This window comes from Mycobacterium cajalii (assembly GCF_045809005.2).
Taxonomy (GTDB): domain Bacteria; phylum Actinomycetota; class Actinomycetes; order Mycobacteriales; family Mycobacteriaceae; genus Mycobacterium.
Window position 1 is genome coordinate 2,793,006 of record NZ_CM141436.1, and the last position, 56,907, is coordinate 2,849,912.

The following is a 56,907-nucleotide window of genomic DNA, read 5'->3' on the forward strand; positions in this document are numbered from 1 at the left end:
CGCCGGATGGGCAGCAAATCGTCGTTGCTGGCGCTGATGGCCGATTGCGAACGCGGGCTGGGCCGCCCGGAGCGGGCGATCGAGCTGGCCCGCGGACCGGAGGCCGCCGCGCTGAGCGGCGACGACGCCGACGAGTTGCGCATCGTCGCCGCCGGCGCGCGCGCCGATCTCGGCCAGCTCGAGCAGGCGCTGACCGTCCTGTCCACACCGCAGCTGGATCCGGGCCGCAAAGGCCCGACGGCGGCGCGGTTGTTCTACGCCTACGCCGACACGCTGCTCGCGCTGGGGCGCAGGGACGAGGCGCTGCAATGGTTCCTGCGTTCCGCGGGTGCGGACGTCGAAGGCGTCACCGACGCCGAGGACCGGGTCGGCGAGCTCGCCTGAGCATGACGACCCTCGCGCAGGAATACGACTGCCTGCTCATCGATCTGGACGGGACGGCGTTCCGCGGCCGCAGCCCCACCGAGGGCGCGGTTCAGGCGCTGGCCGAGGTGCGCAGCCGCACGTTCTTCGTCACCAACAACGCCTCCCGCAGCGCCGAGGAGGTCGCGGCCCATCTGGCCGACCTCGGCTTCACCGCCACCCCCGGCGACGTGGCCACCAGCGCCCAGAGCGCCGCGCGGCTGCTGGCCGACCAGCTGCCGCCGGGCTCCCCGGTGCTGATCGTGGGCACCGACGCGCTGGCCGGCGAGGTCGCCGCGGTCGGGCTGCGCCCGGTGCGCCGCTACGACGATCACCCGTTCGCCGTCGTGCAGGGACTGTCCATGACCGTCGGCTGGCCGGAACTGGCCGAGGCCGCCCAGGCGATCCGGGCCGGCGCGTTGTGGGTGGCGGCCAACGTCGATCCCACGCTGCCCACCGAACGGGGGCTGCTGCCCGGCAACGGGTCCATCGTCGCGGCGCTGCGGACGGCCACCGGCGCCGACCCGCAGGTCGCCGGCAAACCGGCGCCGCGGCTGTTGACCGACGCCGCGGCCCGGGGTGACTTTCGCGCGCCGCTGGTGGTCGGGGACCGGCTGGACACCGACATCGAGGGCGCCAACGCCGCCGGGTTGCCCAGCCTGATGGTGCTCTGCGGGGTCAACACCGCGCGGGACGCGGTCTTCGCCGAACCCGTCCACCGGCCCACCTACATCGGCCACGACCTGCGCTCGCTGCACCGCAGCGGCGAGGAGCTGGCGGTGGGCCCGCAACCCGGCTGGCGCGTGGAGGTCACCGACGCGGCGGTGACCGTGAGCGCCGACGGCGGCGGCGACGCCGACCGGGACGGGCTGGCGGTCGTGCGCGCGGTCGCCGGCGCGGTGTGGAGCGCTCCGGCCGCCGCGGCGCGGATCCGGGCCGGCGACGACCGGGCCCGCGACGCCCTGCAGCGCTGGTCGTTGCTGCACTCCGAGTGATGGATGACTAGCGTAGGGACGCGATGGATATCGACCCTGACCAGATCCGCGCCGAAATCGACACCCTGCTCGCCCGGCTGCCCGACCCCGGGGCGTCCGAGACCGCCGAGGGCGGGCCCTCGCTCGCCGAGCTGGAAGACATAGCCCGCCGCCTTTCCGAGGCGCACGACGTGCTGCTGGCCGCGCTGGAGTCGGCGGAGAAGGGCTAGTGCGGTGGCGCGACGTGCCCGCGTTGACGCCGAACTGGTTCGGCGCGGCCTCGCCCGGTCGCGTCAGCAGGCCGCGGAGTTGATCGGCGCCGGGAAGGTCAGCATCGACGGGCTGCCCGCGCGCAAGCCGGGTACCGCCGTCGCCGTCACCGCCAGGCTGACCGTCGCCGACGGCGAACGCGGTTGGGTGTCCCGCGGGGCGCACAAGCTCATCGGCGCGCTCGACGCGTTCGACATCTCCGTGGCGGGCCGCCGCTGCCTGGACGCCGGGGCGTCGACGGGCGGGTTCACCGAGGTGCTGTTGGACCGCGGGGCCGCCGAGGTGGTCGCCGCCGACGTGGGATACGGGCAGCTGGCCTGGTCGCTGCGCAGCGATCCGCGGGTGGTCGTCGTCGAGCGGACCAACGTCCGCGACCTGACACCGGATGCGATCGGCGGTCCGGTCGACGTGGTGGTGGCCGACCTGTCGTTCATCTCGCTGGCCACCGTGTTGCCCGCGCTGGTTCGGTGCGCGCGGGGCGGCGCGGATATCGTTCCCATGGTGAAGCCGCAGTTTGAGGTGGGGAAGGGCCTGGTGGGTGCCGGCGGGGTGGTGCAGGATCCCGGTTTGCGCGCCGACTCGGTGCTGGCCGTGGCGCGGCGGGCCGGGGAGCTGGGATGGCACACGGTCGGCGTCGCCGCCAGCCCGCTACCGGGCCCCTCGGGCAACGTCGAATACTTTCTGTGGCTGCGCGCCGAGACCGAGCGCGCGCTGACCGGGGACGAGTTGGGGGACGCGGTGCGCCGCGCCGTGACGGAGGGCCCGCGATGACGTCCGAACGGACCGTCCTGCTCGTCGTGCACACCGGCCGCGAGGAGGCCACCGAGACCGCGCGGCGGATAGTAAAAGTCTTGGCCGACAACGGTATCAGGCTGCGCTTGCTCTCCACCGAGGCCGTCGACAGGGGATCGCTGCACCTGGCGCCCGGCGAGATGCGGGCGATGGGCGTCGACATCGAGGTGGTCGAGGCCGACCCGCATGCGGCCGAGGGTTGCGAGCTGGTGCTGGTGCTCGGGGGTGACGGCACCTTCCTGCGGGCGGCCGAGCTGGCGAAAAACGCCGGGGTTCCGGTGCTGGGGGTCAACCTGGGCAGGATCGGATTCCTGGCCGAAGCGGAGGCCGAGGCCATCGATCGCGTGCTGGACCGCGTCGTCACCCGCAACTATCGGGTGGAGGAACGCCTGACCCTCGACGTCGTCGTGGCTCACGGCGGCCGGGTCATCCGGCGGGAGTGGGCGCTAAACGAGATGAGCCTGGAACGCGGTCCGCGGCTGGGTGTGCTCGGGGTGGTCGTCGAGATCGAGGGACGCCCGGTGTCGGCTTTCGGCTGCGACGGGGTGCTGGTGTCGACGCCGACCGGGTCGACCGCCTACGCGTTCTCCGCCGGCGGCCCGGTGCTGTGGCCGGATCTCGAGGCGATCCTGGTGGTGCCCAACAACGCTCACGCGTTGTTCGCCCGGCCCATGGTCATCAGTCCCGATGCCACCGTCGCCATCGAGATCGAAGGGGACGGTCACGACGCCCTGGTGTTCTGCGACGGGCGCCGCGAGATGCCGGTGCCCGCCGGCAGCAGGCTCGAGGTCGCGCGCTGCGGCACCCCGGTGAAGTGGGCGCGCCTGGACAGCGCGCCGTTCACCGACCGGCTGGTGCGCAAGTTCCGGTTGCCGGTGACCGGGTGGCGCGGAAAGTAACCGCGGGTGCTCACCGAGATTCGGATCGAGTCGCTGGGCGCCATCAGCGTGGCGACCGCCGAGTTCGGCCGCGGCCTCACGGTGCTCACCGGCGAGACCGGCACCGGCAAGACGATGGTGGTCACCGGCCTGCACCTGCTGGGCGGTGCCCGCGCCGACCCGACCCGGGTGCGGTCCGGGGCCGACCGCGCCGTCGTCGAAGGCCGTTTCACCACAACCGATCTCGATGACGCGGTGAGCGCGCGCCTGGACGGGATGCTGGACGCGTCGGGGTCGGAGCGCGACGAGGACGGCAGCGTCATCGCGCTGCGCTCGGTCAGCCGGGAGGGGCCCTCGCGGGCCTACCTGGGCGGTCGCAGCGTGCCGGCCAAGTCGCTGAGCGGTTTCACCGCCGAGCTGTTGACCCTGCACGGGCAGAACGACCAGCTGCGCCTGATGCGCCCCGAGGAGCAGCGCGCCGCGCTGGACCGCTTCGCGGGCACCGCCCCCGCGTGCGAGCGCTACCGCAAGCTGCGCGACGCCTGGCTGTCTGCGCGCCGCGACCTGGCCGACCGGCGCGACCGGGCCCGCGAACTCGCGCAGGAGGCCGACCGGCTGAGGTTCGCGCTCACCGAGATCGACGCCGTCGACCCGAAACCCGGCGAGGACGACGCGCTGGTCGCCGACATCGTGCGGCTCTCCGAACTGGACACGCTGCGCGAGGCCGCGGCCGGTGCGCGTGCGGCGCTGGCCGGGGCGACCGACGATGCCGAGGGCGCCGGCGCCACCGACTGGCTGGGGCGGGCGAGGACGGCCCTGGAGTCGGTCGACGACGCGACGCTGCGGGCGCTGGCCGGGCAGGTCGGCGACGCCCTGACGCTGGTCGCCGAGGCGGCCCGCGAGCTCGGCGGCTTCCTGGACGAGCTGCCCGTCGACGCCAGTGCGCTGGAATCCAAGCTCGCCCGCCAGGCCGAGCTGCGCACGTTGACCCGCAAGTACGCCGCCGACATCGACGGCGTGCTGCGCTGGGCGCGCGACGCCCGGGAGCGGCTCGCCCAGCTCGACACCTCGCCGGAGGGCCTGGCGGGCCTGTCGGCCCGGGTCGACGAGCTGGCAGCCGAACTATCCGCGGCTGCAGCCGATCTCGGCAAGGGTCGGCGCAAGGCGGCCAAGCGGCTGGCCAAGGAGGTGACCGCGGAGCTGTCCGGCCTGGCGATGGGCGACGCGGAGTTCACCATCGACGTCGGCATCGAGGCGGCGGACCCGGACGACGCCGCGGGCCTCGCGCTGCCCTCCGGGGAACTGGCCAGGGCGGGCGCCGACGGCGTCGACACCGTCGAGTTCGGCTTCGCGGCGCACCGGGGCATGACGGTGCTGCCGCTGGCCAAGAGCGCCTCCGGCGGCGAACTGTCCCGGGTGATGCTGGCGCTGGAGGTGGTGCTGGCGGCTTCCGCATCGGGCCTGACGATGGTGTTCGACGAGGTCGACGCCGGCGTCGGCGGGCGCGCCGCGGTGCAGATCGGGCGGCGGCTGGCCCGGCTGGCGCGCACCCACCAGGTCATCGTGGTGACGCACCTGCCGCAGGTCGCCGCGCACGCGGACGTGCACCTGGTGGTGCACAGCGCCCGGGGCGCGAGTTCGGTGCGGGGCGTCACCGGCGACGAGCGGGTCGCCGAGCTGGCGCGGATGCTGGCCGGCCTGGGGGAATCCGACAGCGGCCGCGCCCACGCCCGCGAGCTGCTCGACGCCGCCCAGCGCGACACCCACCCGTAGCCGCGAGCGTGCGTGTCTGTACAGCGACACGCCGCAAACCGCGTACAACTGCGCACCCTCGCGCGACGGCCTCGACGCCGACTTGTCACCAGCCTGTGACAGGTGTGGCTCTAGATAACTTATGATGCTGGTGTTACGGCGCGCCTCCCCGCCGGGGCGGCGCATCGCCGACAGAATCGGCCCATGAAGATGTCAGGGCTGCTCTCGCGTAACACGTCCCGGCCGGGCCTGACCGGCACCGCCCGGGTGGACCGGAACATCGACCGCCTGCTGCGTCGGGTCTGTCCCGGCGACATCGTGGTGCTCGACATCCTGGACCTGGACCGCATCACCGCCGACGCGCTGGTGGAAGCCGACATCGCCGCGGTCGTCAACGCGTCGCCCTCGGTGTCGGGACGCTACCCGAACATGGGCCCGGAGGTACTGGTCAACAACGGGGTCACCCTGATCGACGACACCGGCCCGGAGATCTTCAAGAAGGTCAAGGACGGCGCCAAGATCCGCCTGCACGAGGGCGGGGTGTACGCGGGGGAGCGCCGGCTGGTCCGCGGGACCGAGCGCACCGAGCACGACATCGCCGACCTGATGCGGGAGGCCAAGAGCGGCCTGGCCGCCCACCTGGAGGCGTTCGCGGGCAACACCATCGAGTTCATCAAGAGCGAGAGCCCGCTGCTGATCGACGGTATCGGCATCCCCGACGTCGACGTCGACCTGCGCCGCCGGCACGTCGTGATCGTCGCCGACGAGCCCAGCGCCGAAGACGACCTGCGCTCGCTCAAGCCGTTCATCAAGGAGTACCAACCGGTGCTCATCGGTGTCGGTTGCGGCGCGGATGTGTTGCGCAAGGCCGGATATCGCCCGCAACTCATCGTCGGCGACCCCGACCACATCAGCACCGAGGCCCTCAAGTGCGGCGCCCAGGTCGTGCTGCCCGCCGATGCCGACGGGCACGCGCCCGGCCTGGCACGGATCCAGGATCTCGGGGTGGGGGCGATGACGTTCCCGGCGGCCGGCTCGGCCGTCGACCTGGCGCTGCTGCTGGCCGACCACCACGGTGCCGCGCTGCTGGTGACGGCCGGCCACACCGCCAACATCGAGACCTTCTTCGACCGCACGCGCGCGCAGAGCAACCCGTCGACCTTCCTGACCAGGCTGCGGGTGGGGGAGAAGGTGGTGGACGCCAAAGCCGTTGCCACCCTGTACCGCCACAACATCTCCGGCGGCGCCATCGCGCTGTTGGCGCTGACGATGCTGATCGCCGTCGTCGTCGCGCTGTGGGTCTCGCGCACCGACGCCTTGGTGCTGCACTGGATCACCGACTACTGGAACCACCTGACCCTCATGGTGCAGAAGTGGATGACCTAGATGATCTCGTTACGCCAACACGCGCTCTCGCTGGCCGCGGTCTTCCTGGCCCTGGCCGTCGGGGTGGTGCTGGGGTCCGGCTTCTTGTCGGACACCCTGCTGTCCAGCCTGCGCGCCGAGAAGCGTGATCTGTACACACAGATCAGCGGGCTCAACGAACAGAAGAATGCGCTGAACCAAAAGCTCAGCGCGGCAAACACTTTCGACGACCAACTGGCCGGGCGCATCGTGCACGACGCGCTGGGCGGCAAGTCGGTGATGGTGTTCCGCACCCCGGACGCCAAAGACGACGACGTGGCGGCCGTCGCGAAGTTCGTCGGCCAGGCCGGCGGCGCGGTCACCGGGACGGTGTCGCTGACCCAGGAGTTCGTCGACGCCAACTCCGCCGAGAAGCTGCGTACGGTGGTCAATTCGTCGGTCCTGCCCGCGGGCCAGCAACTCAGCACCAAGCTCGTCGACCAGGGCTCGCAGGCCGGCGACCTGATGGGCATCGCGCTGTTGATCAACGCCAACCCCGACGCGCCCGCCGTCGGCGACCCCGAGCGCGACACGGTGCTCGCGGCGCTGCGGGACACCGGATTCATCACCTACCAGCCGGCCGATCACCTGGGGGCGGCCAACGCCGCGCTCGTGGTGACCGGCGGCGCGCTGCCGCAGGACGCCGGCAACCAGGGGGTCAGCGTGGCGCGGTTCTCCGCGGCGCTGGCGCCGCACGGTTCGGGCACGCTGCTCGCCGGGCGCGACGGGTCGGCCACGGGCGGCGCCGCGGTTGCGGTGACCCGCGCCGACTCCGGCATGTCGTCGGTGGTCAGCACCGTCGACGACGTCGACACCGCGCCCGGCCGGCTCACCGCGATCCTGGGCCTGCACGACCTGATCAACGGCGGCCACGTCGGGCAGTACGGCATCGGCCACGGGGCGACCTCGGTCACCGTCCCGCAGTAAACGGCTCGCGTCGGGCGTGTTCGCGGCACCGGGGCGTGCCTGGTGTTAGGGTGGGATTCCGTGGGTCGGCAGGCCCATCTGGCTGAAGCTAGAAAAACTCAAGCCCTGCCCGTCTTCACGGAGGTCGCCTGTTGCGTAAGCATCCGCAAACCGCTACGAAGCACCTCTTCGTCAGCGGTGGCGTCGTTTCCTCGCTCGGCAAGGGCCTGACCGCCAGCAGCCTGGGCCAGCTCCTCACCGCCCGCGGCCTGCATGTGACGATGCAGAAGCTCGACCCGTACCTCAACGTCGACCCGGGCACGATGAACCCGTTCCAGCATGGCGAGGTCTTCGTCACCGAGGACGGCGCTGAAACCGACCTCGACGTCGGTCACTACGAGCGCTTCCTGGACCGGGACCTGTCCGGGTCGGCGAATGTCACTACGGGGCAGGTCTATTCGACCGTGATCGCCAAGGAACGGCGGGGTGAATACCTCGGCGACACCGTCCAGGTGATCCCGCACATCACCGACGAGATCAAGCGGCGCATCCTGGCGATGGCCGAACCCGACGCCGACGGCCACCGTCCCGACGTCGTGATCACCGAGATCGGCGGCACGGTGGGCGACATCGAGTCGCTGCCCTTCCTGGAGGCCGTCCGGCAGGTCCGCCACGACCTCGGGCGGGAGAACGTGTTCTTCCTGCACGTGTCCCTGGTGCCCTACCTGGCCCCGTCGGGGGAGCTGAAGACCAAGCCGACCCAGCACTCGGTGGCCGCGCTGCGCAGCATCGGTATCACCCCCGACGCGCTGATCCTGCGCTGCGACCGCGACGTCCCGGAGTCGCTGAAGAACAAGATTGCGCTGATGTGCGACGTCGACATCGACGGGGTGATCTCCACCCCCGACGCGCCGTCGATCTACGACATCCCCAAGGTGTTGCACCGCGAGGAACTCGACGCGTTCGTGGTGCGCCGACTCCATCTGCCGTTCCGCGATGTCGACTGGACCGAGTGGGACGATCTGCTGCGCAGGGTCCACGAGCCGCACGACACCGTGCGAATCGCACTGGTGGGCAAGTACGTCGAACTTTCCGACGCGTACCTGTCGGTGACCGAGGCGCTGCGCGCCGGCGGGTTCAAGCACCACGCGAAGGTCGAGATGCACTGGGTGGCGTCCGACGAGTGCGAGACCGCCGCCGACGCCGCGCACGCGCTGGCCGACGTGGACGGGGTGCTGGTCCCCGGCGGATTCGGCATCCGCGGCATCGAGGGCAAGATCGGGGCGATCCGGCATGCCCGCACTCGCGGCCTGCCGCTGCTCGGGCTGTGTCTGGGCCTGCAGTGCATCGTGATCGAAGCCGCGCGCTCGGTCGGTATCGCCGAGGCCAACTCCGCCGAATTCGAGCCGGGCACACCGGATCCCGTGATCTCGACGATGGCCGACCAGCTCGACATCGTCGCCGGCGAGGCGGACCTGGGCGGCACCATGCGCCTCGGTGCGTATCCGGCCGTGCTGGAACCGGGTTCGATCGTGGCCGAGGCCTACGGCACCACGCAGGTGTCCGAACGGCACCGGCATCGCTACGAGGTCAACAACGCCTACCGCGACCGGATCGCCCAGAGCGGTCTGCGGTTCTCGGGCACCTCGCCCGACGGCCACCTGGTGGAGTTCGTCGAGTATCCGCCGGAGGTGCACCCGTTCTTCGTCGGCACCCAGGCCCACCCCGAACTGAAGAGCCGGCCGACCCGGCCGCATCCGCTGTTCGCGGCGTTCGTCGGCGCGGCCATCGACTACAAGGCGGGTGAACTGCTGCCGATGGACATCTCCGAGCACTCACCCAACGGCAATCACCAAGACAGCGGCGAGCGGTCGCTACCCGAGCCCGCGTCCCGTGGCTGAACACGTCTTCGAGACAACGTCGTCCGAAACCCTCTACACCGGAAAGATTTTCGCGCTGCGACGCGACCAGGTGCGGATGCCCGGCGACAAGGTCGTCACCAGGGAGGTCGTCGAACACTTCGGCGCGGTGGCCGTTGTGGCGCTGGACGACGACGGCAACGTCGCGTTGGTCTACCAGTACCGGCACGCGTTGGGCCGCCGCCTGTGGGAGCTGCCCGCCGGATTGCTCGACGTCGACGGGGAGGCGCCGCACCTGACAGCGGCCCGGGAACTGCAGGAGGAAGCCGGACTGCGGGCCGACACGTGGCGCGTGCTCGTGGACCTCGATTCCACTCCCGGCTTCAGCGACGAATCCGTGCGCGTCTACCTCGCCACCACCTTGAGCGAGGTGGACCGGCCCGAGGCGCATCACGAAGAAGCCGACATGCAGTTGGAGTGGTTCCCCCTCGCCGACGCCGTCCGCAAGGTGTTCGGCGGCGAAATCGTCAATGCCATTGCCGTGGCGGGACTCTTGGCCGCCCACACCGTGTCCGGCGGGTTCGCGGAGCCGCGTCCGGTCGACAGCCCCTGGACCGACAGGCCGACGGCGTTCACCGCCCGAAGGAACCCCTGATGGCGACGGTGGCGCTGGAGTCGCAACTGCAGGGCTACCTCGACCACCTGACGATCGAGCGGGGTGTTTCGGCGAACACGCTCAGCTCCTATCGCCGCGACCTGCGGCGCTATTCGAAACACCTGGCGGACCGGGGGATTCACGACCTGGCGAAGGTGGGCGAGAACGACGTCAGCGACTTCCTGGTGGCGTTGCGCCGCGGCGACCCCGAGGCCGGGACCGCCGCGCTGTCGGCGGTGTCGGCGGCCCGGGCACTGATCGCCGTGCGCGGCCTGCACCGGTTCGCCGCCGCCGAAGGGCTGGCAGAACTGAACGTGGCGCAGGCGGTGCGGCCGCCGACACCGTCGCGCCGGCTGCCCAAGAGCCTGACGGTCGACGAGGTGCTGGCGCTGTTGGAGGGCGCCGGCGGCGACAGCCCCGCCGACGGCCCCCTGACGCTGCGCAACCGCGCGCTGCTGGAGTTGTTGTACTCCACCGGGTCGCGCATCTCCGAAGCGGTCGGGCTGGACGTCGACGACATCGACACCGAGGCCCGGTCGGTGCTGCTGCAGGGCAAGGGCGGCAAGCAGCGGTTGGTGCCGGTGGGGCGTCCGGCCGTGGCGGCGCTGGAGGCCTACCTGGTACGAGGGCGCCCGGAACTGGTGCGACGGGGCCGCGGCACCCCGGCGATCTTCCTCAACGTGCGCGGCGGGCGGCTGTCCCGGCAGAGCGCGTGGCAGGTGCTGCAGGACGCCGCCGAACGGGCGGGCATCACCTCCGGGGTGTCGCCGCACATGCTGCGGCATTCGTTTGCCACCCATCTGCTGGAGGGCGGCGCCGACGTGCGGGTCGTGCAGGAGCTGCTCGGTCATGCCTCGGTCACGACGACGCAGATCTACACGTTGGTGACCGTGCACGCCCTGCGCGAGGTGTGGGCCGGGGCGCACCCCCGCGCGCAGTAGCCCTAGCCCAGGTATTCGGACTCCAGCACCAGGTCGGCCATCAGTGTCTGGTATTCGGCATGCGCCTTGTGCTCGGCGGTGTTCCACCGCGTGCCCTGCTGCTCACGCATGTAGTGGCGGAACTTCGGCGCGCCCGGCAGCTTGACGTTGTCGGCGACCACGATGGCGCCCGGGTGCAGCCAGCCCCGATCCAGGATGCTTTTCAGGTCGTCGAGGTAGGCGTCCTTGTCGTGGTCGAGGAACACGAAATCGAGGGCGCCCGACGCGAACCCGTGCTCGTTCGCCAGCGCGTCCAGGGTGCGCCCGCCGTCACCGATGGTGCCGACGACACACGTCACCCGGTCAGCGACACCGGCGTGTTCCCAGATCCGGCGGGCATTGGCGGCGTTGGCCTCGGCCAGTTCGACGGAGTACACCCTGGCGTTGGGGGCGGCCCCGGCGATCCGCAGCGCACCGTAACCGCAGTAGGTGCCCAACTCGAGCGCCAGGGCGGGATTGGCGCGCCGCACGGCGGCGTCGAGGATCAGCCCCTTCTCGTCGCCGACATTGATCAGGATCGATTTCTCGTAGGCGAACTTGTCGATGGTGGCCAGCACGTCGTCGATGTCGCCGGGCCGGGCGTGCTGCAGGACGTACTTCACCGCGGCCGCTTCGCGTCCGTCGCCGATCTGGCCCGTCGTGGTGATGTTGCGGACCCCGGCGGCCATCCGCCACACCGACCAGCGCAGCAGCGGCATCCGTTTCCTGAGATCCATGACCGCCACGATAGGCCGTCGGGCCGCGACCGGCGCCGCGGCGCGACCGCTCCGACGGTGCTGGTGTGACAGGTGTGAAGGCTGCGCACTCGAATGGGTGTCAACCTGCGTCATCCACGCATATTCGCTGGTAAATCGCCCTGCGGGTCGCCCGGTGTCAGCGCGCGGAGCCGTTAGACTTTCCAGCGATGTTCACCTCCCGAACACCCCCGCCATGACCGATCGGCCCGACAACGGCGTCGAGCTCGGTCTGACCGGGCGACCGCTGCGGGCGATCCCGGAGCCCGAGCCGCGCACGTCGCACGGCCCGGCCAAGGTGGTCGCGATGTGCAACCAGAAGGGTGGCGTCGGGAAGACCACGTCGACGATCAACCTGGGCGCCGCCCTCGCCGAGTACGGCAGGCGGGTGCTGCTGGTCGACATGGACCCGCAGGGTGCGCTGTCGGCGGGGCTGGGGGTTCCGCACTACGAGCTGGAGAAGACGATCCACAACGTGCTGGTGGAGTCGCGGGTGTCGATCGACGACGTGCTGCTGCACACCCGGGTCAAGAACCTGGACCTGGTGCCCAGCAACATCGACCTGTCGGCCGCCGAGATCCAGCTGGTCAACGAGGTGGGCCGCGAGCAGACCCTGGGCCGCGCACTGCACCCGGTGCTGGACCGCTACGACTACGTGCTGATCGACTGCCAGCCGTCGCTGGGCCTGCTCACCGTGAACGGGCTGGCCTGCGCCGACGGCGTGGTGATCCCCACCGAGTGCGAGTTCTTCTCGCTGCGCGGCCTGGCGCTGCTCACCGACACCGTCGACAAGGTGCGCGACCGGCTCAACCCGAAGCTGGAGATCAGCGGCATCCTGATCACCCGGTACGACCCCCGCACCGTCAACGCGCGCGAGGTGATGGCCCGTGTCGTGGAGCGGTTCGGCGACCTGGTGTTCGACACCGTCATCAGCCGCACCGTCCGGTTCCCGGAAACCAGCGTGGCCGGCGAGCCCATCACCACCTGGGCGCCGAAGTCGACCGGCGCCATCGCCTACCGCGCGCTGGCCGGCGAGTTCATCGACCGATTCGGCGCGTGACGGGCGGCGGCAACGGTGAGGCGGCACCAAAGAGCGGCTTTCAGGTCCGGCTGACCAACTTCGAGGGGCCGTTCGATCTGCTGCTGCAGCTGATCTTCGCCCATCGCCTCGACGTCACCGAGGTGGCGCTGCACCAGGTCACCGACGAGTTCATCGCCTACACCCGGGAGATCGGCCCGCAACTCGATCTGGAGGAGACCACCGCGTTCCTGGTGATCGCGGCGACCCTGCTGGACCTCAAGGCGGCCCGGCTGCTGCCGGCCGGGCAGGTCGACGACGAGGAGGACCTGGCGCTGCTGGAGGTGCGCGACCTGCTGTTCGCGCGCCTGCTGCAGTACCGCGCGTTCAAACACGTCGCCGAGATGTTCGCCGAGCTGGAAGCCACCGCGCTGCGCAGCTATCCGCGCGCGGTGTCGCTGGAGGACCGGTTCACCGAACTGCTGCCCGAGGTGATGCTCGGGGTCGACGCCGAGCGGTTCGCCCAGATCGCCGCGATCGTGTTCACGCCGCGACCGGCACCGACGGTGAGCACCGGGCATCTGCACGAGCTGCAGGTCTCGGTCCCCGAGCAGGCCAAGAAACTGCTGGCGATCCTTCAGGCGCGGGGCAGCGGCCAGTGGGCCTCGTTTTCGGAGCTGGTCGCCGACTGTCAGGCGCCGATGGAGGTCGTCGGGCGCTTCTTGGCGCTGCTCGAACTGTACCGGAGCCGGACGGTAGCATTCGACCAGTCGGAGCCGCTTGGCGTGCTTCAAATTTCGTGGACCGGGGAGCGTCAAACCAACGAGGCCCTGGCAGAAGTCCGGGACGAGTCGTGAGGAGCGCCGCCAATGACTGACGACGCAACCGACGTCGATCCCGACGCGGGTATCCCCGACATCGCCGAGGCGGCGCCCATGGACGCCGACGAACTCGGCTCCGTGCTCGAGGCGCTGTTGCTGGTGGTCGACAGCCCGGTGACGGTCGAAGCGCTGGCCGCGTCCACCCAGCAGCCCGCCTACCGGATCGCGGCCAGGCTGCAGCAGATGGCGGCGGAACTCACCGAACGCGACAGCGGCATCGACCTGCGCAACACCGACGAGGGTTGGCGGATGTACACGCGGGCCAGGTTCGCCCCGTTCGTCGAGAAGCTGTTGCTGGACGGCGCGCGGTCCAAGCTGACCCGCGCGGCGCTGGAGACGCTGGCCGTCGTGGCCTACCGCCAGCCGGTGACCCGGGCACGGGTGAGCGCGGTCCGCGGCGTCAACGTGGACGCGGTGATGCGCACCCTGCTGGCGCGGGGCCTGATCACCGAGGCGGGCACCGACGAGGACAGCGGCGCGACGACGTTCGCGACCACCGCGCTGTTCCTGGAACGGCTGGGCCTGACGTCGCTGGCCGACCTGCCCGACATCGCACCGCTGCTTCCCGACGTCGACATGATCGAGGAGCTCAGCGAATCCCTGGACAGTGAACCGCGTTTCGCCAAACTCGCCGGGGGCGCTCCCGCCGAGCAGGCGCTGACGTTCGACGTGGACCACGACTGATGGGCGAAACCGAGGGGGTGCGCCTGCAAAAGGTGTTGTCCCAGGCCGGGATTGCGTCGCGGCGCGCCGCCGAGAAGTTGATCCTCGAGGGTCGCGTCGAGGTGGACGGGCAGGTGGTGACCGAGTTGGGAACCCGCGTGGATCCCGACGCGTCGGTGATCAGCGTCGACGGGGCCAGGGTGGTCGCCGACGACTCGATGGTCTACCTGGCGCTGAACAAGCCCCGCGGCATGCACTCGACCATGTCCGACGATCGCGGGCGCCCCTGCATCGGCGATCTGGTGGAACGCAAGGTGCGCGGCACCAAGAACCTGTTCCACGTCGGGCGCCTCGACGCCGACACCGAGGGGCTGATCCTGCTGACCAACGACGGCGAGCTGGCGCACCGCTTGATGCACCCCTCCCACGAGGTGCCCAAGACGTATTTGGCGACCGTGACCGGTTCGGTGCCGCGCGGGCTGGGCAAGAGGCTACGCGCGGGCATCGAGCTGGACGACGGCCCCGTGCGGGTCGATGATTTCGCCGTGGTGGACGCCATTCCCGGAAAGACGCTGGTGCGGTTGACGCTGCACGAGGGGCGCAACCGGATCGTGCGCCGGCTGCTGGCGGCGGCGGGCTTCCCGGTGGAGGCGCTGGTGCGCATCGAGCTCGGGCCGGTGTCGTTGGGGGAGCAGCGGCCCGGCAGCATCCGGTCGTTGAGCCGCGGCGAGGTCGGGCAACTCTACAAAGCGGTGGGCCTGTGAACGTCGTAGTGGCCATCGACGGGCCGGCCGGGACCGGGAAGTCTTCGGTGTCAAGGGGTTTGGCGCGCGCCCTGGGCGCCCGGTACCTGGACACCGGCGCGATGTACCGGATCGTGACGCTGGCGGTGTTGCGGGCCGGGGTGGACCCGGCCGACGCCGAGGCCGTCGGCGCGCTCGCGTCGACGGTCGACTTGGCGGTCGGCTACGACCCCGAGCGGCTCAGCTATTTCCTTGCCGGGGAGGATGTTTCGGCGGAGATCCGCGGCGACGACGTCACCGGGGCGGTCTCGGCGGTGTCGTCGGTTCCGGCCGTGCGCACGCGGCTCGTCGCGCTGCAGCGCGAGATGGCCGCCGGCCCGGGCAGCGTCGTCGTCGAGGGCCGCGACATCGGGACGGTGGTGCTGCCGGACGCCCCGGTGAAGATCTTCCTGACCGCCTCGGCCGAGACGCGGGCGCGGCGGCGCAACGACCAGAACCTCGCCTCGGGCCTGGGCGACGACTACCCACGCGTGCTGGAAGACGTGCGGCGCCGCGACCATCTGGATTCCACCCGGCCGGTCTCGCCGCTGCGCGCGGCCGCCGACGCGGTGGTCGTCGACACCAGCGACATGACCGAGGCGCAGGTGATCGCCCACCTGCTGGAGTTGGTCGAGCAGCGAAGCGGGGCGGTGCGATGACGCAGGACGGAACGTGGAGCGACGAAACCGATTGGGATTCCGTCGATTTCGACGTAGACGAGCACACCGAGGCGGGTCCGGCGCCCGTCGTGGCGGTGGTTGGTCGGCCCAATGTCGGCAAGTCGACGCTGGTCAACCGGATCCTGGGCCGCCGTGAGGCGGTGGTACAGGACGTTCCCGGCGTGACCCGGGACCGCGTGTCCTACGACGCACTGTGGACCGGACGGCGATTCGTGGTGCAGGACACCGGCGGATGGGAGCCCGACGCCAAGGGCTTACAGCAGCTGGTGGCCGAGCAGGCGTCGGTGGCCATGCGCACCGCCGACGCGGTGATCCTGGTGGTCGACGCCACGGTCGGGGCGACCGCCGCCGACGAAGCCGCGGCACGGATTCTGTTGCGTTCGGGCAAGCCGGTCTTCCTGGCCGCCAACAAGGTCGACAGCGACAAGAACGAGGCGGACGCGGCGGCGTTGTGGTCGCTGGGCCTCGGGGAGCCCCACGCGGTCAGCGCCATGCACGGCCGCGGGGTGGCCGATCTGCTCGACGAGGTGCTGGCCGTGCTGCCGACGGTGTCCGAGGTGGCGCCGGCGCCCGGCGGGCCCCGGCGGGTGGCGCTGGTCGGCAAGCCCAACGTGGGCAAGAGTTCGTTGCTGAACAAGCTGGCCGGTGACCAGCGTTCGGTGGTGCACGACGTCGCCGGGACCACGGTGGACCCGGTCGACTCCCTGATCGACCTGGGCGGCAAGGTGTGGCGGTTCGTGGACACGGCCGGCCTGCGGCGCAAGGTCGGGCAGGCCAGTGGACACGAGTTCTACGCCTCGGTGCGCACCCGTTCGGCCATCGACTCGGCCGAGGTGGTCGTCGTGCTGATCGACGCCTCGGCGCCGCTGACCGAACAGGACCAGCGGGTGCTGTCGATGGTGGTCGAGGCGGGCCGGGCGCTGGTGCTGGCGTTCAACAAGTGGGACCTGGTCGACGAGGATCGCCGCGAGCTGTTGGAGCGGGAGATCGATCGCGAGCTGGTACAGCTGCGATGGGCGCAGCGGGTCAACATCTCGGCCAAGACGGGGCGCGCGGTGCAGAAGCTGGTGCCCGCCATGGAGGCGGCGCTGGCCTCGTGGGACGCGCGCATCCCGACCGGCCCGCTGAACTCCTGGCTGAAGGAGGTGGTGGCCGCCACGCCGCCGCCGGTGCGCGGGGGCAAGCAGCCGCGCATCCTGTTCGCCACCCAGGCCGCGGCCCGGCCACCGACGTTCGTGCTGTTCACGACCGGTTTCCTGGAGGCCGGTTACCGGCGTTTCCTGGAGCGGCGGCTGCGTGAGACGTTCGGGTTCGAGGGCACCCCGATCCGCATCAACGTACGGGTGCGCGAGAAGCGGGCCCCGAAGCGGCGTTGAGTGCGGCGTCGAGGGTGAACCGACGGCTATCGGTGTGACGCCGTGGCCGCGACACGCCGGCAAGCCCGGCCCTCAGCTCATAGTCAATCTCCGGTAGCCGCTGGCCCGGGCGACAACGCCGGCGCCTGATCAGGCCTGCCGAAGGACAAGTGAGGTCGCTCGGCGGGCCGGAGGGCGGCTTAAGGTAGGCTTTCGACCTGCTGCCGCTCACGCTGGCGGCATGCGGGCTGTGGCGCAGTTTGGTAGCGCACTTGACTGGGGGTCAAGTGGTCGCAGGTTCAAATCCTGTCAGCCCGACGCAAGAGAAATAGGCCTGAGCTGCGGTAATGGGGCTATGCCGCCTCGGCGCTTGGTGAGGTGACCACCAACCTGGGGACCACAAAGGTGTCGGTGGCGCGCTCGATGGACTGGTGCGGGGGAGTTTTGGTAGTTGGCCCGCACGTCATGCACGCTGTGTGAGCCTATACACGCTATGGGGCTCGGCTGAGTGCGCTGCCCTTGTGCCGTAGTTGACCGCTGGTCAAGTGCGCTAGTTGTTGTCGTTAGGTCGGATTGTGATGACGGGGCAGTGGATCACCGCCCCGGATCGTTCGATGCGTGCGTCGCTGGTCAGTAGGGCGGTTGCGTGACGTTCGGCGGCAGCGACGTAGATAGCGTCTGGGTAGCGCAGCGATGCCTGAGCAAGAGCCCAGGCCCGGTGCACATCAGTCCAGGGTGTTGCTTCGATGGTGATTTCCAGGGCCGCCGCGTCTTGCAGTGCCTGCTCTATCTCTGCTTGCTGCAGCGGATGATTGGGCCGGTTTGCAGCCGCTACTAGGCCAGACAGAATCTCGACGGCGAAATGGCCTGGGGCGAGCAGAGGTTCAGAGGCGGGGTGTTCTGCTAGCGCCCGGCGGGCGGCCCGTCCTCTCGGACCCGAGTCGGTGACGGCGTCAATGACAACCGAGGCGTCGACGATCACGTCGCACGGCCGAGCCGTGCACCACGGTCGGCGTGCGCGTCATCGATCGCTTCAAGCACCGCTTGACGGTCCTGTTCGTCGACGGCTCGTTGATGTTGTAAGCGCATCGCAGTTCGGTTTAGCGCTTCGCGCCGGCGTAGGTGAGAAGCCTGCGCGTGCACCGCCTCGAGCAGGTATGCCTGGAGTGACATCCCGTGTGCCGCGGCCGCTGACCGGATCTGGTCGAGGTCCTCGGCCGGAACATCTCGGATTAAAACATTCGCCATAAGGCGATGATATCACTGCAGATATCAGAAGTGTAAGCACCATCGCATCGCGCCGAGCTGTCTCTCTACAAGTAGCCACGGGGTGTGTATGAGCATGGTTCAGCCGATTCCACGACCGCGGATTCGCGGACAACGGCGGCACCTTGGGGACCAGTTTGGGACCACACGCTATGCGTGTTGATGAACGACCCGCGCGTCTGTGCACGTTATACGCGAATACAACAGAACCAGCTAGGGCTGCTGGCCTTGGAAAACGCGCTACCGCTACTTACTGGGGGTCAAGTGGTCGCAGGTTCAAATCCTGTCAGCCCGACCAAGAGAATTAGGCTTTGACCTGCGCAGAGTCTTCTCCGCGAATTTCCCCACCGGGACGTGCTTGGGACCAGACCGCACATGTGAAGTAATCGGTGCGGGTGGCCGTGGGAGTGCGTGTGAATCGCCCTGGTTCTGCCGGAGGCTCGGGCTATTGGATTTCGACCAGGGGTTGGTCGCTCCGTTGGGCATCGTAGAATGACTCCTCCCCCTGCGCGGGCCGACTCAAACGCAGAATCATATCGTCGGAATTCCCGCGTTAGCGGACCCAATTAGAGACTCAGTAAGACGCGAGATCCATCTGGGCGCTTCACCGCAACCTCCAGCTCGCCACCGGTGGCCTCCACGTACTTACGGAGTGTGTCGACCCGGCTGGTGCCCAGGTCGCCGTGCTCCATTTGCGAAACGCGGTTCTGCCCGACTCCGATGGCTGCGGCGAGCGCGGTCTGGGTGTAACCGGCATCTTCCCGCAATTCTCGAAGACGGTACTGCGCAACCTCGCGATCCATCTCTTCCTTGACTGCGTCGATGCGGGCACGGTTGCCCGGACGGCGACGGCGAAGATCATCGAGCGTGGTCATCGTTTCTTCCCCTTTCTTGTCTTCGGCTTGGCGACTGTGGCTGCGGCCGCCTGCTTCATCTTCTGTTGGTGTTCGGTGAATAGGCGGTCGGCGATGGGAACGTTCGTCGCGTACCACTTCGTCCAGTTCCCTGCTTTGTCTCCGGCGACGAGCATGATCGCTCGGGACTGGATGTCGAAGGCGAAGAGCACCCGGATGTGGGCTCTACCCTTGGTGGGGCGAGGTCGGAGTTCCTTCATGTTCGGGTGCGCCGATCCTTCGAGGGTGTCCACGAATGGCCGGCGCGTAACCGGTCCGTATTCCTCCAACTGCTCCAGCGCCGCGATCAGGTGGTCGTACTCCTCGTCGTCGAGGCTGTCGATCCATGTTTCAATGAGGGTTAGATCAACCTCCCACTTCCGCACGTCGGCGATTCTATCAGCTAGAACTGATATCAGCTAGAAATGATTCCCGCACTCTGTTAGGCGCGGTTGCGGGGACCACTTTGGGACCGCACGTCATGCGCGATGCTGAACGACCTGCGCGTCAGTGAACGTCATGCCTCGCTTCTTGACGCCGGAAACCGCCGGCGACCTGCGTGTATGCGCTACCGCTGCTTCCTGGGGGTCAAGTGGTCGCAGGTTCAAATCCTGTCAGCCCGACCAGATGAAATAGGCACTGAGCTGGGGTGATGGCGGGCGCGGGCCCGTATTATTCGTTGCCTATGGTGCTTGTCTTGGGACCAGGTCGGTTTCATCACGGTGCCGGAGCGCACTTGACCCGTCCGATGTCGTGGCGTTGAGGCGCACGATATGCGCGCTGGTGCACGTAGCGCACGTAATGTCCTGCGAATCGGAGACCGTTTTCCCTGGCGCCATTGTCCGATGGTCAAGTGCGCCAGGTTCAAAACCAGCCGTAGCTATTAGTCCGCGCTGATTACGAGGTGGCGGATGGCTTCTGCGCCGTTCGGGGATCAGGGAAGCTGAGCTTGGTGTATCCGGGGGCGCGTTTGCGCAGCGACGCCGCGAGAACGGGGGTGAGTTCATCGTGGTAGTCATGGACAGTGGCGTCGGTCTTGCCTGGGTGTGGCCGCGTGATGCGTCCGACGTACTGAATGAGGCGATTCTTGAAGGTGATGGGGGAGGCCAGAAACAGGGTGTCCAACGCGGGACAGTCGAAACCCTCACCGATGAATGAGCCGGTCCCAACGATCAGCAGCGGCGGATGTTCTGGCTGGTGAGCTGCGAGTTGCTGGGTGATTTCCAAGCGCTCGCGCGCTTTCATTCCGCCGCGCAGCACGGTTGCTTCGCATCCGGCATCGCAGAGCCGACGGGTGATCGCATCCAAGTGGTTCACCCAGGTGGTTAGGACGAGGATGTTTGCGCCTTGGCGGTGTGCCGTCAGCACGTCGGTGACGATCTGGTCGAGACGATCCTGGTCAGCGACGAGCGCGCGGTAGATTTCGGCAATCCCGCCCGGTGCGGCGGGATCGGCGTCGCCCGTGTAGCGGAACCGGGTTGGGTGGATATGCAGAACCGGGTGCGGTGCGGGCGAATCCGTTGCAGCGGAGGGGAGTTCACCCGCACCCGGAGGTTCCAGGGTATGACTGTGCGATCCGAGCTGATGGTAGATCAGGTCCTCGAGCCCGTCTCGCCGCTCCGGCGTCGCGGTCAAGCCCAGCCAATACTTCGCTGGTACCCGGTCCAGGACCGCGGAGAACGCGGCGGCGGCGACATGGTGGCATTCGTCGACGATTACGAACCCGTAGCCGGCGGTGATTTCTTCGACATTTCCGCGCCGGGCGAGTGTAGGTAACAGCGCGACATCGATGATGCCGGTGGTCTTCGACCGCCCGCCACCGATCTGCCCACACTTGACGCCGAGATGTTTGTGCAGCCGGTCGCGCCACTGATCCGCGAGCGCTTTGCGGTCCACCAGGATCAGGGCGGACGTGCGACGTGAAGCGATTGCGGCGCAAGCGATCACAGTCTTGCCCGATCCAGGCCGGGCAATCAGGACTCCGGTGTCCTGGGTGGCGAGGTTTCGCACGGCCACCGCTTGTTCGGGCCGGAGCTCCGTTGCCCAGGTGAATTCATGGTCAGTCCCGGTGACGCGGCAGTCATCGATGCGCATCGTGCTCCCGGCGGATTCGACGAGGGTTGTCAACAGCGACAACAACCCGCGCGGCAAAATGAGGTCTCCCTCGACGGTTTCGTCGTAACTGCGCAGAAATCGCGGCGTGTCCCAAGTGCTTCGGCGGGCCCGTTGCCGGGCGTGGAACTCCGGGTTCGGGATCGATGCCGCGTGCTTGACTGCCGAGATCATTGCTGGGCCCAAATCTGCTGCGGTCAGTTTCAATCGGGCCCCCAACGACGCCCGGATGATCGCCGCGGGGCGAGGCACGATCTTCGACGACGTGGGCAGCTGCAACCGACGCACGTCGTGGCCGATCTTGGGATCGGGCAGCTTCCGGGCCAGGGCCGCGACTTCGTTCACCGACAGCCTGGCGATGCTGGACAGGTAGGCCCACTGATCGTCGAACGGTTCGAGCGTGGCCGGGTCGAGAAAAAGTGTGGTGCCGTGTTGGCGGCGAGTGCCGTTCAACGGTGCGGCGATAAGGTTGCCCATGCCGCGTCCGGTGTGCACGTCTTGGGACGGAAACAGTCGGTCATAGCTGGTCAGGCTCATACTGCCGCGCAACTGAATCGCCTCACCCAGCAGGCTGGTCGCGATCCGGCGTGCCGCCGACGCGGAAGTGGCTTGGGCGAAGAAGATCCATACATGTGCGCCGCGACCGGACTGCGACACCTCCAGCGCCGCCGGAATCCCATAGGCGCGTGCGGCTTTCAGGTAGGCGAGGGCGTCCAGCATCGCAGAGTTTTTGTCGAAATCCGCGGCCACCCACCAGCACGTGTCGTCATCGCCGAGCGGGTAGAGCCCGATGTGCAGATCGCCGCGCAGGTGCTTGGCGATCACCTCCGCGGTAAGTGTCAGATAGGGTGCGTCGGCTCGGCTCATGCCCTTGCGCCAGTAGCCGTTGGTGGCAGGCATCCAACCCGATCGCCCGTCACGTTTGTTCTCCCAGCGGAGCGCGTACACATCTGTGCGGCAACGAAACAGGCTCGCGTAGAACCGGAGTTTCGCCTCCGGGGCCGACCGCATATCCACTGGCGCGGTCGGCGCACCTGTGAGGGCTGGCTGATCTGGATCCGCGGCGCGGGCCTGCTCATTACTGAGCTCGAGCAGCCGACGCAGGCGCATGTTATCGGCACGGAGCGTCGCCAACTCACCGGGAAACCGCTCCTCCACGACTTACATTCTGCCTGACCTGAATCGCTGGCTCAGAGTCTCGCGAGCGTGGCGCCGATGTCCTTGGTCAGCAGGTAGAGGTCGAAGTTAGTCGAGTCCTCGGCATCGAACGGGTCAAACCCGAACCGCTGCCACCAACTGAAAGCGGCCGGGTTTAGTGCGGTGACCACGACAGCTCGGCATGCTGCTTTGAGGTTCAACTCGGCTGCCGTCGCCAGGATGTGTTTGACCATTTGGGTGCCCAGCCCCAGCCCGATCACGCGGGTGTCGGTGGCTAGTCGGCCTACTCGGAGCGCGGGAACCTGCAATGGGGCGCCCTTCGCCAATGGCGTGGGACTTGCTGACCGATCCACCGATGTCATCGACAAAGTCGCGTAGCAGACCACCCTGTAATCAACATCAGCGATCACCCAGACCGCTGCGGTGTTGCCGCGTCGGTTCTGGCCGGCGTAGCGGCGCAGCCACTCGTCCAGGGACGAATCGCCCGACGTGAACTCGTCGCGCCGGTGTCTATCCGGGTCGAGTAGGCTCGGCCGGTAGAACTGCACTTCAGTCGAGCCAGGTGAACTTCGCTGGCCGCTTCAAGGTGGCCGCCAGTCGCTCGTTAACCCGCGCCGGATGGTTCAGTGCTTCGGTGAACACGGCCGCCGAGTCGGGGGACAGGCGAATTGTCTGCCGCTCGGCGAGCAAATTGTCGGCGGCCTGGCTGGCGGCCTGCAGCACGAACGCCGTCACGCTCAGGTGCGCCTCGGCGGCGGCCTCCTCCAGCCGCCGCTTGGAGGTTGCGTCGACGCGCAGCTGCAGGCGGTCATCTTTCATCGAAGTCATGTACTTACAATGGCAGTACGCGAACTTCTGGTCAAGCGAGGGGTCGTCGGCACTGGTGCCTGGCACGCCGGTGACCATTTTGGGACCACACGTCATGCGCGATGGTGAACGACCTGCGCGTCTGTGCACGCTATGCACGCGCACGAATCAGCCGCCTACTGTCAGCGACCTGCGGAAATGCGTACCGCTATTTACTGGGGGTCAAGTGGTCGCAGGTTCAAATCCTGTCAGCCCGACTTAAGAAAATTGGCTCTGAGCTGCGGTATTGGAGCTACGGAGCCGCTGCGGTCGCTTCAGGTGGCAACCACCCTGGGGACCACAGAGGTGTGTCGGTGCGCTCGATGGACTCGCGAGGGGGATTTCGGGTCGGTTGTACCGCACGTCAGGCACGCTATGCGCGCCTCTGCACGTTACCCGGCTGGGCCGGGGGCACTGTCTTGTGCCGAAGTTGTCCGCTGGTCACGTGGGGTGGTGACACGCAAGTCCTATCAGCGTCGTGCGCAGTCGGGGAATCCATCGCGAGGTGGTCAACGCTTGCCGGCCTTGGCTCGGCGCCGTTCGGCGACCGCTCGGCGCGCTTCGCGAAGCTGTTCACGAACGACTTCCGGGTGGTCCTCAGCGTCGGTGTCGACCGCTGTGGCGGGGTGAGCGCCGTTTCGCTTCTGGTGCCTGATCGCCGGTAGTACCCATCGCTGGGGCTTTCAGTTCCCGCCGAGTGCACTTCGCGCCAAGGCTGCTGCCGCTGGACTCACGACATCTCGCCGCGCCCGGGTGACGGGCTGGTCCGTCACGTTGATCAGGACTTGGTGGACGGGGAGGTGGCGCAGGGGCGACTCGGAGATTGACCGACCGTCGGAATAGCGCCAGCCGAGTTCGGCCAGCAGCGCCGTCATTTTGTCGAACGGCAGTCTGGAACCGGCCGAAGCCGCCGCAAAGGCCAGCATCAGCAGGGTGGCCTGCTCCTCGAACTTCGCGTCGGACTTGGGAATCAACCGACCGGCCATATGCTCCCACAGCCTGTCGGCGTCACGCTGGGCCGCTACGCCAGCCTTGGTCAGCAAAAGCGTGCCCTTGTGCTTGCGCAGCAGTCCCAACGACTGCACGCCTTCGCGGAACCGGAGCAGTGGGTAGCATTGGACCTCGCGGTTGTGCTTGCCAATCCAATCATTCATTACAGGAACGAATTTCGACGCTTCCTCGACATCAGCCGGCTTGAGGTATCCGGCGGCCGTCAACGGAATGCCGCCGTCTTTGGCGCGGTCCAGGAACCACTGATACGCCCGCAGGTTGTCGGCGGTAGCGACCGTGTCCAGCGGTCTCGCACCGGCCAGCGTGAGCGCCGCCTTCGTCAGGTCGTCGCCATACGGGGTGTCGGTGAGCTGATGAACCAGGTCAATCAGGCGCGCGTCGATGCCTGCCTCACGCAGCACGAAGTACGCGTTGCCGAACCCTTTGTTGAGCCGTTCCGGCTCGAACAGCGCGGGGTCGGGGAGCACCTCGGAGAGGGTGTCGGCATCGACCAGATGCCCGCAGTCTTCTGGCGGCGCGGCTCGCTCGCCGGCGACGACAACCGCTGCGGGACAGCCATTCTCGGCGGGAAGAACCTCTTCGAGACACAACGTCAGCTCCCAGTTGTCGCCGTAATCGTAGAGGTAGTGCAGGACATCGCAGGGCTCACTGAGGGTTTCGTCGAGTCGAGTCTGGGCGGCGGGCAGGCCGTCGTCATCTTCGGGCCACTCCTTGTTGTCCACGTCGTACGGGCACAGGAACACCTGGCTGTGGTGGTCGAAGGCGCTACCGCCCAGTGAGAAGCGATGCAGGTGCGAGTCGGTCCAGTCGAACGCCACCTGCAGGACCTGGTGCAGCAGGTCCAGCGTCAGGTTCGAGCGCAGGTCCAGCCGTCGCCAGATCGGGGGATCGCTGTCATCGAGGTGCACCCGGACCCGGTAGACGACGACATCACGCCGGCGCCCGCGACGCAGATCGGGCCGCGACAACGGTTCCGGCACCAGACGCAGGTACGGATCCTCGCTCATGCCGCCCACCTTAGAGCGGTCGCCGGGTCAATCGGGCACCATGTCGGTATGCCGTTGTCGGAGAGCGTGATGCTCGAGGTGGCTGGTGACCGGAGCTACGCCCGCGGCGAGGACTACGTCCGCTATGTCCGAGGACTCCGGATCGCCGCCGAGAAAGCCTACGCGTCGGTCCAGGCCAAGCGGGTCTACAGCGTGGAGCTCGACTGGTCCGGTCCGCAACCTGATGGTTTCTGCACCTGTCCGCACGCCGGCGACGGCCACTTCTGCAAGCAGCTGGTCGCGGTCGGACTCGCCGTGATCGACAGCGGCGCCGTCGACCACCCCACTCCGGTGGAATCGGCGCTGGAAGCGACCGTGCAGGCGATGGATGTCGACGAGCTTCGCGAACTCGTCATAACCCTCGCTCACCGCGACGGCGAAGTGCGCCGCATGCTGGAGGTTCGCGCCACAGCAGCATGCGGTGATGACACGACCGCCACGGCCGAGTTCGAAGCCTATGTGCGCAACGCCCTGGAGTTCCGCGGATTCGTCGACTATCGCGAGTCCTACGCGGTCGCGGAATCGGCCAGCCAAGTACTCGATGAGCTGGAGCGCCATCTGAACGCAGGGTCCGCCAAAATCGTGCGGCCGGCCCTGCTGTGCGCAGTGACCCTGCTGCGCACGATCACCGAAAATGCTGACGACTCATCGGGGGTGATCGGCGGTGAATGCGACCGGGCCGCAGACCTATTCGCACAGGCATGTCGCCTGGGTGCACCAGACCCAGCTGAACTCGCAGAGTGGCTGGCGACGTTCCGTGCGACGTCGCCGGGATGGCCGACGCTGCTGCTCGCCGATTTCGTTGAGGCATTCGACGACCATGCCCTCAAGATCTACCGCGCGGCGGTCGCGGACTTGGACCGCCAGCACGCAGGTCGCGATCACTGGGGCCGGTTTGAAGTCGACACGATGTTGCTGGAGCTCGCCGATCACGACGGCGATGTCGACCGGGCTATTGAGCTGCTGAACGAACGCGAGCACCCGCAGTACGGCGCGATCATAGCCCGCTTGCGGGAGGCGGGACGTGACGACGAAGTAGTGAGCTGGATCGATCGGGCGGTTGCCGAAGGCCGAATCAGCGGTCAAGGCGGCGGTAATGACTACTGGCTGAGCCCATCTGCGGTAGCCGAGACGTACCGGGGCCTCGGCCGCATCGACGACGCGATCGCTGTTCTGCGCAACGATTTCGCCAGGCGGCCAACGGTTCACGCGTTTCGGTCGTTGCTGGACTTTGCCGCCACGATCAATCGCGCCGATACCGAACGCGCCTGGGCGCTCGACCACGCGCGAGAACTCGCTGGTGACTGCGGCTCGGGGTCGGTCCTGGTCCAGCTCGCCCTGAGCGAGGGAGATGTGGGCGCCGCCTGGGAGGCTGCCGACCGTTACGGTCCCGGATGGGCATGGCAGGAACTCGCTACGCAAGGCGCGGAGGCTCGGCCGGTAGCCGCTGCAGATCTGTACCGGCCGCAGCTCGAGAACGACCTGCAGCGTCCCAACACCAGGCTCTACCCGGGCATTGCTGCCACACTGGCAACGATGGCTAAGCTGTATGAAAGAGGCGGTCGCAGTGCAGATTTCGCGTTGTACATCGCCCAGGTCCGGCAAGACTACGGCAGGCGCCCCTCGCTGATGAAGGCGCTCAAGGCGAAGGGACTCTGAGCGACCTCACTCGCTGGGCCAGCGTGCGGCGAAGACCTGCGTCGACCTACACCTGTAGGGACATCGTCAATCCGGTGATCGCCATTCTCGTTGCCGTACTCCTGTCGCATTTACTGCCGCCAGCGCTCGCCGAGTGCCTTCGCCGCTGTGGACACCTTCATGACCAGGCGACGCTCGCGGTTCCTGACGGGAACGAAGTGGTAGTGCTGGTAGAAGGATTGCGCCTCGTCGTCTATGGCATCGACAACGATGAGCCGGCCGCCGCCGATTTCCGATGCGGCAACGGCTTTGCCCAGCGCGTCGAGGAGCAGTTGCTCACCATATCCCTGACCCCGCAGCGACGTGTCGATTGCCAGGCGGGCAATCAAGTACCCGGGTATGCGCGAATAGCCGCCGGCCATGGAGCCCGAGACGCCGTCGTCGATGCGCACTACCTCGGTGGGACAGATGGCGAAATAGGCGCTGACTTTCTGTTCGCCGAGCGGGGTCCACACGTAGACGTGCGCGACTCCGCTGCTGTCCGCGCGACGGGCATGGGCGATGAGCCAAGTAGTCAGCGACTCCTTACCGCAGTCGAATCCTTCCAGCGTGTGGGCGTCGGCGAGTCGCGCGGACTCGAACATTGTTCAACGCCTTGTGAAGACCGCTGGTTTGCGTGCGGCTGCCGCCAGCCGCGGCGCGTCATCAGCGGCATCGAGCGAGGACATCAGTTTATCGAACTGTTCGGGCTCCATCGCCGTTACCAGCTCCTGACGCAGGATGTCTTCGGCCCGTTGCATCGCAGCTTTCCGCACGAACTCCGACGTCTGCTCATGGACAAGGTTGGCGGCGCGCTGGATGCGGTCCAAGGCCGCTTGTTCCGCGCGAAGCTCGATGCGCTTCGTCTTGACTGCCACAGCGACACCTCCTTCTTTCCGCAGTGATCTCTGCTCGCAGCGGACGATCACTTCATTGTACGGTGAATGTACGTACACGGCTAATAAGGGTTGCGGCCAGCACTGGGGACCACCCGGGGACCGCACGTCATGCGCGACGCCGAACGACCTGCGCGTCAGTGAACGTCACACACCACGCCGCGGCAGCGAAAACCACCGGGCCCAACTCCCCCCAGGGTGAGGTATTGCGACCCTAGAACTCGGCGGCCGCGACTGGTCGACTCTGGGCAGAAGCCGGGAAAGACCGAAAGGATCAGGGGTGACGGGCGGTACGGGACCTGGGACCGTGCGGGGGATCACGCGGCTGCGTCCGCTGATCGAACCGGCCCTGGTGGTGCTTACGGTCGGCGCGCTGGCCGCCGGTGGGATCGCTTGGCTCACCGGGTGGCGCGACGTCGCCGACGGTTGCTGGATCGCCGGGACGGTGCTGGCGGTGCTGCCGGCCCTGGTGTGGGTGGCGATGGCGTTGCGCCGGGGACGGCTCGGCGTGGACATCATCGCCGTGCTGTCCCTGGTGGGCACCCTGCTCGTCCACGAGTATCTGGCCGGGGCGTTGATCGCGGTCATGCTGGCCGGTGGTCGTGCGCTGGACGCCGCGGCGACGCGGCGCGCTTCCCACGACCTGCGGGCCCTGCTGGATCGGGCGCCACGCTTCGCGCGGCGGCGCGTCGGCACGAAAGTCAGCGTTATCCCGCTGGCCGACGTGGTCGTCGATGACCTGCTGGTCGTCGGGCCGGGCGAGGTGGTGCCGGTGGACGGCCGCGTTGTCGACGTGGTCGCGGTGCTGGACGAATCGGTGCTGACCGGTGAGTCGTTGCAGGTCGAACGTGACGTCGGCGAACCCGTCCGCAGCGGTGTGGTCAACGCCGGCGGCGCGTTCGAGTTGCGTGCCGCCGCGACGGCCGAGGGGAGCACCTATGCCGGCATCGTGCGGCTGGCCCAGCAGGCGGGTGCCGAGAACGCCCCGATCGTGCGGTTGGCCGACCGCTACGCGGCATGGTTCCTGCCGTTGTCGCTGCTGCTGTCCGGTGGGGCGTGGCTGGCCAGCGGGTCGGCAGTGCGGGCGGTGGCCGTGCTGGTGGTGGCGACCCCGTGTCCGCTGCTGCTGGCGGCGCCGGTGGCGATCGTCTCCGGTCTGTCGCGCGCATCCCGGACCGGGGTGATCATCCGCGGCGGTGGCGCTCTGGAAAACCTAGGCCACGCAACGACTTTGGTGATGGACAAGACGGGCACGCTGACGATGGGCCGTCCGGTGGTCGTCGACGTGATCGCCCCGCCCGGCGCTGATGCGACCGAGGTGTTGCGGCTGTCGGCCTCGGTGGATCAGCTCTCCCCGCACGTGCTGGCCGAGGCCATCGTGACCGAAGCCCTCGCACGCGGCCTCGAGCTGTCCTTGCCCGCCGACGTGCTCGAAGAACCGGGCCGCGGCGTCACCGCCACCATCGGCGAGCGCCGGGTGACCGTCGGCAAACTGCCCGCCGATTCCGTCAGTGACGCGTGGGCGCGGGGAGTGGTCAACCGGGCGCGCCTGGACGGCGCCGCCATCGCCTGGATGTGCGTCGACGGTGCACCGGCCGGTGCGGTGCTGTTGCGGGATCCGTTGCGCCGCGACGCGCCCCGCACGATGCGGAGGTTGCGTGCGGCCGGCTTGAAGCGACTGGTGATGCTCACCGGTGACCGCCCCGAACCGGCGCGCGAGGTGGCCACGGTCCTGGGGCTCGATGATGTCTACGCCGAACAAACCCCCGCCGACAAGGTCGCGGCGGTGCGCACCGAGCGAGACCGCGCGGTGACGGTGATGGTGGGCGACGGAATCAACGACGCGCCGGCGCTGGCGGCGGCGACGGTCGGTGTGGCAATGGGCGCCCGGGGAGCCACCGCGTCCTCGGAGGCCGCCGACATCGTGCTGACCACCGATCGTGTCGACCGGCTCGCCGATGCGATGGATATCGCGCGCTGGTCGCGGCGCATCGCCGTGCAGAGCGCCGTGGTGGGTATGAGCCTGTCGCTGTTGGCGATGGTGATCGCCGCGCTGGGCTGGCTGCCGCCGGCCGCGGGCGCGCTGCTGCAGGAGGGCATCGACGTCGCGGTGATCCTCAACGCGCTGCGGGCCCTGCGCGGCAATCCGCACACCGAACTGGAGTTGCCCACCGACACCGAGCAGATGTTGCGGCGCTTCGCGGCCGAACACGACGAACTGCGCGACACCCTCGGTCTGCTGCGCGACAGCGCCGACCGGCTGGTCGACGGGCCCGACGCCGCGGCGCTGGAATCGCTGAGCACCGTGCACGGCTTGCTGACCGAGCGGATCCTGCCGCACGAACGGGCGGAGGAGACCCTGCTGTATCCCGCGCTGGCGCGGCCGCTGGGCAGCGACGAGGCCACCGCGACCATGAGCCGCACCCACGCCGAGATCCAGCGCCTGGCCGAACGCATCGGCACGCATGTGGCCCTGGCGCAATCGGCCGGAGCGATCCAACCCGACCAGGTCGACGACCTGCTGGCCTGCCTGTACGGCCTGTACGCCCTGCTGCGGCTGCATTTCGTGCAGGAGGAGGAGAACTACTTCACCCTCGTCGAGGACGAGCCTGCGGCGCCCGACGCCAGTCGACGACCCGGCCCGGCTCCTCGTGCCGACTCCGCGGCGGGCTAGATCGACCACATGGGTCTGCTGAGCGCGGTTCTGGTCGGCATCTTGGTGGCGACGGTCGCCACGGCGGTGTGGCTGGCGTGCAACCAACGCCGGGTGCAATCAGCGCTCACCCGAGCGTCGGACGCGGTTCAACGGCCGCTGGCCGCGCTCGTCGGACAGGTGGGGGAGGGCCGAAACAACTGGGCGGCAACATTATTCGACGGTCCCGCGGTGGCCGTGCTGACCGTGGGCCTGACCATTCTGTGTGTTCTTTCCGCGTTGTTGGCCTATGTGTCCGACAGTGTGGAGGAATACGACGGCATCACCGTGCTGGACGAACCCGTCGTGGCGTGGGTGGCCGCCCACCGCGAGCCCGTGCTGACCACCGTGATGCACGCACTGAGCGTGGCGGCCAGCCCGGTGGCGGTGGCCGCGCTGGCGCTGCTCGCGTGCGCGGCGGCGGCATGGCGGATCCGTAGCTGGCTGCCGGTCGCGACGGCCGGGATCGGGCTGGCGGGTTTCGCCATGGCGGTGATCACGGTGAAGCTCGAGGTGGCACGCCAGCGCCCATCCCCGCGGTACGCGGTGATGGCGGTGGACGGCTATTCGTTTCCCTCCGGGCACGCCCTGGGGATCACGACCGCGACGTTGGTCTCCGCATGGGCCGTCGGCCACTGGCTGATCCGGTCGTGGAGTGGCCGCATCGCGGTGTGGGCGACCGCGATCGTCGCCATCGCCGCAGTCGGCTTCTCCCGGGTTTATCTCGGCGTGCACTACCCCAGCGACGTGATCGCCGGGTGGCTGCTCGGCGGCATCTGGTCCGGTGCCCTGGTGACGGGCGCGGGACTGTGGGACCGGGTCCGGCGCCGACGCGCCGCTGCGGCGCCGGCGTCAGCGCGGCGACGTCCGGGAAACTGAGCGCGCTATCCGCCCGATGGCCCAGAGGCCGTAAAGCGCTGCACGCCGGGAGACCAGGCCGGAGACGGGGGCCAGCATGACGTGGCGCAGGCCGGCTTGGCCGAAGCTGCGCAGCTGGGCCGCCACCCGTTGCGGAGAGCCCCACAGCAGCGGCCCCTCGGTCATCACCGTCTCCGGCACAGCGGCGATGGCGTCCTCCATCGTCCGGCGGTCGTAGCGCTCCGGCACGAAATCCACCAGCGGATTGAAGTGTTCGCCCAGCGGGTGTTCGGCGCCGGCCTGCCGCCACAGCTCGGGGGACGCAACCACCGCAGCCCTGCAGGACGTGCTGGTCCACGTCAATCTCGGCATCGGGCAGTACGCGCAGCGGGCCCGGCGGCTGGGTGCTGACGACCCGCGATTCGCCGCACACGCCAGCTTCGACCTGTTCACCACCCTGACGAACGTCAATTTCGACCCCACCCGATTCATGGCGCTGATCTCCGCGGCGGTCGACATGCGCGAGCAGGCGAAGCTGGCTTACGAGAAGGCCGCACGCGCTGCCGACGTCGAACCCGAAACATTGCCCGGCCCAGACCAGTTCGTGCCCGCCCCGACGATCGCAGAAGTGGTCGCGTAAGCCGGCGCCGTCGGCGTGGACGCCGGTGTGGAGCTGGTCGGTGCGGATGTGGTCGGCCTGCGCAACTTGAACCTGTCCTTGTTCGCCCGGGCCGACGACATCGATCTGGTCGCCAACCCGGTCCTGCTGTCCATCCTCTCCGCGAGCGGTCTGTCCGAACTGGACGACGTCGAACCCGCCCCGCCGCCGGCAGGAGACTGACGCTGACCGCGGTCCGCGGGAACTCCGCGCAGCCGTTCGGCGACCAATTACCGGGACAGCGGAAGCGCGTTGCGGCAGTGAGGAATGGCGAGGAATGGCATTGACGGAAGTGGCAGAGACCGGGCCGGGGACGGTGGCAGTCCGACGAGTCGAACTGGACCTCGACGGGCTGTCGTGCGGGGTGTGCGCCCGGCGCGTCGAGAAGGCGCTGAACAGGATCGACGGGGTGCGGGCGTCGGTTGACTTCGGCGCCAGGGTGGCGACCGTGCAGGCCGCTCCCGGGATCGCCGTGGCCGACCTCTGCGCGGCCGTGCACAAGGCCGGGTATGGCGCTACGGAGCGCTCGGATGGCGCTGACGGCTGCATCGACCACGCCGAGCGGCAACAGCTTTCGCCGTTGCGGGCGGTCATCGCGGCCGCGATGCTGTTGCTGCGCTGGCTGATGTCTGCGTGGCATGTTGGTTGACGACGCCAGTCGCGCGACGAGTGGTCCGCGTTGATCCGGACCCCGCCGGTCTACCAAGGGGTTGCCAGCTGTTGCGGGTCGAGTGGTCGTTGGTTGTCGGTGCTGCGCTGTAGGAACAGGTGCATGGATCTTGCGGCGTGGGTTGAGCGCAACGGTGTTGCGCGGGTGACCGCGTATCGCTGGTTTCGCTCAGGGCGCTTGCCTGTTCCGGCGCAGCGAGTGGGTCGGCTGATCCTGGTGAACGATGCAGCAGCCGAGCCGGTCCAACGTCGGCGGGTGGGGGTGTATGCGCGGGTCTGGTCGGCAGACCGGAAGGCTGACCTGGATCGGCAGGTGGCGCGGGTGACCACGTGGGCCACTGACGAAAAGATCCCGGTCGAGAAGATGGTGACCGAGATCGGTTCCGCTTTGAACGGGTTGTAGAGATCCCGGCCCGGACCGTCGCCGAAGCACCCCGTCCGCCGGACCATCTCACCGACGGTGCCGGCCGAAATGCCGCGGGCCTAGTTGAAGAATCCCGACTGGTTGTCGCCCGTGTTGTAACCGCCGGAGTCGTGGCTGCCCGCGTTCGCAAAGCCCGAGTCGTAATCGCCGGAGTTTCCGAATCCCGAGTTCCAGATGCCCGCGTTGCGGTAGCCGACGCTGTAATCGCCCGCGTTCCCGACCATGCCGGTGTTCCCGTATCCGACGTCGCTGAAGCCGGCATTGGCGACGCCCACGTTGTACTGGCCCCTGTTGAAAAAGCCCACGCCGTTGGTACCCGAGTTCAGGAAACCCACATTCGGGGACAGGTCCGGTGTCAGCATCATGGAACCGCCCTGGCCGTCGCCGGTGTTCCCGAAACCGTAGTTGTATTCGCCCGAATTGCCGTAGCCGGAGCCGAAGCTGCCCGAGTTGGCGAATCCGGAGAGGTGGTCGCCGCAATTGCCGAAGCCCGAAACGCTGCCGGGCTGGGTGGCCGAGCTGCTGAAGCCGGTGTTGACGCTGCCCGCGTTCCAGACGCCGGTGTTGAGGTCACCCGAATTGGCGAAGCCGGTGTTCAGGTAACCCGAGTTGAAGAAGCCGACGTTGCCGCCTCCGACCGCCAGTGTGGCGAGGTCGACACCCCCGGAGTTGAACGCACCGAGGTTGCCGAAGCCCGAGTTGAAGGCTCCCGCATTGCAATAGCCGGAATTGTCGATGCCGAAGTCGGTGTAACCCGCGTTCTGTACACCAACGTTGAAGGTGCCCGAGTTTTCGACCCCGTAGTTCCCGGTGCCCGGGTTGAGGAAGCCCACGTTGCCCTCGCCGGCGTTCAGCGCGCCGACGCCGTAGGAGCCGGGGTTGAACAGGCCGGTGTTGTAGCTGCCCGAGTTGAACGCGCCCGAATTCGCCACGCCCGAGTTGAACAGGCCCCAGTTGCCGCCGCCGCCGAACCCGCTGCCGCCGGAGTTGAAGAGCGCGGTGTTGTTGGTGCCCGAATTGAACAGGCCCGACGTGCCCGTCCCCGAATTCAGCCCCCCGAAACCGATCTGATTGTTCCCGGTCAACCCGATGCCGATGTTGTTGCTTCCGGTGTTGGCGATGCCCCAGTTACCGTCACCGGTGTTGGCCAAACCAACGTTGAAGGTGCCGCTGTTGGCCGATCCGAGGTTCCAGCCACCGCTGCCACTCCAGTTCAACCCGCCGAAACCGAACTGGTGATCACCGGAAAGCCCGATGCCGATGTTCCCGGTCCCGGAGTTGCCGAAGCCGACGTTGGCGTTGCCGGTGTTGCCGAAGCCGAAGTTGCTGCTGCCGAGATTGCCGAAGCCGAAGTTGCCGTTGCCGACATTGGCATCACCCAGGTTGTAGTTGCCGAGGTTGGCGCTGCCCAGGGTTGAAGGTGGAGTAACTGTTCTCGAGCGCAGCCTGCTCGAGGCTGCCGTTGCCGAAGCCCAGGTTCAGGCCACCGACGTTGCCCAGCCCCAGGTTGGTGTAACCGAGGTTCCCGAAGCCCAGGTTGTAGCTGCCCAGGTTGCCGCCCCCGAAGTTGAGGCTGCCGGTGTTCCCGTTGCCCACGTTGAGGCCGCCGAGATTGCCCAGCCCGAGATTGACAGGCGGCACAGCGGCGCCCAGAGCCTGCAAACCCTGCTCGACAGCCTGCAAGGGCGCGGCATTGGTGGCATCGGCGGATGCGTACGCGCCGCCGGTGCCGCGTAGTAGCGCGACGAAATGATCGTGGAACGCCGCGGCTCGGGTGCTCAGCGCGTGAAACTGCCCGCCGTGCTCGGCGAACACCGTGGCGATGGCCGCCGACACCTCATCGGCACCCGCGGTTAGCAGCTGCGTCGTCGGTTGCTGCGCTGCTGCGTTGGCCGCGTTGATAGTCGAGCCCAAGTCGGCGAGAGTTGTTGCCGCCGGACCCATCCACTCCGGCATTGCGACAACAAAAGACATCTGAAGCCTCCGTCTGAAATCACCACCGATGGTGCAGTCGTCCAAAAGTCTGCTCAGACAGCCGAAAAGTTCCCGCCCATCGACGAATCGACCAGAGCGCCGGTGGGACCGGCTGCGAGCGTGTCCGAGTGACTTCCCAGGCTTCGCGCCAGCAGTGACCGGATCGACTGCGGCCTCGCGGAAATCTCGGCCACGGAACCGACTTCGAGCGCGATCGTCGGATACTCGGCAAGGTGCTCGGCATAGGAGCGCCCACCCAGTCGCATGCCCAGGCTCACCCACGCGTCGACCACCGACCATCGCCGCGGATGCGTTCGCGCCCAATCGCTGTGGTCGAGCCGGCGCTTCCACTCGGTGACCTCGATTTCTTCCAGGGCGTACCCGCCGAGCAACTCCGGGTATGAGACCTCCTCGCCCCGAACAACGGTGATGCCGCGGCCCAGTTCGGCCGGCCCCGCCGACTCCGGCAACAGCCCCAGGATCGTCTCGGCCGCGGCCCGGGCCGTGGTGACTTCTTCGGTCAAGGTCAGGGCGGGGTAGGCACCCGACCCGTTGCACGCATCGATGACCGAGACCAAAACGTCTGCCCCGTCGCGCACTTGGTGGTCCTCGCCGAGGACCCGGGGCAGCCGGACGACGGTGAAGTCGAGTCCGCGGGGTGCCCCGGCCACGGCCAGCTCCGCGAGCGCCTTCGATGCCGCGTACGGGTAGGGCGCCTGGCGGGGGTCGGTGACGCGGGGTGCGCGGACATCGGAATCGACGACGAACGTGGACAAATGCACCAACCGGGCGCCGTGGCGCGCGCACGCGTCGACGAGCGCGGCAACCAGTTCCACGTTGGCCGGGCGCAGGTTGCGGTAGGGCACCAGCACGTCGGTGTTACCGACGCAGTTCACGACGGTTGCGGCCCCGCAGCTGTCCAAAAGGGCGTCCAGGTCTGACGGGCCGAACCCAGCGCGAAGTCGTTCGACCCGCACGCCATCGACACCGGTGAGCTCCACCCATGGAGCGCGTCGGGGCGGCGTCGACCGCGACGCCAGCACCACCTGCGGACGCAACGACCCGGACCGCCTCAGTTCGACGACAGCCCGGGCGAATCCGGTGCCTAGGATTCCCGACGCGCCCAGCACGAGGATCGACCGCCCGCGGCGGTGTGCCGCGATGCGGGGGCGCCGCCGCATCGCCTGAGCGAGATCGTGCTCTATCGCGGCGGCGGTCGCGGTGTCGGGCCCCAGGTCCGACACCAGGTGCGCCGCGGTGTCCGCGCCGAGCAGATCGAGGATCGTGAGGTGCCGGCCCAGGTACTCGCGGGTGGGAGGCAGGATACGGATCAGGTCCAACGAACCGATGCCCTCTTCGAGCAGCGAGGTGTCCGGCCCGACGGGCCTTCCCAGGTGCCGGCCCCAGACCTCGGCGAGTCCGGCCGCCCGTTCACCCGAGCCCGGGTCGCATTGCGCGGCCTCGCCGAGCCGGGGCGTCATCGGCAGCTTGTCGGCGTCGACCTTGCCGTTGGGCTTGCGCGGGATGGCCGGCACGCCGACGACGAAGAACGACGGCACCCTCAGGTCCGCGAGAACGCGCCGGATGCGCTCGGCCGCGGCCGCCTCCTCGTCGCCGCCGCGGGTCCGCCGCGTCGCGTACCACACCCCGAGGCTGCCGTCGCACGATGCGACGGCGGCGTCGACGACCGCCGGATCGTCGCGGATGCGCGCGCCCACCGCGGCGGTGTCGACCCGCCTGCCCGAGATCTTGACGAGTGCGTCCTTGCGTCCGACGAAGACGGGGAAGCCGTTGGCGTCGAACGACACCCGGTCGGCGGTGGCGAACGCGCGGCGCCGCGCGCCGTCGGTGGTGAGCAGCGTGCCGAAGCTCGCGCCGTCGGTCCCGAGGTAGCCGGGGGAGACCAGCTCCCCGACGATCACGATTTCCCCGAAAGCGACGAACACCGTGTCCGGTATCAGCGGCCGGCCCAGCCTGAGCCGATCGCGGCCGGTGACGAGTGTTCGGCCGTCGGCGATCGGCAACTGGGTGGCCACGACGGTAGTTTCGGTCGGTCCGTAGGTCGAGACGAGCGAGATCGACCCCGCGGCAACAGAACCGAGCCACGTGTCCACGGCGGCGGGTCGGATCGGTTCACCGCCGACGACGATCTGGCGCAGCTGCGAGCCGCGGATGGTCTGTATCGCCGCGCCGTCCTCGCACAGCAGATGCCACATGGCGGTGGGCAGGTCGGCCACCGTCGCCGCCCGCGCAACCAGATCGCTTGCGAGCCGGTCCAGGTCGCGGCTTCTCGTGGCGGTGGAGCGAACCAGCTTCGCCCCGCTGATCGCGGCGACGAAGACCTCCTCGATGCTGATGTCCGACGTCAGCGGCGCGCATTGCAGGATGGTGTCCTCCGGGCCCCACCCGTAGGCGCGGCGGGCCGCGGCGCAGAACGCGGCGAGCGAGCCGTGCGAGATGGGGACGAGCTTGGGCGGCCCGGTGGTACCCGAGGTCGGCATGACGCATGCCGTCTTGTCGCCGAGCGCGGGGTCGCGTGCGACCTCCTCGAGGCGCGCGTCGACGAGCTCGCCGGTCTCGTCACCGGGGACCGCCGCGAGCGCCGCGGCGGCCACGTCGACCACGTGCACCGCGGCGCCCCGGCCGTGCTCGGCGATGAGGCCTGCCCGCCGGGTCACCTCGGCGGCGGTGTCGCACACGCTGTATCCGCAGCCGGCGAGATGGCATGCGAGCAGCAGGTCGATGGTCTTGTCCGTGTCGTCGTCGGCGAACACCAGGATGTCACCGGGTGCGACGCCCCTGCGTACCAGCCAGGTGACCCAGGGGAGGGTGTCGCGGCGCGTGCCGAGGAATCGGCGCACGCCGCCACGTGGATCGAGAAACCATGCCGCGGGGGGATTTTGCGGTGCCGGGTACGCGCGGGCGCCTGCGGTGCGCGACCCGTCCGGGCCGATGCCGATCCACTCGTTGACGGTCATGGCGATCGGGTGATCCCAGAGCGCGGCCATCGACGCCAGCGCGGCGGCGATGCGTGCGGCCACATCCGGGGGTGCCTTCGTCTCGGGCAGGTCGGCCCTGCCCCATATGGCGCAGTCGAGGGTGCGTGCGCCTTCGTCGAGAACGCACGCCACGGTCATTCCCTCGACCGGACCGATAGCCGTGACCACCGGGGCCTCCGACAGGAAGGGACCAAGGGCGGGCGCGCACGGCGCGGGCAGGAAGTTGAGTGTCAACGCCGCGACGTGCGCGGTCCGGTCGAGCGCCAACCACATGCGCCGGTAATGCTCCTCGCGAAGCCATCGGCGTCGGACGGCTTTGACGTAGTCGCGGTCGAGCGCGCCGACGACGTCGGCCACCGACGCGAACGGCGCGAACCGGACCGGATGCGCGACCGAATTGACCAGACAGGTCGCCACGTTCAGGTCGGGATCCCCGAACCGGTTGTCCACCGCGTGCACGAGCAGGATTTCGGTGTGCTGCCGGAGGCTCGCCTCCACCGCCACGGCCGCCGCGGCCACCAGCACGTTGAGCGGCACCTGCGTGGCATCCGAGAGGGCGAGGAGCGCGTCGAACGGGTCGCCGCAGAGCCGCACGGAGTCGTGCAGGACTCCCTTGGCGGCCGTGGCGGGGGAGTCGTCACCGTAGAGGCCGGCCCCGCCGCGTTGCGCTTCGTCGGCGAGCTCGCGCCGCACGCCCGGGGCGACGCGCCGCAGGGCTTCCTCGACCTTGTCCGCCTCACGGCGGTGCGCCGCGGCCAGCGCGGCCAGACCCGCACCGGCGTCGGGCATCTCGGCCACCCGGCCGGCAGCGAGGTGTCGCGCCAGGCCGGCCTCGATGATGCCCGTCGCGCCGCCGTCGAGCAGAATGTGGTGGGCGTGGACGTCGAGGCCCGACACCTCGCCGCGCTCGTCGGTTCGCACCGTATAGCGCACCAACGGCTGGCCGAGGATCCCGGACGACCAGCTGCGCGCGAGTTCCCCGTCGCCCGGATCGCGGCCGTCGGCCGTCACGCGCACGAGGTCGCCGGCCCGCAGGCGGGGGACCAGGTCGGGATACCCGGTGCCCGCCGCGGGGGGCTCGAGAACGCAGAGCTGCGCGGGGCTTTCGAGGATCGTGGCCTGCAGCGCGGCCAGGAATCGCGATGGCTCCAACGGGTGGAACCGATAACTCTTGGCGATCAGATACAGCGCGGGATCGCCGTCCTGCAGCACACCGTTGTAGAGGTTGCGCTGCGACCTGCTCAGCGGCACGCGTGGCGGCCGGCCCCCGTCAGGCGAAGTCACGCAGACTCGCCGAGTTCGCGCAGCCAGCCCGCGACGGACAGATCGCCCGCCAACCGTGCCGGTACGTCGGATTCCCGGTCGACCCCGAGCCGCTTCATCAGCAGCACGAACCGCACCGAGTCCAGGCCGAGGTCCCGCAGATCCGTGGCGTCACCCTCGGCAAGGTCGGCCTCCTCGATGTACAGCACCGCGCACAGTGCGGCAACGAGCCGCTCCCGCACCGGGTCAGCCACGAACGGCCGCTTCGGCTTCGGCTCCGTTCAGCGCCGCGGCCAGCGACGCCCGCATGACCTTGCCGGACTGCGTGCGGGGGATGTCCGCGACGATCTCGATGACCGACGGGCGCGCGATCGGCTCCGACTCGCTGCGGTAGCGGGCGGCGATAGCCTGCTTGAGCTTACGCACGTCCGGATCCGCCAGGTCCTGCGCGGGCACCACTGCCAGCCCCACCAGCGCCCCGAACTCGGCATCCGGTATCTCGTAGCACGCGGCCTCGCGCACGCCCTTGACGCCCTCGGCGATGCGGTCGACCTCGTCGGGCGCGACGTTCACGCCGCCGGAGATGATCATCTCCGACGATCGCCCCTTGATGTAGAAGAAGCCGTCCTCGCGGCGCTCCAGCAGGTCCCCGGTGTTGACCCACCCGTCCACCAGAACGTCCCGGGTGCGTTCGGGATTGTTCCAGTACCCCAGCATGTTTGCCGGCGACCTGACCCACAGCGTGCCGAACGAGGCGGTCCGGGTCCTGCCGTCGGCGGGGGGCCGGTCGCCGCCGGAACCGGCGAGAAAGACCTCCACGCCCGGATACGGGCGCCCGACCGCGCCCGCCTCGATCTTGGCGATGGAGCCTTCATCGGTCGGCAAGCACAGTGCGGTGCAGCCCGTTTCGCTCAGCCCGTAGACCTGTGCGGTGCGGATCCCGGCGGCCTCGACGAACCCTACGTCGGCTGCGATCGCCCGTGATCCCCCGTAGCCGAGCAGCCGCAGCGACGGCACCGTCGCGTCGGCGCACTTCAGCTCCGCGACCAGCTTGGACACCAGGGTCGGGACCAGGCAGGTCGACGCGACCTCGTTCGCGGTGAGGATCTCCCTCAGGGAGGAGGTGTTCTCGCCGCCGGTGATGCACACCCCGCCGTGCATCAAACAGGTCAGGATCCACCACAGCCCGCCGATGTGGGTGGCCGGCAGCGGTGAATAGGTGGTCTCGCCGGCGACCCAGGTGATCCAGTCCAGTCCCTCGTCGCGCAGGATGTCGGGGATGGCGAAGAAGGTGCGGTTTGCCAGCAGCACCGCCTTCGGCGCGCCCGTGGTACCGCTGGTGAAGATCATCGCCAGCGGATCGTCGGCGCTCTGTCCCGCGGTCCGGGAGGGACTTTCGATCGCCGTGGCGTGGCCGCCGTGGTGTGCGACGGCGGCGATCTCGACCGGGATCGTCGTTATGCGGCGCAGCGCCTCGGGAGGGGAGGACAGCGCCGTCCTGTTCCCCGGGCAGACGAGGACCGCGCCCGGTTCGGTGATCTGGCAGAACCGGTCGAGGGTTGCCGCCGGTAGCCCGCCGTCCGCCATGACGGCGATCGCCCCCAGCCGCGCGCAGGCCAGCACCGACAGGTAGGTCTCGGGCCCGTTGTCGGAGACGACCAGCACCCGGGAGCCGCGGGTGACGGCGTGTGACCCCAGAGTGTCGGCCAGCGCGTCGATTTCGGTGATCAGCTGCCCGTACCGCAGCGCGCTCGTGCCGTCGCAGCGACGCAACGCGATGGCCTCGGGGCGCTGCCGCGCCTGCTCGAGGATCCGTTGCAGGACGGTCGGCGGTGCGTGCGACATGGCGGAAGATGCTCTCCTCTAGGCGGATCAGGGAATGTTGAGGACCGCGAGTTCGACCTGGCCCGAGGCGGATCCGCCGTGTTCGTCCCAGAACTCGATGGCGCACGGGATGAGCAGATAGCGCAGCGTCCGCTCGATGACCCGGAAATCCCGGCACGCCAGGCGGGCCGAGAAGCGTTGGGCGTTGATCGGTTTACGGAACCGCGAGGACGTGGTCTTGATCAGCATGCTGGACAGCTGATTGTCGAGATAGTCGGTGATCGACCAGCCCCGCAGCGCCGCGATCTGCTCGTCGCGAACGGCCGGGGCGAAGGCACAGTACGCGAGTTGGTTGAAGCACAGGATCAGTTCCGCCGCGTTGAAGTGCCCCGTGCTGCGGATGTAGGCGGACTCGGCGATCGTGAAATTCCCGTAGGCCAGCACGGTGTCGGCGGTGGCCCGGTACGTGGCGTCGATGAGATAGCGACATCCCTTGTAGGAGTAAGGTTCGAGGACCCTGCTGAGCAGACCTTCGTCGATCGGCGCCGTGTCCGTAGGTTCCGCCCCGATGTGCGCCGCGGGGCTCAGGCCGGTGCTCATACGGGGTATCCCGGTGTTGCCAGGCCGTCCAGCATCGTCAGGCGGTGGGTCGTCAGCGTGCCCGCGGTCGTCCCGTGCTTGGCCCGGTGCATCAGAACCCGGTTGTCCCACAGCACGATGTCGCCGACCTCATAGTGCTGGGTGTGGATGAACGGCGAGGCGAAGTCGGGGTCGAGTTGACCCGTCGCGGTCATCAGTTCGTGCAGCAGCGCCGGATCGACCGAATTCCCGTCCTCGTCCTCGATCTTGGTGGTGCCCGACGCGCAGATGTAGAGGATCTCCTGCCCGGTCTTCGGGTGCCGGATGACCGTGGGCCACTTGATCGGGGGCGTGGTGCGGTCGATCTCGTCCCAGACCTCGCCGATCGGTCTGTACACGTCGGTGGGGCGGATCTTGATGTGGCGCCGGGGATCGTGGGTCGCGAAGGTTCCGCGCGCGGGGGCCTGCGTGGCGGCGGGGAGTGACTCCCAGACGCGGTTGAGGTCGATGAAGTAGGTGCCGCGGTCCGGGCCGGGCACGGCGAGCGGTACGACCATGGAAAAAGCGAACGGTTGCGGCATGAACATGTAGTCGATGTGCCAGAAGGCGCCGGTCTTGGGCACGCCCCGGCCTTGCTCGGTGGAGGAGACGAAGATCTCGGGATGAACCTCGTGGTGGTACATGGCTTCGTAATAAGGAACGATGTCGCCGATGAGGCGGCCCAGCCTGATGAAGTCTTCCGGTTCCGGGTGGACATCTTTGAGCACCACGAGCTTGTTCCGGTAGACCACGTCGCGGATCTCGTCGGTGGTGATGCCGTGCAGGTCCTTCGGATCGATACCCGTCACCTGCGCGCCAAGGCCTTCGCCTTTCACATTCAGCGCCATCCGGTCTCTCTTGTCCTCAGTCGATTCCAGTTACAGCAACAGTCGGGCCAAAACCACTAAAAGTTCCGCACATTCGCCCCCGAGGTTGCGTCGGCGGCAAATCCCCACGTGGCGGGCAGCAGCGGCACGGAAACGGCCGCGCCATCTGAGGGTGCCTCGATCATCCCGGCCGGGCGGGCGCCGGCCGGTGCCGGTGTCGTGCCGGTGAAGCCGAGGCCCCCTGCGCCCCGGTCGCTCGCCGCCGCGTCGGCGCCCGCGGCGGAACCGGCGTCGTCGTCCATGGCCGTGGTCGCTTGCAGGAATTCGTCGCGGTAGCCGCGGGCCCCCGCGCCGGCCCCCCGGCGTCGTTTGCGGCGCGCCCGGGCGGCCACCGCTGCCGCGCCCGCTGCGGCGGTGGCGTGGACGGTGTCGTCAGCGGTGTCAGGTGATCTCGCAGCGGCTTTGGGGCCGGAGCTGACGCCGGGCGGTGCCAGGCCGGGCAGCGCGTAGCTCATCGCGGGGGCGGGGGGAGCGGCGCCGCCCGCAGCCGACGCGGGCATGCCCGGCGCCGGCCCGCTCGCGTGTGCGCCGCCGCCGGCTGCGGCGGGCGCGGCCGGTGTCACCGCAACGTTGATCTGCGCATCGACGTGGTGGCCGGGACTCGGCTCCGTCGGATCGGGTAGCGCTGCGGCCGAAGCCGTCCCGTCCGGCAGCAGCGTCAGGGCGCTCAGTGCACTCAGCGCGCTCAACGCGGGCGCGAAAAAGGGCAGCAGGAGAAGGGAATACGACGCGTAATAGGGGTACCAGAGCACGTCATACAGGAAGAGGGCGATGACGGCCGATGCGAAGGCGACGCCGGGACTGAAGCCGAGCTGCTGGAAAAGCTGTTCAAAGGACTGGAACAGCTGCTCGATCTGCTGGGGAGTGCCCAACTGCGAGACAAAGGTCACGATCCGGCCGATCAGCTGACCGATCGAGTCGGGGCTTCCCGGGGCCGCGACGCCGGCCTGGGCGCCCTGCTTGAGGATGGGGGGCGCGGGCTGGAGGGCCGGTACCGCCGAGGTCGCCGCGTGGGTGATCGCCTGGTAGGCGGTCATGGTGTCGGCGGCCTGCACCCACATACGGGCGTAGTCGGCTTCGTTGAGGGCGATCGGGATGGTGTTGACGCCGAAGAAATTAGTGGCCAGCAGGACGGCGTGGGTGGCGTGGTTGGCGGCCAGCTCCACGAGGCTGGGCATCGCGGCCAGGGCGTTCCCATAGGCGGCGGCGGCAGTCTCGTGCTGCGTGGCGGCGATGGCGCTGTCCAGCGCGGCCTGCTCGAGCCAGGCCAGGTAGGGAATCTGGGCGGCAACGTATTCGGCGGCGCCGGTGCCCCGCCATCCGCCCACCTGCACCTCGGTGAGCAGCCGGCCCAGCTCGACCGCGGCGGCACCGTACTGACCGCTGAGCTCGTGCCACTGCGCGGCGGCGGCCAGCATCGATCCCGGCCCCGCCCCGGTGCTCAACAGGGCCGAGTGGACCTCTGGAGGCGAGGCCATCCAGACGGGGGCGGTCACGGGCCACACCTCCTTGCCTGACGCTGGTTGGCCGTACTCGCGATGTAGTCGGCGGCGGCGCGCGCAAAGTTCCCGGAGATCGCCGCCCGTTCGAGGCGCTCGGCCGGGCCGTCATCGCGAACTCTGCACCGGTACAGTCGGATCCATGCCAGTCCTCGATGCCCGCCATCTCGACGGGATCTCCGAAACCGCGCTGCTCACGCTGCATCAGCGAGCGACGGAGGCCGCCCGGCCCGACGGCATCATCGACGACCCGATGGCAATCGCATTGCGCGACAACCTCGGTTACGACTACGGGCGGTTCGGCCGCACCCATCAAGCGACGGCCCTGCGGGCCTTGGTGTTCGACACCGCGACCCGGCAGTATCTGGACACGCACCCGCGCGCCACCGTGGTCGCTTTGGCGGAGGGCCTGCAGACCAGCTTCTGGCGCCTGGACAACGCTGCGCTGAGCTGGATTTCGGTGGACCTGCCACCCATCGTGCGGCTACGCGAGCAGTTGCTGCCCCGATCCGAGCGGCTGCGCTGCTGCGCGCGGTCCGCGCTCGATTACTCCTGGATGGACGAGGTGGACGACTCCCGCGGTCTGCTGATCACCGCCGAGGGCCTGTTCCAATACCTGCAGCGCGGTGAGGTGTTCGATCTGATCGAGTTCTGCGCCGGCCGGTTCCCCGGCGCGCGGCTGGTCTTCGACAGCGTCCCGTGGTTCTTGAGCGCCTATTCGCGGCGGCGCGGTTTCAAGCTCAGCGAGGATTACACGGCCCCGCCGATGTCGTTCTGGTTCACCGCCGAACAGTACGAGGAGTTGGCCGAGATACCCGGGATCAACGCGGTGCGCGAGCTGCAATACCCCCGGGGGCGCGGCAAGCTCCTGCGGTGGGTGACCCCGCTGGCCTACCGCTTGCCGTGGCTCGCCCGGTTCCGGGCTCCGGTGACCATGGTCGAATTCGGTTGACCGGGAACGGGTCTAGCCGTCGCGCGGGCCGATCCGCGCCTCGGCGGCCACCCGCATGTCCGGCTGCGAGTGCTCCCAGGGCGTGAGAATCACTGCCAGCCATGTCAGGCTCAGCACGATCGTGCAGAGCACCCCGGTCACCATCCATGCGGAAACTCCCGCGGCGGATCCCGGCGGTGCGGTGCGGTGCCACCAGACCATGCCCAACCCTGCGATGGTGGCGACGACGCTGATGTAGGCCGACGTGCAGCACCACCGGAACCGCGGACGGCACACCGCGAGCGACGACACCGAGGCCGTGAGACCGAAGAGGGCCGTCGCGACGCAGGAAAGCCAGCTGGTACGGGCTTGCACGGTGGCCAGGCTCAGACAACCGAGGACGGTGGCGGCGGCCAGCGCGGCCACCGCCACGCCCGCGACGGCGCGCACGCGCCGGCTGAGCCAGACGTCCTCGAGCACGCGCCGGCCGATCTTGCCGAGCATCTCCTCGAGGTGGCTGTCGCTACTGGTAGGCATGTTCAATGGTCGCACCGCCGCGCGGCCGGGTTCCCCCGCCGTTGCGCGATCAACCCGTCTGGTCGTCGCGGCGGGCGGCGTCGAGCAGGTCTTCGCGGGCGCGCGCGACACGGGAGCGGATGGTGCCGACCGGACAGCCGCAGACCTCGGCGGCCTCCGCGTAGGACAGTCCGAGCACCTGCGTGAGAATCAGGGCGTCACGGCGATCGGCGTCCAGGCCGTCCAGCAGCATCCTGATCTCGACCATGTCTTCGAAGCGGGCCGCCCCGGAGCGGCTGTCGAGCAGACCCTCGAGGTCGACGGCGGAGCTGGTGCGCGGTCGTCTCTGGTTGTGCCGGATCTGGTCGACGACGACGCGACGGGCGATGGACAGCAGCCAGGTCCGCGCCGACGACCGGCCGCTGAAACTCGGCAGTGACCGCAGCGCGCGCAGGAACGTCTCCTGGGTGAGGTCGTCGGCGCTGCCGGGATCGGCCAGGAATGCCACGACCCGCCAGACGTCGCGCTCGGTAGCCCGGACGAATTGTTCGAGGGCGGCGGAATCGCCCCGTCCGGCCGCCAGCGCCAGACAGGTGACCTTGTCGTCGTCGCCGCGCCCGCCCACGTCGAACCACCCTAGGTCATCGCAGCCCGGTTGCCCGCGCCGGGAAGGTCGATGCCGGTCGCGGGGACATCGGGCGGCGCCGCCGGCGGCGCCGGCCGGGTAGCTTGGTCAGGTGAGAGCGGTGAATTTTGCCCGCTCGGGAACTCACGAGGCTGGTGCAGCGACCAGCTGAAGTAGGACCCGGCTGTAGGACGAAGCGAGGAGGGCCATGACGCTGACCGTTGCGGCTGGATCCGACGCGCCGCAGGCTCGCCGGATCGAGCTGGACGTGTCGGGGATGTCGTGCGCCGCGTGCGCCGCCCGGGTGGAGAACAAGCTCAACAAGGTCGACGGCGTGCAGGCGTCGGTGAATTACGCCACCCGGGTCGCCACCATCGACGCCCCCGAGGCGGTCGTCACCGAGGACCTGTGCGAGGTGGTGCGCCGGGCCGGATACGAGGCTGCGCCGCGGTCGCACCGGGCGGTGGACCGGGTCGATCCGGACGAGTTGCACGCCCGTAGCCTGCTGCGGCGCCTGCTGGTCGCCGCGGTCCTGTTCATGCCGCTCGCCGACCTGTCCGTGGTGTTCGCCGTCGTGCCCGGCATGCGCTTCCCGGGATGGGCATGGGCGCTCACCGCGCTGGCCGCGCCGATCGTGACCTGGGCGGCCTGGCCGTTCCACCGGGTCGCGCTGCGCAACGCCAGGCACGGCACCACCTCCATGGAAACGCTGATCTCGGTCGGTGTCACCGCCGCCACGGTGTGGTCCTTGTGCACGATTTTCGGCACCAGTCGGCACCGCGAGGTCCATGGGGTGTGGCAAGCGGTGCTGGCCAGCGACGCCATCTATCTGGAAGTGGCCGCCGGTGTGACGGTGTTCGTGCTCGCCGGGCGGTATTTCGAAGCACGCGCCAAATCGAGGGCGGGTAGCGCGCTGCGTGCGCTCGCTGCGCTGAGCGCCAAGAACGTCACCGTCCTGCTGCGCGACGGCAGCGAGATGGTGATCCCCGCCGACGAGCTCAAAGAGCAGCAGCGCTTCGTCGTGCGGCCGGGGGAGACGATCGCCGCCGACGGCCTGGTGGTGGACGGCGCCGCGGCGGTCGACATGAGCGCGATGACCGGGGAGGCCAAACCGGTACGCGCACACCCGGGTGCCAGCGTGATCGGCGGCACGGTCGTGTGCGACGGCCGGCTGATCGTCGAGGCGGCCGCGGTCGGCGCCGACACCCAGTTCGCGGGAATGGTCCGCCTGGTCGAGGAGGCGCAGGCGCAGAAAGCCGATGCACAACGGCTGGCCGACCGCATCGCCGCGGTTTTCGTCCCCGTGGTCTTCGCCATCGCGGCGCTGGCGGCGGCGGGCTGGGCGCTCGCCGGCGCCGGACCCGACCGCGTGTTCTCCGTCGCCCTGGCCGTGCTGGTGATCGCCTGCCCGTGCGCGCTGGGGCTGGCCACACCGACGGCGATGATGGTGGCCTCCGGACGCGGCGCCCAGCTGGGCATCTTCCTGAAGGGCTACCGAGCGCTGGAAACCATCCGCGCCGTCGACACCGTGGTGTTCGACAAGACCGGGACGCTGACCACCGGCCGGCTCGCGGTCACCGAGATCGTCGCCGCGGACGGATGGGAGCCCGGCGCCGTGCTCGCCCTGGCGGCGGCCGTCGAGGCCGCGTCCGAGCATGCCGTCGCGACGGCGATCGTGGCGGCGACCGAGGATCGCCGGCCGGTCGCCGACTTCGCGGCAATCGCGGGGAGGGGAGTCACCGGGACGGTCGGGGAACACCGCGTCGCGGTCGGACGCCCCTCCTGGGTGTCACGCCGGCTCCCCGTCCCCGTCGCTGTCGAAAGGGCCCGCCGGGACGGCGAAAGCCGGGGCGAGACAGTGGTTTTCGTCTCCGTCGACGACGCGGTCCGCGGGTCGATCGCGGTGGCCGACGGTGTCAAGGAGTCCGCGGCCGACGCGGTCGCGGCGCTGCATCAGCGCGGGCTGCGCACGGTGCTGCTGACCGGTGACAACGCCGCCGCCGCGGGAGCGGTGGCGGCGCAGGTCGGCATCGACGAGGTGATCGCCGAGGTGCTGCCCGAGGGCAAGGTCGACGTCATCCAGCAATTGCGGGACCGCGGCCGGGTCGTCGCGATGGTCGGCGACGGCATCAACGACGGGCCCGCCCTGGCGTCGGCGGACCTGGGGCTGGCCATCGGACGCGGCACCGACGTGGCGATCGGGGCCGCCGACATCATCCTGGTCCGCGACAACCTCGATATCGTCCCGCAGGCGCTCGATCTCGCGCGGGCCACGCTGCGCACCATCAAGATCAACATGGTGTGGGCGTTCGGGTACAACATTGCCGCGATACCGATCGCCGCCGCGGGCCTGCTCAATCCGCTGATCGCGGGAGCGGCGATGGCGTTCTCGTCGTTTTTCGTGGTGTCCAACAGCCTGCGGCTGCGCAACGTCGGCGCGTCCGGCGAACCCGCGGCATCAGCCGTCAGCGACGGTTCCGCGACAGCTCCTTGAGCATCGCGTTGTAGGCGTCGAGGTCGTCGTCGTAAGCGGCCGCGGCGTGGCGATCGGTGCGCGACGCGGCGCGCCGATCCTGCTGCGCCCACTGCGTCACCAGTGCGATGATCACCACGAGAATCGGCAGTTCGCTCGAGCCCCAGGCGATCGCCCCGCCCATGTGTTGGTCGGCGATGATGCCGGCCAGCCACGGCAGGTGGACATTTGAGTAGAAGCTACCGCCGGCGGTCGACGTCATCGTCATCAGTGCGATCCCGAAGAACGCGTGAAACGGCATCACCGCGAACAGCAGTCCCAGGCGGCCGATGAACGGCAGCCGGCGTGGACCCGGATCGACGCCGATGATGCCCCAGAAGAACAGGTATCCGGTGATCAGGAAGTGCACGCTCATGAACTCGTGGCCCCAGTGGTAGCGCACCAGTGTGTCGAAGATCGGCGTGAAGTAGACGGCGTACAAGGAGCCGACGAAGAGCACGAAGGCGGTCACCGGATGGGAGATGAATCTCGTCACCGGTGAGTGCACCAGCCACACCAGCCATTCCCGCGGTCCCGGTGGGCGATCGGCGCCCGCCGCCGGGAGCGCCCGCAACGCGAGGGTGACCGGTGCCCCCAGCACGAGGAATACCGGGACGAACATGTTGAGCGCCATGTGCTCGACCATGTGGATGCTGAACATCGCCGAGCCGTAGGCCCGAACCCCCGATCCCGTGACGAACAGCAGCGCCAGGCAGCCGGTGACCCACGAGGCGGTCCGGCCGGGCGGCCAGGCATCGCCGCGCCGGCGCAGGCGCACCACCCCGGCGACGTAGAGCGCGGCCAGCACGAGCGCCGCGGTGCCGATCAACGTGTCGAAGCGCCACACCGTCAGCAACCGCAGCGCCGTCGGCGGGTGGGGAAGCTCGTAGCCCAAGAAGACGTCCCACGCGGTGAATCGGTGCGCCAGCAGCGCCGGCGCGGTCTGGATCGCCATGGCCGACAGCGCCGCCACCACCGCGACGCCGGCCAGCGCGCTCGCCGCCGCCGCCCCGGTGCTCCACGCGACGCGGCCGGAGCGCGCCCTGACGAGCGCGACCAGGTCGTCGAGCCAGACGAGCGCCAGCGCCACGCCGGCGGCGATCGCCAGCCGCCCGTAGTCGGTGCCGGTCAACGGGGTCGGGGACACCATGAGCCAGAGCAGCTGCGCGCCGTAGAGCAGCGCGACGGCGCCGCTGAGCATTTCGATCAGCAGGACCCGTCGCCGCAGCTGCTCGTCGGGCGGTGCCAGCACCGCGCTGACCTTCATCCCGGTCAGCACGGCGACCGCGACCGCGAAGACGATCACCGAACTGGTCGCGTAGTCGTGGTTGGGTCCCTGCCCGGCGTTGCCGGTGACGGGAACGGCGATCACGCCGATCAGCGACGGGATCAGCAGGACGGCGTGCCATACCCAGCGCACGGTGAGCCGCAGCGACACCGCGACCACACCGGAGAAGACGGTGGCGGCGACCCAGCCCCGCGCCGTCTCCGACGCGCCGACCGCGTCGCCCAGCGTCGCGGTGCCGATCAGCCGGGACACCGCGATGCCGGAGTCGTCGGCGGCCTGGATCGCGATCATCGCCGCCGCGGCGCCCACCCACACCAGCGACACCCGCTCGATGACGCGGTGGACCCGGAACGTCTGGGGGTCCAGCAGGCCACTGTCGTCGGGGCGGGCCGTCGTCACGATGTAGGCGAGGGCACCGATGACCACCGCACCGGACAGCGTGGCGGTGAAATAGCCGACCGCCTCGGCGACGCTGGTCGCCCAGCCCGGGAAGGAGTCACCCGTCGCGACGAAGCGCCGGTCTCCCGATGCCAGCGCGTAGCCGGCGAGGGCGCCGAGCGCGGCGACACAACCGGCGAGCAGCGCCCATCCGCCCACGTGCCGCGCAGCCGCCTGGCTCGAGCTCATCGTCGTCGCCTTCCGCTACCCAGCGAACTTCACGACCCAGTCTACGACTGCTGGTAGTACCGAAGTCGCAGCCGCGGGACCTACCGGCCAGTATCCGCGGCGCTCAGGCCGCACCGTCCGTCGGGTAGAGATGCCCGCGGCGGCGACCCCGGGCCGCGTTCTCGGGCAACACGAGGTCGTCCGGTTCCCGCACGCCGCTCGACCTGGGGGTGGGCTCGGTGGGCCGGGTGGCGCGCCAGACGAGCAGCGCCAGCGCGGTGCCAACCAGGACCGGAAGGTGCGTCAGGAGCCGCGCCACGCTCACCGCGCCCGACGCGAGGTCACCGACGACGAACCCGGTGAGGGCGACGCTGAAAACCGCCAGCACGGCGGCCAGCCCGGCGGCAGCGGCGGGGCGCAGCGCCGCGACGACCATCGCCACGCCCAGCGCGGCCGTCCAGGCGGTCGACTCGTGGAGCAGGTGGCCGTGGGTCGGCATTCCCACGTCGGCGCCGAACCCCTGCGCGGCGCCCAGTCCGATCTGCAGCGCGCCCACCACCCCGAGCGCCCACCGCGGCCCCGCCACCGCGGCCCACACCTGAAGGCGGGTCCGGGTCGGGGTCCGGTCGCGCGGCGTCCGCGCGGCGACGACCTGCGATCGGCCGACGAGCCGGCGCAACTGCTGGGTCTGCTCGACGGCCCGGGAATACCAGTCGCGGCAGCCGGCGCACGACGCGACGTGCTCGTCGACCCGCGATGCGGGGACGGGTTCGCGTTCCCCGTCGATCCGCGCCGACAGCGCCTCGCGCGCGACGTCACAGTTCACGTATCAATAGTCGCGCACGCGCACCTTTTTGTTCCCGCCGGGCAACGGGCCCGGGCGCGCGCCCGCTAGGCCGCCGACTCGGGTTCGGTGAGCTCGTCGAGGTCGGGCAGCGGGCGGCGGCAGATCTCGGTGGCCTCGTCGGCAGGCACGCCGAACATCACCAGCACGTCGCGGGTCAGGCGATCGGCCGCCTCGCCGCCGTCGCGGTCGGGCTGGTCGTGCAGCAGTTGGCCGAGACCCATCAGCGCACCGCCGGCCGCCGCCAGGGCGAGCGCGGGGTCGTCGACGCCGAACCGGCCGGCGCGCATCCCGACCTCGATATCGCGCAGAGCGCGTGGGGCCAGGCCGCGGTCGGCCGAGATCAGCTTCAGCCCGGTGTTGAGCAGCACCTTGCACGTTTCCGGGCGCCGCCGGAACATCCGCCCAACCAACCGGAAGCTTCGGGCGAACGTCTCGGCCGGGTCCTCGCCTTCGGCGGACAGCTTGTCGAGCACCGCGCCGAGGTCGTCGAGCGCCTCGTTGACCGCGGCCTCGAACAGCGCCTCCTTGCTGTCGAAGTGGTTGTAGAACGACCCCATCCCGACGTCGGCGGCCTGGGTGATCTCCAGCACCGGCACGTTGAGCTTGCCGGCGGCGACGAAGGCCTGCCCGGCGCGGATGAGCGCCGCGCGGGTGCGCATCTTGCGCCGCTCCAGACGGTTGTCGGTGGCGGGTCGCGCCTCGGTCATGAGCCGAGATTAGCAGAAAACATCACTTTTGCTGATTTCGTCAAAAGCTATTGACTGAGGTTGTCCTCGTAAGTGATGATTTCGTCAGTCTATCCCCGGGAGAAGCCGTGACACAGCACGTCGACGCACACAAAGACCTGCACAGCCTGCAGGGCGGCCGCCGGGGGGAGCATCCCGGGCGCTCCGGGAACCCGGTGATCAAGGTGCGCGATCTGGCCTGGCTGGAATTCGAGAAGCCGGACCTGAACCGCGCGCAGGCCTTCGCGCGGGCGTTCGGGTTCACCGCCGTGCTGCACACCGCCGACGAGTTGCACCTGAGGGGAACCGACGCGGGCTCACCGTGCGTGCTCGTCCGGCGGGGGCCACGCTCGCGGTTCGTGGGGCCGGCGTTCGCCGCCGCCGACAGGGCCGACGTCGAGCGGCTCGCCGCGGCCGCGGGCGCGCGCGTCGGCCCGTTGCCCGAGGCGATCGGCGGCGTCGGGGCAGAGCTGACCGACCCCCGGGGGATTCCCGTCCGGGTCGTCGCCGGGACGACCGCGCTGGCCGAGTTGCCCGCCCAACGGCCGCACAGCTTCAACTTCGGCCACGAGCTGTTGCGCGCCAACAGCACTCAGCGCCCGCCGCGCGAGCCGGCCGGGGTGCAGCGGTTGGGTCACCTCGTGCTGCAGAGCACCGCCTTCCTGCGCTCACTCGACTGGTACCTCGACCATCTCGGCCTCATCGTGAGCGACTTCCTCTACTACCCGGGCCAACGCGAGCGCGGCCCGGCGATGAGCTTCCTGCGCTGCGACCGCGGCCCGACACCCACCGACCACCACACCCTGGCCCTCGTGCTCGGCCCCGCGGACCGCTACGTGCACTCGGCCTATGAGGTGTGCGACCTGGACGCGATCGCGGCCGGCGGGGAATACCTGCGCGAAGCGGGGTACCGGCGGTCCTGGGGGATCGGCAGGCACATCCAGGGCAGCCAGATCTTCGATTACTGGCGCGATCCCGACGGGTTCCTGGTCGAGCACTACAGCGACTGCGACATGTTCGACAACACGCTGGAGCCCGGGTGGGCCCCGTTGACCGCCTCCGGTCTTGCCCAGTGGGGCCCACACGCGACCAACGATTTCCTCGGGATCGCTCCCGCCGGGGAAGCGGTCGCCCAGTTGCGGTCGATGCTGACCGCGCTGCGCGACGACAACGAATTCGACATCACCCGCCTGCGCGGCTTCCTGAAAGTGGCACGCTCATGAGCATTTCCGTCTACCGCACCTCCGAGGCCTGGTGGGCGGGCACCGCCGACGCCGTCGCCAGGATCGACACCGCGGCGTCGACGACGGCGCAGCTGCTCGCCGACCGGGCGGCCGTCGAACGGGCCGCCACCAGCACCGGAACCGTCGCGGTGACCAGCCTGCAACTGCTGGCCCCGGTCACCGCGCCGTGCCGCGTCGTCGCGCAGATGACCAACTTCGCCTCCCATGTCGAGGACACCGGCGGCGACCCGAGAAAGGTGCCGCTCACCTTCTTCCGCAAGGCCTCGGGATCGATCACCGGCCCGGTCGACGACATCGTCAAGCCGGCCCATGTCCGCCTCCTCGACTACGAGGTGGAGATCGGTCTGGTGATCGGACGCGATGTGCCCGTCGGCGCGACGATCACCGGAGACAGCCTGGCCGACTACGTCTGCGGGCTGGTGGTGACCAACGACGTCTCCGCGCGCGATGTGCAGCTGACGAAAACCCAGTTCTACGAGGCCAAATCGTACCCCGGCTTCACGCCCGTCGGCCCGGCGCTGGTGCTCCTCGATGCCGGCGAGCTGGGCCACTTCGGCGAGCTGCGGCTGCAACTGCGGGTCAACGGGGAGCTGCGCCAGAACAGCACGGTCAACACCGACATGATCTATCGGCCGGCCCAGGCGCTCGACGGGCTCGCCCGCTTCCAGCAGCTGACCGCCGGCGACCTGGTGCTGACCGGCACGCCCGTGGGCACGGCGTTGTCCGCCCCGCCCAAGGCGGTGCAGAAGCTGGTGTCGCTGTTGCCCGACGACCTCAAGTGGAAACTGTTCTTCGCCGGGCAGGCCAAGAACCCCAAGTACCTCCGCGACGGTGACGTGGTCGAGGCCGGTGTCGCCACCGACGACGGCAAGATCGACCTGGGCACCCAGCGCAACCGGGTCCGCCACGCGTGACCGACACGCCCGGCTCGGTCCCGGTGGTGATCGTCGGCGCCGGTCCCGTCGGAGTCACCGCCGCAACACTTTTGGCGCAATACGGCGTCGAGTGTCTCGTCCTCGACCGCTGGGCTGACGTGTACCCGCAGCCGCGCGCGGTGCACCTCGACGACGAAGTCGCGCGCATCGTCGGCCGGCTGGGGATCGGCGAGCAGTTCGCGGCGATCTCACGTCCCGCCCGTGGCCTGCAGCTGCGGGACCCGAAGATGAACGTGCTCAGCCAGTTTCGCCGCGAGCGATCCGAAACCGCCAACGGCTATCCCCAGGCCAACATGTTCGACCAGCCCGAATTCGAGGCGTTGCTGCGGGCCAACCTCAAGCACTATCCGCACGCGGTGCTGCGCGGCGACGCGGAGGTGACCGGCGTCGTCCAGATCGGCAATGGGTGCGCCGAGGTCACCTTTGCGGACCGGGTCGGCGGGCGGCAACACCGCGTGCAGGCCAGATACGTGCTGGGTTGCGACGGCGCCAACAGCATGGTCCGCACGGCGATCGGCGCGTCGATGCGCGACATGGGGTTCGAACAGCGCTGGCTCGTGGTCGATGTGACGACGGACGCCGAACTCGACCAGTGGGACGGCGTGCATCAGGTGTGCGATCCGCGCCGCGCGGGCACGTTCATGCGAGTCGGACCGAGCAGGTACCGGTGGGAATTCCGGCTGCTGCCGGAGGAGTCCGCCGACGACTTCGGCACGGTCGCGACCCTGCTTCCGCTGATCCGGCCCTGGGTGGACCGGGTCGCGCCACAACGGCTCCAGTTGGTCCGCGTCGCCGAATACACTTTCCGCGCCCAGGTGGCCGACCGCTGGCGCCGCGACAACGTCTTCCTGCTCGGCGATGCCGCCCACCTGACCCCGCCGTTCATCGGGCAGGGGCTGTGCGCGGGACTTCGCGACGCGGTGAACCTGGCGTGGAAGCTGGCCGGCGTGGTGCACGGGTGGCTGCCGCAGGACATGCTCGACAGCTATGAGCGGGAGCGCAAGCCCCACGCGCGCTACATGATCCGGTTCGCGCTCGTGATGGGCCTGACCATGACGGCGGGCGGGGAGCTGGGCAATCGGCTGCGCCGCATGGTGTTGCCGCGACTGCATCTGATCCCCGGAATACGCGACAAGATCGTCGACAGCACGACGCCGGCGCTGCATCACGGTCCGCTCGTGATCAGGCAGGGCCGCCGTCGGGGGCTGGCCGGCGGGTTGTGCCCGAATCCCTCCCTAACGGAGGGGAAACGGTTCGACCAGGTGGTGGGGCGGCGGTTTGCCGTGGTGACCTTCAGCCCGCCGGCCGGGCAACAGCGTGCCGAGCTGACGCGCCGGGGTGCCGTCGTGATCACGGCCGAACCCGGCGCCGAACTGGCCGGTTGGCTGCGCCGCGCGGGCGCGACGACCGCGATCGTCCGTCCCGACGGGGTGGTGCTGTGCGCGGGCCGTGACGTGCAAGAACTGTGTCGTCTCGTGCCGGCCTTCGCGCCCGGACTTGCCGGTGCGTAGGCCCGCCGGCGTCGCGGCCTATCACCACGACCTGTACGGCACCCGCGCGATCGTCGACCCCTACCCCCACTACGCCAGGCTGCGTGAGCTGGGCGCGGTGGTGTGGCTCACCAGACAGCGGGTCTTCGCGATACCCCGCTACGCCGAGTGCAAGGCCGCGCTGCGCGACGACGCGGCGTTCGTTTCCGGCCACGGGGTGGGGCTCAATCCGATCGTCAACCGGCTCTCGCGCGGAACGACGCTCAACAGCGACGACGACGAGCACGATCAGCGGCGAAGGCTGCTGGCGCATCGCATGCTGCCGAGGGCCCTCCGTTCGATGAGCGACGTCATCCAGCAGCAGGCCGATGTCCTGGTTGCCGCTGCGGTGCAACAAGAAACGGTTGACGGCGTCGCGGACCTTGCGAAAGCGCTGCCGCTGACGGTGGTGCCGGACCTGCTCGGCTGGCCCGAGCACGGCAGGGGCAACCTGTTGCGTTGGGGCGCTGCCACGTTCGACACGCTGGGACCGGTCAACCGGTATGCCGCCAGGGCGGTGCCGGCCAGTCTGCGCATGGTGCGCTTCACCAAGCAGGTGGTGCGCCGCCGGTCGGTGGCCGAAGGCAGCATGGGCCACGACATCCTGCTGGCCGGCGATGCGGGAAAACTGACCCGCAGCGAGTGTTCGGCGCTGATGATCGACTACCTGGCGCCCTCGCTCGACACGACGATCAGCGGCATCGCCAGCGCGCTTGCGCTGTTCGCGACGCACCCCGACCAGTGGCGGCTGCTGCGAAGCGAGCCGGCGCTGCTTGCCAACGCCGTCAACGAGGTGCTGCGCTACGAGTCACCGCTGCGGGCCTTCTCCCGAAAGCTGGCGAAGGACACCACGTTCGCGGGCGCCGAACTTCCCGCCGGGGCCAGAGCGTTGGT

General features: G+C 69.2%; 54 protein-coding genes, 1 tRNA gene and 2 pseudogenes (2 of these 57 running past the window's edge). 31 read left to right on the forward strand and 26 right to left on the reverse strand.

Features of this window, described 5'->3' with window-relative positions:
- From ACJ512_RS13230 to xerD, 11 genes are all read left to right on the forward strand, one after another.
- Window positions 1–384, forward strand: the 3' end of a protein-coding gene (locus tag ACJ512_RS13230; RefSeq protein ID WP_407686482.1) for a tetratricopeptide repeat protein. Its footprint begins 417 nt before the window's first position; only the last 384 of its 801 coding nucleotides appear in the window; its start codon lies off the left edge, out of view; the stop codon is at window positions 382–384.
- Between the two features lie 2 nt (window positions 385–386).
- A complete protein-coding gene (locus ACJ512_RS13235) occupies window positions 387–1,397 on the forward strand; it encodes an HAD-IIA family hydrolase (RefSeq protein WP_407686481.1) in 1,011 nt (336 codons plus the stop codon).
- 23 nt (window positions 1,398–1,420) lie between these two features.
- Window positions 1,421–1,606 (forward strand): hypothetical protein, encoded by a 186-nt coding sequence (locus tag ACJ512_RS13240; protein ID WP_407686480.1) that lies wholly within the window; start codon window positions 1,421–1,423, stop codon window positions 1,604–1,606.
- A gap of 4 nt (window positions 1,607–1,610) precedes the next feature.
- The gene (locus ACJ512_RS13245; protein ID WP_407686479.1) at window positions 1,611–2,417 is read left to right on the forward strand and encodes a TlyA family RNA methyltransferase; all 807 of its coding nucleotides are present in this window, start codon (window positions 1,611–1,613) and stop codon (window positions 2,415–2,417) included.
- Window positions 2,414–3,337, forward strand: coding sequence for an NAD kinase (locus ACJ512_RS13250; RefSeq protein ID WP_407686478.1), 924 nt, complete (start codon window positions 2,414–2,416; stop codon window positions 3,335–3,337). Before ACJ512_RS13245 ends, ACJ512_RS13250 begins: the two co-directional genes overlap by 4 nt.
- 6 nt (window positions 3,338–3,343) lie before the next feature.
- The gene (recN, locus tag ACJ512_RS13255; protein WP_407686477.1) at window positions 3,344–5,089 is read left to right on the forward strand and encodes a DNA repair protein RecN; all 1,746 of its coding nucleotides are present in this window, start codon (window positions 3,344–3,346) and stop codon (window positions 5,087–5,089) included.
- Window positions 5,090–5,272: 183 nt separating this feature from the next.
- Window positions 5,273–6,454, forward strand: a complete 1,182-nt coding sequence (gene steA / locus ACJ512_RS13260) for a putative cytokinetic ring protein SteA (RefSeq protein ID WP_407686476.1) — start codon at window positions 5,273–5,275, stop codon at window positions 6,452–6,454.
- Window positions 6,455–7,399, forward strand: coding sequence for a copper transporter (locus tag ACJ512_RS13265; RefSeq protein WP_407686475.1), 945 nt, complete (start codon window positions 6,455–6,457; stop codon window positions 7,397–7,399). It begins immediately after the preceding gene.
- Between the two features lie 131 nt (window positions 7,400–7,530).
- Window positions 7,531–9,279, forward strand: a complete 1,749-nt coding sequence (locus ACJ512_RS13270) for a CTP synthase (RefSeq protein WP_407686474.1) — start codon at window positions 7,531–7,533, stop codon at window positions 9,277–9,279.
- Window positions 9,272–9,892 (forward strand): NUDIX domain-containing protein, encoded by a 621-nt coding sequence (locus ACJ512_RS13275; protein WP_407686473.1) that lies wholly within the window; start codon window positions 9,272–9,274, stop codon window positions 9,890–9,892. Before ACJ512_RS13270 ends, ACJ512_RS13275 begins: the two co-directional genes overlap by 8 nt.
- On the forward strand, window positions 9,892–10,833 hold the full coding sequence (xerD, locus tag ACJ512_RS13280; RefSeq protein WP_407686472.1) for a site-specific tyrosine recombinase XerD: 942 nt from the start codon (window positions 9,892–9,894) through the stop codon (window positions 10,831–10,833). Before ACJ512_RS13275 ends, xerD begins: the two co-directional genes overlap by 1 nt.
- 2 nt (window positions 10,834–10,835) lie before the next feature.
- Here xerD and ACJ512_RS13285 read toward each other — a convergent pair whose 3' ends face one another.
- Window positions 10,836–11,588 (reverse strand): O-methyltransferase, encoded by a 753-nt coding sequence (locus ACJ512_RS13285; RefSeq protein WP_407686471.1) that lies wholly within the window; start codon window positions 11,586–11,588, stop codon window positions 10,836–10,838.
- Between the two features lie 214 nt (window positions 11,589–11,802).
- On the opposite strand from ACJ512_RS13285, the gene ACJ512_RS13290 reads away from it, so the two are divergent.
- The 7 genes from ACJ512_RS13290 (at window position 11,803) to ACJ512_RS13320 (ending at window position 17,303) form a co-directional block, all read left to right on the forward strand.
- Complete coding sequence (locus tag ACJ512_RS13290; protein WP_407686470.1) at window positions 11,803–12,666, forward strand: ParA family protein; 864 nt, start codon at window positions 11,803–11,805, stop codon at window positions 12,664–12,666.
- A complete protein-coding gene (locus tag ACJ512_RS13295) occupies window positions 12,663–13,481 on the forward strand; it encodes a segregation/condensation protein A (RefSeq protein ID WP_407686469.1) in 819 nt (272 codons plus the stop codon). The genes ACJ512_RS13290 and ACJ512_RS13295 overlap by 4 nt, the downstream gene beginning before the upstream one ends.
- Window positions 13,482–13,493: 12 nt before the next feature.
- On the forward strand, window positions 13,494–14,189 hold the full coding sequence (gene scpB, locus ACJ512_RS13300) for an SMC-Scp complex subunit ScpB (protein WP_407686468.1): 696 nt from the start codon (window positions 13,494–13,496) through the stop codon (window positions 14,187–14,189).
- The gene (locus ACJ512_RS13305) at window positions 14,189–14,932 is read left to right on the forward strand and encodes a pseudouridine synthase (RefSeq protein ID WP_407686467.1); all 744 of its coding nucleotides are present in this window, start codon (window positions 14,189–14,191) and stop codon (window positions 14,930–14,932) included. Before scpB ends, ACJ512_RS13305 begins: the two co-directional genes overlap by 1 nt.
- The gene (gene cmk / locus ACJ512_RS13310) at window positions 14,929–15,609 is read left to right on the forward strand and encodes a (d)CMP kinase (protein ID WP_407686466.1); all 681 of its coding nucleotides are present in this window, start codon (window positions 14,929–14,931) and stop codon (window positions 15,607–15,609) included. Before ACJ512_RS13305 ends, cmk begins: the two co-directional genes overlap by 4 nt.
- Window positions 15,606–17,006, forward strand: coding sequence for a ribosome biogenesis GTPase Der (gene der, locus ACJ512_RS13315; protein WP_407686465.1), 1,401 nt, complete (start codon window positions 15,606–15,608; stop codon window positions 17,004–17,006). Before cmk ends, der begins: the two co-directional genes overlap by 4 nt.
- A gap of 223 nt (window positions 17,007–17,229) precedes the next feature.
- A tRNA-Pro gene (locus ACJ512_RS13320) sits at window positions 17,230–17,303 on the forward strand.
- Window positions 17,304–17,535: 232 nt separating this feature from the next.
- Here ACJ512_RS13320 and ACJ512_RS13325 read toward each other — a convergent pair.
- From ACJ512_RS13325 to ACJ512_RS13360, 8 genes are all read right to left on the reverse strand, one after another.
- Window positions 17,536–17,967, reverse strand: a complete 432-nt coding sequence (locus ACJ512_RS13325) for a type II toxin-antitoxin system VapC family toxin (protein ID WP_407686464.1) — start codon at window positions 17,965–17,967, stop codon at window positions 17,536–17,538.
- Window positions 17,964–18,233, reverse strand: a complete 270-nt coding sequence (locus tag ACJ512_RS13330; protein ID WP_407686463.1) for a hypothetical protein — start codon at window positions 18,231–18,233, stop codon at window positions 17,964–17,966. Before ACJ512_RS13330 ends, ACJ512_RS13325 begins: the two co-directional genes overlap by 4 nt.
- 584 nt (window positions 18,234–18,817) lie before the next feature.
- On the reverse strand, window positions 18,818–19,126 hold the full coding sequence (locus ACJ512_RS13335) for a helix-turn-helix domain-containing protein (protein ID WP_144957293.1): 309 nt from the start codon (window positions 19,124–19,126) through the stop codon (window positions 18,818–18,820).
- A complete protein-coding gene (locus tag ACJ512_RS13340) occupies window positions 19,123–19,530 on the reverse strand; it encodes a type II toxin-antitoxin system RelE/ParE family toxin (protein WP_407686462.1) in 408 nt (135 codons plus the stop codon). The genes ACJ512_RS13335 and ACJ512_RS13340 overlap by 4 nt, the downstream gene beginning before the upstream one ends.
- 511 nt (window positions 19,531–20,041) lie before the next feature.
- Entirely contained in the window at window positions 20,042–22,414 is a 2,373-nt protein-coding gene (locus ACJ512_RS13345) for a TOTE conflict system archaeo-eukaryotic primase domain-containing protein (protein WP_407686461.1), read from the reverse strand.
- 32 nt (window positions 22,415–22,446) lie between these two features.
- Window positions 22,447–22,962, reverse strand: a complete 516-nt coding sequence (locus ACJ512_RS13350) for a GNAT family N-acetyltransferase (protein ID WP_407686460.1) — start codon at window positions 22,960–22,962, stop codon at window positions 22,447–22,449.
- Window position 22,963: 1 nt separating this feature from the next.
- Window positions 22,964–23,320: a type II toxin-antitoxin system TacA family antitoxin gene (locus ACJ512_RS13355; RefSeq protein ID WP_407686459.1), complete on the reverse strand. Its 357-nt coding sequence runs from the start codon at window positions 23,318–23,320 to the stop codon at window positions 22,964–22,966.
- 623 nt (window positions 23,321–23,943) lie between these two features.
- Entirely contained in the window at window positions 23,944–25,278 is a 1,335-nt protein-coding gene (locus ACJ512_RS13360) for a plasmid pRiA4b ORF-3 family protein (RefSeq protein WP_407686458.1), read from the reverse strand.
- Between the two features lie 48 nt (window positions 25,279–25,326).
- Here ACJ512_RS13360 and ACJ512_RS13365 point away from each other — a divergent pair, with 48 nt between their 5' ends.
- Window positions 25,327–26,976 carry an SWIM zinc finger family protein gene (locus ACJ512_RS13365; RefSeq protein WP_407686457.1) on the forward strand — a complete coding sequence of 550 codons (1,650 nt, stop codon included), beginning with the start codon at window positions 25,327–25,329 and terminating at the stop codon, window positions 26,974–26,976.
- A 110-nt stretch (window positions 26,977–27,086) separates the two neighbouring features.
- Here the strand turns inward: ACJ512_RS13365 and ACJ512_RS13370 are convergent, their stop codons facing one another.
- Window positions 27,087–27,599 carry a GNAT family N-acetyltransferase gene (locus ACJ512_RS13370; protein ID WP_407686456.1) on the reverse strand — a complete coding sequence of 171 codons (513 nt, stop codon included), beginning with the start codon at window positions 27,597–27,599 and terminating at the stop codon, window positions 27,087–27,089.
- Between the two features lie 3 nt (window positions 27,600–27,602).
- On the reverse strand, window positions 27,603–27,872 hold the full coding sequence (locus ACJ512_RS13375) for a type II toxin-antitoxin system TacA family antitoxin (RefSeq protein ID WP_407686455.1): 270 nt from the start codon (window positions 27,870–27,872) through the stop codon (window positions 27,603–27,605).
- Between the two features lie 298 nt (window positions 27,873–28,170).
- On the opposite strand from ACJ512_RS13375, the gene ACJ512_RS13380 reads away from it, so the two are divergent.
- Together ACJ512_RS13380 and ACJ512_RS13385 are read left to right on the forward strand one after the other, a co-directional pair.
- On the forward strand, window positions 28,171–30,564 hold the full coding sequence (locus ACJ512_RS13380; RefSeq protein WP_407686454.1) for a heavy metal translocating P-type ATPase: 2,394 nt from the start codon (window positions 28,171–28,173) through the stop codon (window positions 30,562–30,564).
- Window positions 30,565–30,573: 9 nt separating this feature from the next.
- Window positions 30,574–31,461 carry a phosphatase PAP2 family protein gene (locus ACJ512_RS13385; RefSeq protein ID WP_407686453.1) on the forward strand — a complete coding sequence of 296 codons (888 nt, stop codon included), beginning with the start codon at window positions 30,574–30,576 and terminating at the stop codon, window positions 31,459–31,461.
- Here the strand turns inward: ACJ512_RS13385 and ACJ512_RS13390 are convergent.
- Window positions 31,435–31,770 (reverse strand): hypothetical protein, encoded by a 336-nt coding sequence (locus tag ACJ512_RS13390; RefSeq protein ID WP_407686452.1) that lies wholly within the window; start codon window positions 31,768–31,770, stop codon window positions 31,435–31,437. The two genes, ACJ512_RS13385 and ACJ512_RS13390, sit on opposite strands and share 27 nt — an antisense overlap.
- Window positions 31,771–31,786: 16 nt before the next feature.
- Here ACJ512_RS13390 and ACJ512_RS13395 point away from each other — a divergent pair, with 16 nt between their 5' ends.
- The 4 genes and pseudogenes from ACJ512_RS13395 to ACJ512_RS13410 all read left to right on the forward strand — a co-directional run.
- A complete protein-coding gene (locus ACJ512_RS13395; protein WP_407686451.1) occupies window positions 31,787–32,080 on the forward strand; it encodes a hypothetical protein in 294 nt (97 codons plus the stop codon).
- Between the two features lie 15 nt (window positions 32,081–32,095).
- Window positions 32,096–32,281 (forward strand): hypothetical protein, encoded by a 186-nt coding sequence (locus tag ACJ512_RS13400; RefSeq protein ID WP_407686450.1) that lies wholly within the window; start codon window positions 32,096–32,098, stop codon window positions 32,279–32,281.
- 109 nt (window positions 32,282–32,390) lie between these two features.
- Complete coding sequence (locus ACJ512_RS13405) at window positions 32,391–32,747, forward strand: cation transporter (RefSeq protein ID WP_407686488.1); 357 nt, start codon at window positions 32,391–32,393, stop codon at window positions 32,745–32,747.
- 123 nt (window positions 32,748–32,870) lie between these two features.
- Window positions 32,871–33,164, forward strand: a pseudogene (locus ACJ512_RS13410) (IS607 family transposase); the annotation flags it as partial.
- Window positions 33,165–33,250: 86 nt separating this feature from the next.
- On the opposite strand, the gene ACJ512_RS13415 reads toward ACJ512_RS13410, so the two are convergent.
- From ACJ512_RS13415 to ACJ512_RS13455, 9 genes and pseudogenes are all read right to left on the reverse strand, one after another.
- Window positions 33,251–34,408, reverse strand: coding sequence for a hypothetical protein (locus ACJ512_RS13415; RefSeq protein WP_407686449.1), 1,158 nt, complete (start codon window positions 34,406–34,408; stop codon window positions 33,251–33,253).
- Window positions 34,409–34,486: 78 nt separating this feature from the next.
- A pseudogene (locus ACJ512_RS13420) lies at window positions 34,487–34,636 on the reverse strand (pentapeptide repeat-containing protein); the annotation flags it as partial.
- Window positions 34,566–35,210 (reverse strand): PE domain-containing protein, encoded by a 645-nt coding sequence (locus ACJ512_RS13425; protein WP_407686448.1) that lies wholly within the window; start codon window positions 35,208–35,210, stop codon window positions 34,566–34,568. The gene ACJ512_RS13425 and the pseudogene ACJ512_RS13420, both read right to left, overlap by 71 nt.
- 8 nt (window positions 35,211–35,218) lie before the next feature.
- Window positions 35,219–39,448, reverse strand: coding sequence for an AMP-binding protein (locus ACJ512_RS13430; RefSeq protein ID WP_407686447.1), 4,230 nt, complete (start codon window positions 39,446–39,448; stop codon window positions 35,219–35,221).
- Entirely contained in the window at window positions 39,445–39,669 is a 225-nt protein-coding gene (locus ACJ512_RS13435) for an acyl carrier protein (protein ID WP_407686487.1), read from the reverse strand. Before ACJ512_RS13435 ends, ACJ512_RS13430 begins: the two co-directional genes overlap by 4 nt.
- Window positions 39,670–39,673: 4 nt before the next feature.
- On the reverse strand, window positions 39,674–41,272 hold the full coding sequence (gene fadD10, locus ACJ512_RS13440; RefSeq protein ID WP_407686446.1) for a fatty acid--CoA ligase FadD10: 1,599 nt from the start codon (window positions 41,270–41,272) through the stop codon (window positions 39,674–39,676).
- 27 nt (window positions 41,273–41,299) lie between these two features.
- The gene (locus tag ACJ512_RS13445) at window positions 41,300–41,851 is read right to left on the reverse strand and encodes an FcoT family thioesterase (RefSeq protein ID WP_407686445.1); all 552 of its coding nucleotides are present in this window, start codon (window positions 41,849–41,851) and stop codon (window positions 41,300–41,302) included.
- Window positions 41,848–42,717, reverse strand: a complete 870-nt coding sequence (scoE, locus tag ACJ512_RS13450; RefSeq protein ID WP_407686444.1) for a (3R)-3-[(carboxymethyl)amino]fatty acid oxygenase/decarboxylase — start codon at window positions 42,715–42,717, stop codon at window positions 41,848–41,850. Before scoE ends, ACJ512_RS13445 begins: the two co-directional genes overlap by 4 nt.
- 56 nt (window positions 42,718–42,773) lie before the next feature.
- On the reverse strand, window positions 42,774–44,234 hold the full coding sequence (locus ACJ512_RS13455; protein WP_461480123.1) for a PPE domain-containing protein: 1,461 nt from the start codon (window positions 44,232–44,234) through the stop codon (window positions 42,774–42,776).
- Window positions 44,235–44,397: 163 nt separating this feature from the next.
- Between ACJ512_RS13455 and ACJ512_RS13460 the strand changes: the two genes are divergently transcribed.
- A complete protein-coding gene (locus ACJ512_RS13460) occupies window positions 44,398–45,207 on the forward strand; it encodes a class I SAM-dependent methyltransferase (RefSeq protein WP_407688313.1) in 810 nt (269 codons plus the stop codon).
- A 12-nt stretch (window positions 45,208–45,219) separates the two neighbouring features.
- Here the strand turns inward: ACJ512_RS13460 and ACJ512_RS13465 are convergent, their stop codons facing one another.
- Window positions 45,220–45,723, reverse strand: a complete 504-nt coding sequence (locus ACJ512_RS13465) for a hypothetical protein (RefSeq protein ID WP_407688314.1) — start codon at window positions 45,721–45,723, stop codon at window positions 45,220–45,222.
- 49 nt (window positions 45,724–45,772) lie between these two features.
- Window positions 45,773–46,327 (reverse strand): RNA polymerase sigma factor SigC, encoded by a 555-nt coding sequence (sigC, locus tag ACJ512_RS13470; protein WP_407688315.1) that lies wholly within the window; start codon window positions 46,325–46,327, stop codon window positions 45,773–45,775.
- A gap of 208 nt (window positions 46,328–46,535) precedes the next feature.
- Between sigC and ACJ512_RS13475 the strand changes: the two genes are divergently transcribed.
- Window positions 46,536–48,821: a heavy metal translocating P-type ATPase gene (locus ACJ512_RS13475; RefSeq protein ID WP_407688316.1), complete on the forward strand. Its 2,286-nt coding sequence runs from the start codon at window positions 46,536–46,538 to the stop codon at window positions 48,819–48,821.
- On the opposite strand, the gene ACJ512_RS13480 is transcribed toward ACJ512_RS13475, so the two are convergent.
- From ACJ512_RS13480 to ACJ512_RS13490, 3 genes are all read right to left on the reverse strand, one after another.
- The gene (locus ACJ512_RS13480; RefSeq protein WP_407688317.1) at window positions 48,793–50,754 is read right to left on the reverse strand and encodes a cytochrome c oxidase assembly protein; all 1,962 of its coding nucleotides are present in this window, start codon (window positions 50,752–50,754) and stop codon (window positions 48,793–48,795) included. The genes ACJ512_RS13475 and ACJ512_RS13480 overlap by 29 nt on opposite strands.
- A gap of 103 nt (window positions 50,755–50,857) precedes the next feature.
- Window positions 50,858–51,559: a zf-HC2 domain-containing protein gene (locus tag ACJ512_RS13485; protein WP_407688318.1), complete on the reverse strand. Its 702-nt coding sequence runs from the start codon at window positions 51,557–51,559 to the stop codon at window positions 50,858–50,860.
- Window positions 51,560–51,624: 65 nt separating this feature from the next.
- Entirely contained in the window at window positions 51,625–52,287 is a 663-nt protein-coding gene (locus ACJ512_RS13490; protein WP_407688319.1) for a TetR/AcrR family transcriptional regulator, read from the reverse strand.
- A gap of 107 nt (window positions 52,288–52,394) precedes the next feature.
- On the opposite strand from ACJ512_RS13490, the gene ACJ512_RS13495 reads away from it, so the two are divergent.
- The 4 genes in view from ACJ512_RS13495 to ACJ512_RS13510 are tightly spaced (each overlapping or abutting the next) and all read left to right on the forward strand, a layout consistent with a single transcriptional unit that may run on beyond the window.
- Complete coding sequence (locus ACJ512_RS13495) at window positions 52,395–53,528, forward strand: VOC family protein (protein ID WP_407688320.1); 1,134 nt, start codon at window positions 52,395–52,397, stop codon at window positions 53,526–53,528.
- A complete protein-coding gene (locus ACJ512_RS13500; RefSeq protein ID WP_407688321.1) occupies window positions 53,525–54,463 on the forward strand; it encodes a fumarylacetoacetate hydrolase family protein in 939 nt (312 codons plus the stop codon). The genes ACJ512_RS13495 and ACJ512_RS13500 overlap by 4 nt, the downstream gene beginning before the upstream one ends.
- On the forward strand, window positions 54,460–55,995 hold the full coding sequence (gene mhpA, locus ACJ512_RS13505) for a bifunctional 3-(3-hydroxy-phenyl)propionate/3-hydroxycinnamic acid hydroxylase MhpA (protein ID WP_369738332.1): 1,536 nt from the start codon (window positions 54,460–54,462) through the stop codon (window positions 55,993–55,995). Before ACJ512_RS13500 ends, mhpA begins: the two co-directional genes overlap by 4 nt.
- A protein-coding gene (locus ACJ512_RS13510; protein ID WP_369738333.1) for a cytochrome P450 crosses the window boundary here: on the forward strand, window positions 55,988–56,907 show its 5' portion. It continues 268 nt past the right edge of the window; only the first 920 of its 1,188 coding nucleotides appear in the window; it begins with the start codon at window positions 55,988–55,990; its stop codon lies beyond the right edge, outside the window. Before mhpA ends, ACJ512_RS13510 begins: the two co-directional genes overlap by 8 nt.

What these genes read in the sequence shown, in the direction of transcription:
- ACJ512_RS13235 (WP_407686481.1), top strand. Translation starts at nt 387, where the DNA reads ATGACGACCCTCGCGCAGGAATACGACTGCCTGCTCATCGATCTGGAC.
- ACJ512_RS13240 (WP_407686480.1), top strand. Translation starts at nt 1,421, where the DNA reads ATGGATATCGACCCTGACCAGATCCGCGCCGAAATCGACACCCTGCTC.
- ACJ512_RS13250 (WP_407686478.1), top strand. Translation starts at nt 2,414, where the DNA reads ATGACGTCCGAACGGACCGTCCTGCTCGTCGTGCACACCGGCCGCGAG.
- steA (WP_407686476.1), top strand. Translation starts at nt 5,273, where the DNA reads ATGAAGATGTCAGGGCTGCTCTCGCGTAACACGTCCCGGCCGGGCCTG.
- ACJ512_RS13265 (WP_407686475.1), top strand. Translation starts at nt 6,455, where the DNA reads ATGATCTCGTTACGCCAACACGCGCTCTCGCTGGCCGCGGTCTTCCTG.
- xerD (WP_407686472.1), top strand. Translation starts at nt 9,892, where the DNA reads ATGGCGACGGTGGCGCTGGAGTCGCAACTGCAGGGCTACCTCGACCAC.
- ACJ512_RS13285 (WP_407686471.1), bottom strand. Translation starts at nt 11,588, where the DNA reads ATGGATCTCAGGAAACGGATGCCGCTGCTGCGCTGGTCGGTGTGGCGG.
- ACJ512_RS13290 (WP_407686470.1), top strand. Translation starts at nt 11,803, where the DNA reads ATGACCGATCGGCCCGACAACGGCGTCGAGCTCGGTCTGACCGGGCGA.
- scpB (WP_407686468.1), top strand. Translation starts at nt 13,494, where the DNA reads ATGACTGACGACGCAACCGACGTCGATCCCGACGCGGGTATCCCCGAC.
- ACJ512_RS13305 (WP_407686467.1), top strand. Translation starts at nt 14,189, where the DNA reads ATGGGCGAAACCGAGGGGGTGCGCCTGCAAAAGGTGTTGTCCCAGGCC.
- der (WP_407686465.1), top strand. Translation starts at nt 15,606, where the DNA reads ATGACGCAGGACGGAACGTGGAGCGACGAAACCGATTGGGATTCCGTC.
- ACJ512_RS13330 (WP_407686463.1), bottom strand. Translation starts at nt 18,233, where the DNA reads ATGGCGAATGTTTTAATCCGAGATGTTCCGGCCGAGGACCTCGACCAG.
- ACJ512_RS13335 (WP_144957293.1), bottom strand. Translation starts at nt 19,126, where the DNA reads ATGACCACGCTCGATGATCTTCGCCGTCGCCGTCCGGGCAACCGTGCC.
- ACJ512_RS13355 (WP_407686459.1), bottom strand. Translation starts at nt 23,320, where the DNA reads ATGGTCACCGGCGTGCCAGGCACCAGTGCCGACGACCCCTCGCTTGAC.
- ACJ512_RS13360 (WP_407686458.1), bottom strand. Translation starts at nt 25,278, where the DNA reads ATGAGCGAGGATCCGTACCTGCGTCTGGTGCCGGAACCGTTGTCGCGG.
- ACJ512_RS13365 (WP_407686457.1), top strand. Translation starts at nt 25,327, where the DNA reads ATGCCGTTGTCGGAGAGCGTGATGCTCGAGGTGGCTGGTGACCGGAGC.
- ACJ512_RS13370 (WP_407686456.1), bottom strand. Translation starts at nt 27,599, where the DNA reads ATGTTCGAGTCCGCGCGACTCGCCGACGCCCACACGCTGGAAGGATTC.
- ACJ512_RS13385 (WP_407686453.1), top strand. Translation starts at nt 30,574, where the DNA reads ATGGGTCTGCTGAGCGCGGTTCTGGTCGGCATCTTGGTGGCGACGGTC.
- fadD10 (WP_407686446.1), bottom strand. Translation starts at nt 41,272, where the DNA reads ATGTCGCACGCACCGCCGACCGTCCTGCAACGGATCCTCGAGCAGGCG.
- ACJ512_RS13445 (WP_407686445.1), bottom strand. Translation starts at nt 41,851, where the DNA reads ATGAGCACCGGCCTGAGCCCCGCGGCGCACATCGGGGCGGAACCTACG.
- scoE (WP_407686444.1), bottom strand. Translation starts at nt 42,717, where the DNA reads ATGGCGCTGAATGTGAAAGGCGAAGGCCTTGGCGCGCAGGTGACGGGT.
- ACJ512_RS13455 (WP_461480123.1), bottom strand. Translation starts at nt 44,234, where the DNA reads ATGGCCTCGCCTCCAGAGGTCCACTCGGCCCTGTTGAGCACCGGGGCG.
- ACJ512_RS13460 (WP_407688313.1), top strand. Translation starts at nt 44,398, where the DNA reads ATGCCAGTCCTCGATGCCCGCCATCTCGACGGGATCTCCGAAACCGCG.
- ACJ512_RS13465 (WP_407688314.1), bottom strand. Translation starts at nt 45,723, where the DNA reads ATGCCTACCAGTAGCGACAGCCACCTCGAGGAGATGCTCGGCAAGATC.
- ACJ512_RS13475 (WP_407688316.1), top strand. Translation starts at nt 46,536, where the DNA reads ATGACGCTGACCGTTGCGGCTGGATCCGACGCGCCGCAGGCTCGCCGG.
- ACJ512_RS13480 (WP_407688317.1), bottom strand. Translation starts at nt 50,754, where the DNA reads ATGAGCTCGAGCCAGGCGGCTGCGCGGCACGTGGGCGGATGGGCGCTG.
- ACJ512_RS13490 (WP_407688319.1), bottom strand. Translation starts at nt 52,287, where the DNA reads ATGACCGAGGCGCGACCCGCCACCGACAACCGTCTGGAGCGGCGCAAG.
- ACJ512_RS13500 (WP_407688321.1), top strand. Translation starts at nt 53,525, where the DNA reads ATGAGCATTTCCGTCTACCGCACCTCCGAGGCCTGGTGGGCGGGCACC.